The sequence below is a fragment of the Algoriphagus lacus genome (assembly GCF_003583985.1).
GTDB classification, from domain to species: Bacteria; Bacteroidota; Bacteroidia; order Cytophagales; family Cyclobacteriaceae; genus Algoriphagus; species Algoriphagus lacus.
Genome location: NZ_QXML01000005.1, coordinates 57,672 through 115,342 on the forward strand (window position 1 = coordinate 57,672; position 57,671 = coordinate 115,342).

Here is a 57,671-nt window from a genome sequence, read left to right on the forward strand (position 1 = left end):
AAGGCTTTTGCAGTTGAGGCCTGGCTGTACAAGAGCATGCTCAACAGAAAGAGGGCGATTGCGAAAGACCAGGGATAAGAGGCCACCAGATCACCCAATGTCTGCTGGATAACAGCGAAGTTGTTGTCCATAAATGTGCTGCTCATCCACACCACACCAAAGACTGCGATGGTAGCCTGTCCTGCTGAGGAAAACAGACTGGCTTTGGTCACTTTTCCGGCAGTCGTATCAGCAAACAAAATGATCAAACCGGTAGCCGCCAGCATGAGGATCATGATCATGGAAGGCATCAGTAAATGGCCGGCTTCATTCACCGCAAAGCCCGGATGAAAATCAGCTTTATTTCCGAATTCGGGCAACAGTTGAGGGAATGACCCGAAAATCACTACAGACATCACGGCCAAAGAGAAAATAATTACCGACTTGACCGCACCAGGAGGGATGGTGGCCACAGTGTTCAGATCTTTGCCCTCCAGATTTTTCACAAAAGCCGGATCCTTCATCCGCTCCAGGAATTCCGGATCTTCGCTCAATTCCTTGCCTCTTTTCCAGACAAACAAAATCCCCACGAACATCCCGATAAGCGTCGCAGGAATGGCAATCATCAGGATATCAAACAGCTTCACTCCGGAAGCCCCAAGTACCGTGAGCATGGCTGCAGCCGCTGCCGAGACCGGACTGGCGGTAATTGCCATGTAGGCCCCGATCACACTCATGCTCATGGCCCGCTCAGGCCGGATCCGGTTTTTGATCGCTACCTCCGCAATGATGGGCATGATCGAATAGGAAATGTGTGCCGTACCTGCAAACAGCACAAAGGCATACGTAATCAGTGGACCGAGAAAAGTAATCTGCTTTGGATTGCTTCGAAGAATTTTGCCTGCTACCTGCACCAGATAGTCCATGCCACCTGCAGCTTGAAGTGCCGCCGCAGCCGTCACCACACTCATGATGATGAGCATCACCTCCAACGGAGGGTCGGAAGGAATCAAGTCAAATACAAAAATCATGATCAGCAAGCCGATCATGCCCATTACCCCCAATCCAATACCCGACATCCGGGCACCGATGAAAATACAGATTAAGACAACTGCCAGCTGCGCAAAAATCATAGGCTATGGGAATAAAGGTTTTGGGGTATTGGGTTCAAAGTTTCCATCGACTCGCTATCAAAAAGAGGTTCAGCTTAAAATTCGGATTCGGAGACCTTTCATTTTACTTATCCCGATTTCACCCGAACACGTATCGAAAGTCCTGAAAACAATGGAGAAAAAGGATGACGAAAGTCAGTTCCAAACAAAAGCTTTATCAAGGCTTCAGTAGCATAAAACATTTAAAAATTGCCTTCAGGGTGCGTATTGGCTTATTTTGTAAGGATTCGATGTTCAATATGTCCAACTGGTCATTTATTCCATGGACGACACCGCCCACGCTAGAACTTTCCTTAAGCTTGGCAAAAAAAGACTCCATAGCCCTATTCTGAGCCAGTGACAGGCTATGACATGACGACAAAAAAACTCAATGAATTCGGGGAATTTACCTACAGCTTGAAAAGGAAATTTCATGTGAAAATATCTGTGGAAATCTGGGGCGTTTTCCGCCCAATTAGCCGGAAATAATTAGAAGCTTTTGGAAGAAAACATCTTATCCTTAAGTGTTGGCAAATCCTATTCCACCACTCATGACACTAAAATCACAATGGAATTGGGCTGGACTATACAGGTAGCACCCTTGAAATCTGGCCCCTCCATCCATTCATAAATATCATTGGGAGAGGATTGATTGGTATCCATCCAGATTTTCCAGGACTTGGTTTTTGGTTTTGGTAATTGAAATTCCAAGGAATTGGAAAAGGCATTGACCATCACATGCATGGTTGTGGTTCCGGCCATAGAAATGACGGTAAATGCCGTACTATGGGAGTTTTCCGACCAATCCGGCTCATTGAGCCGGACTCCATGCCAGGTAATTTCCCCTTTGTCCAAAAACTCCTTTAAGCTCATGGAATTTTCCGGGAGGTTTGCCTCCCTAAGAATCCGCCTGGCGATGAGCATTTTCACAAACCGAAACAGACCTTGATTTTCCTTCACAAGATTCCAGTCAAACCAACTCAGCTCATTGTCCTGACAATAGGCATTGTTGTTTCCCAGTTGGGTCCTTCTGATTTCATCACCCATGGTAATCATAGGCGCTCCCATCGCAAAAAGGGTAACCGCAAAGAAGTTTTTGATCTGTCTGATTCTCCAAGCTTCAATTCGGGGATCGTGAGTGGGGCCCTCCACTCCGCCGTTGTTGCTAAGATTTTCATTGGTACCGTCCAGATTCCCCTCTCCGTTGAGTTCGTTGTGTTTGTGATTGTAGGAGACCAGATCGTTCAAAGTGAACCCGTCGTGACAGGTTACAAAATTGATGCTTTGCTCAGGTTCGCGATCCTGATGTCCATAGAGGTCCGGACTTCCGATCAACCGACTGATAAAGTCTTTTACTTTTCCGTTGTCTCCCCTCAGGAATCCTCTGACATCGTCTCGGAATTTCCCGTTCCATTCTTTCCAACTGTCCCCGATAAACGTCCCCACCTGATAAAGTCCTCCCACATCCCAAGCTTCGGCGATCAGTTTGGTTCCCGCCAATACGGGATCGGATTCGATATCCCAGAGGATGGGTGCATTTTCAAGTGCGTGCCCCTTTTCATCCCGGGAAAGGATAGATGCCAAATCAAACCGAAACCCATCCACATGCATGTATTTGACCCAATAGTTGAGGCTGTCGATGATCATCCTGCGGACGATGGGGTGATTGGCATTGAGAATATTCCCACAGCCTGCATAATTCAGGTACTTCGACTGATCACTTCCCAGCGTATAATAGATTCGGTTGTCAATTCCCTTGAAGCAATAGGTCGGTCCTGCCTCTCCTCCCTCCCCGGTATGATTGAAGACCACATCCATAATCACCTCGATTCCGGCTTTATGCAGCGCCTTGACCATGTCTCTAAATTCATCCATGGCTTTAAGCGGATCCGGTTGGGAACTGTACCCTTGGTGTAGGGAAAAAAAGGAAATCGGACTGTAGCCCCAATAATTGATGTGGCCATTGTCAAGCCTATCCTCAAATTGGAAAACAGGTAACAACTCCACTGCTGTGATACCCAAATCCTTCAGATAGGGGATTTTTTCAATCAATCCGGCATAGGTTCCTCTTTTTTTGAGGGGAACACCAGAGTTTGGATTTTTGGTAAATCCTCCCACATGCATCTCATAGATAACGGTCTGCGAAAATGGCCTCTTGGGATGCTCATCACCTTCCCAATCGTAAGCTTTCAAGTCACAAACCACGCTTTTGGGGCAATCCGGGTTAAAAATGACCGACTTGGCATACGGATCGATCAGCGTTTTGGTCGAGTCAAACCGATGCCCGTCAGATGGGGAAAATGGCCCTTTCATACGATACCCGTAGAGTTGACCTACCTGAAGTCCTGGGACAAAAACATGCCAATAGTGATAGGTTTTGTTTTTATGGGGATCAAGTTTGACTACCAAACAGGGTTCCTTTTCCTTTGGGCCTGAAAAAAGCAGAAGCTCAACCGAAGTGGCATTTTTTGAAAAAACAGAAAAATTAACTCCGCCTTTTTCGAGAGAAGATCCAAGCGGAAAACTTTTTCCATGGAGGGGAAGTGCCATTACTTCTGGTCATTTTATGGGAAGGTCAAGCTACCAGATATCCCATCCCTCTTTCATGATTTCTGTCATTAAAAAACAAGAGAGTCCTCAGAAAATACCATCTGAAGCCCCTCTTGTTTTTGAAAAGTAAGAGACTACTTGGTTCTTTTTCCAGGGTGATAGCGCTCTTCAAGGCGCTTCTCCACATCTTCTTTGTAAAAGGCCACTTCCTTGAAATTGGCATCGGCATAACGCTGAGCCTGGTCGTAGAAATGAGGGGAGGCAGGATCGGAACTTTGCCCCCCGGCAAGGATTGATTTTGCTTTTACCTTATCGCCAAATTCCACCACAGCCACGAAGCTGTTGCCCCGATAGCCATAAAGCCGCTTGGTCCCTTCGAACGTCTTGGCACCATAAGCTGCCAATGCGCCCCAGTTGCCGGAACCCAACCCTACAGGAATGTAAGGCTTGCTGTCATCAAACCCCGCATCAATCGCTCCACTCAAGCGCTGAAGACGGTTGATTTCTCCCCAAGGCGTATTCCAGCTTCCAAAGTCGGCATTCATCTGGTCAATCGTTTGGGTAAAAACCTCCACGATTTCCGAGGAAGTAGGAACCTTGGCTTCAGGGTTGGGACTGATAAAGCGGTTCATGCTTCGGAAAGCCTTCTGGTAATTTTCACCATAAAAGTGCGCAATGGACATCGCCACAGACTCCTTGGAGGTACGGTAATCCCAGCCTTTCAGCACTTCGGTCATTTCCTTGAAATCAGATTTTCCGGATTTGTCCAGCGCGGAAAGCAACTCAGGAATCAGGTATTCAAATGCCGGCAAATACGGATCATAAGCCAACTGAAGAAAGCTATCCAAGTTGAGTTTTTTCACATCTTTCAGAACTTTCACGGCATGAACTCCCCGGTAATTTTCTGCATCAGGAGCCATGTATGTTGGGTAATTTTCTTTTTTGGGACTGAATTCCCCTGCTGCAGTAAAGGGTGTGGAGTTGCAGTTTTGAATCCAGCCGGTACCCGGATTGAGAATCAAAATACTCTCGTCCACGGTATGCAATCCCTGCCAATCCGTAGCCGGATTGCTACCGTCCACCGGCTTGGAGAAGTCAAACTCCGGATTTCGCTTCGGAATAAAATTGCCGTGGAAGTAGGCGATGTTACCCTCTGCATCAGCAAAAACGGTATTGTTTGATGAGTTGGTGCGGATGTTCATCATGTCCTTAAACTCCGCATAGTTCTTCAGTTTAGTTCGGGTATAGCTTTGGGAAAGGGCGTTGACCGGATCCCAGTTGATCTTGGTGGCAACCCACTTGTCTCCTTCCTGATGGGTAATTGGGCCGTGGTGGGTTCGGTACAGGGTAAAGGACTTTTCCTTGATTTCTTGCCCAGACTTGTATTTCAGCGTGATTTGCTGAGTTTCTACTGGTCGCTTTTCCTCCCCATATTTATAGGTAATCGCACAATTTTCCCCTGTTACTTCCTCGACAAACTCATCGATGAAATCCACGAAAGTGGAAGTATGAATCCATCCGGTCTTTTCATTAAAGCCCTGATAAATGAAAAACTGACCCCATGTCACGGCGCCATAGGCATTGAGTCCTTCCTCACTGACCACATGCACTTCCGGACGGAAATAGAAGGAAGTGTGCGGGTTGATCAGAAGCATGGCATTTCCGGATTCGGAAAGGCTCGGAGCGATTGCAATCCCATTGGATCCCTGCGGTTCTTCGGTCAATTTGGCCAAAATCGCCTCAGAGTCTACCATAGCGAGTGAGGAGTCTTTTTCATAGAAAGCTTTGATCCCGTCAGTAGATATTCGCTCGATGTCTCCCCCAATGGAACCTTCGCTGAAAAACATCGGCATCCAAGGTTCATAGCGGGTGATAACCTGCGGCTTGACCTCCGGATGGGTATGGAGGTAGTAATTGATTCCGTCTGCAAATGCAACGCAAAGCGCCTTCAGCCAATCGGGTGCTTTTTCATAAGCGGCTTTGGCCTCGGCTTCGGTCATGTAGAGATTGGCCCGCAAGTCAGAATAGATCGCCTCCTCCCCTTCGAGCTCAGCAAGTCGGCCTGTAGCCCAGATGTAGTTGCCCTCCACCCTTCGGAAATCATCCTCACACTGGGCATAAAGTAATCCAAAGACTGCGTCGGCATCAGTTTTCCCATAAATATGGGGTACTCCAAAATCATCCCGAATGATCTCTACCCGTTCCGCCTGGGCTTCCCAGCGGCTGAGTTCATCACTTGGACTTGGTGCTTGACAGGAAAAAAAGGCAATGAAAGTAAAAACGAGTAAAGAGCTCCTAAACATAGAATTTGGGTATGGGTGGATGCCGAAAGTAAGCGATTTCAAAGGCCTGCGCAAAGGCTTTCTTCACCGGTGTTCCTGGTATTGATTAGCGGGTAATTTCTGTTTCAATTGACGGATCAATTCATCCGGGATGTCCAGACTTTCTTCAAAACCTTTCCAAAGGTTGACCACCTGATCCACTGTACTTGCACCGATCACAAGGGAAGAAACGGCCTTTTCGATCAGTCCAAACCGGATCAACACCGCTTCAGGGCTGTAGCCCAAACTCAGGATCTCTGATTTGATCTCTGCTACTTTTTCTTTGGAAAAATCCAGAAACCCGGAAATGGGCTTATCAATAAGAATCCCTTTTGCAAAGGCGCCCCGTACCAAAACCCGGGAAGTTGTTTTTTCCAACATGGGGAAAACTTCCTCCTCAGGACGACGATCGAGCGGACTGTATTGCATCATGACTGTCGCAGGAGGATAGAGTTGCATCACTTTTCTGATCACATTGGGCCGAATGGATGAGATACCAAAAGCGCGGATTTTTCCCTGGGATTTTAGCAACTCAAAAGCCTCAAGCGTTTCTTCCCAAGGGTCATTGATTGTGCCTCCATGCAACTGATAGAGGTCAAGGTAATCGGTTCGGAGGCGCCGCAAACTTTCCTCTACTTCCTGCAGGATGTATTCCTTTTTGGGATTCCAAGCCCAGGAGATTCCATCCGGATTCCATTGGTTTCCGACTTTTGAAGCAAGAATTACTTGGTCTCTTTTTCCCTGAAGTGCCTTGCCAATATTGGATTCATTTTTGCCTTTTTGGTACATGTCTGCAGTATCAAAAAAGATGATCCCCAGATCCAATGCCATATGAATTATTTTTTCGGCTTCTCCATGGCTTTCCGGCAAAGACATACAACCCAAGGCTAGCGCTGGAAAATGAATCGGATTTTCTTTCGAAAGTTTTACCATGGTTGAATTGTTAAATCCTGAAAAAGAAAACCTCAAATTAAATAACGGTTACATCCCAACCCTTCTTTCTAATTTCGGTTTCTATTCTGAAGATACGATAAGGTATTCGTCCGAGAATAGCTATTTTTGCGGCGCTTAAAACCTATAACCATGAAGAAAATCGCAGTTTTTACCTCTGGAGGAGATTCCCCGGGTATGAACGCCTGCATCCGTGCCGCTGTCCGAACCGGAATCTACCGGGGACTGGAAGTGTATGGAATATACCGAGGCTATGAAGGAATGATCGAAGGCGACATCAAGCGGCTTCAGTCTCATTCGGTCAGTAATATTGTCCAGCGCGGGGGTACTATCCTGAAATCTGCCCGCTCCATGGAATTCAAAACTCCCGAAGGCCGAAAACAAGCCTTCGAAAACCTTAAAAAACTGGGAATTGAAGGGTTGGTAGCCATCGGAGGTGACGGTACATTTACCGGAGCAAAGATATTTTATGAGGAATTTGGAATCCCTACCGTAGGCTGTCCAGGTACGATTGACAACGACATTTACGGGACCGATTATACCATTGGCTTTGATACCGCAGTCAATACTGCCTTGGAAGCGATCGACAAAATCCGGGATACGGCTGCAGCTCACGACCGTATTTTCTTTGTGGAAGTGATGGGCCGTGATGCAGGATTTATTGCCGTAGAGTCAGGAATTGGCGGCGGAGCAGAATTCGTGATGGTTCCGGAAACCAAAACCGACCTGGACCAAGTAGTCAAATCCCTCAAAAACCTACGCAAATCCAAATCTTCCAGCATCATTGTTGTAGCTGAAGGAGATGACTTGGGAAGTGCCGATGAAATCATGCTTCAGGTGAAAGCAAAAATCAAAGATCCAAGCAAAGAGTTTAAAGTGACGACTCTGGGGCATATTCAGCGGGGTGGAAATCCTACTGCACGGGATCGGGTATTGGCAAGCCGTTGTGGTATGGCCGCTGTGGAAGGTTTGCTGGAAGGAAAAACCAACTGCATGGCTGGGGTCATGAATATGCAGGTAGTCTATACTCCTTTTGCGGATTGCATCGGAAAACCCAAGCCATTGATCGCGGACCATTTGAAATTAATTGACATTCTAAGTATTTGATATGGGATACATTCCTTTTTTCCTGACAGTGGGCGGCGCCTGTTTGCTTTTCTTCCTGACGGTAAAAACCACCATGCAACGCAAACTCAACTTACAGCGGGAGCTCCTTTCCCAACTGGGTTTGGCTCATCCGGAGTTGGGGTTGATTTTGGGTGAAATCACCGATCCCGAACTGGCAATGGAGGGTTTGAAAATGAAAAATTCTGACCAAAAAATCCCAAAATCCAGCTTGGAACTTATCCGTCAGCTGAAAGTCAACAAGTACCAATACAACGGATTAATCAAAAAAGCTCCCTACAATTGGGTGGCTAAAATTGCAGGATTTCAGGCGATTTGAGCCTCAATCCAAGCGACAATCTCCTTTTGTTGATCCGGATGAAACCATCGGATCTGCTCATCCCGACGAAACCAAGTCAGTTGACGTTTGGCATATCGTCGGGAATTTCTTTTTAGAAGCCTTACAGCCTCTTCCCGATCATATTGTCCCTCCAGGTATCCAAATATTTCGGAATAGCCGACTGTTTGCAGGGCATTGAGATGACGGTGGGGGAATAGTTGTTCAGCCTCCTCAAACAATCCTGCATCGATCATCTGGTCCATTCGCTGATCTATTCGCTGATAGAGTTCAGACCGATCACGATCCAATCCGATTTTCAGCGATTCAAAATTCCGGACTGCTTTATTTTTGATGCGAAAACTGCTGAATTTGAGTCCGGTTCCTCTAAAAACCTCCAAAGCTCTCATCAGTCGCTGAGGATTCTGACGATCTACCACCTCATAGTATTCCGGATCGGCTTTTTGTACTTCGGATTGAAGCCATTCCAGACCTTTTTCCTCAAAATCTGCAATGATTTGCTTCCTGATATCAGGATCCACATCTGGAATCTCATCCAGGCCATTTACCAGCGCATCGGCAAAAAGACCCGAACCACCAGTCATGATGGCGATATTTGTTTTCTGGAAAATCCCGTCAAGGATGCTCAAAGCGTCTTTTTCAAACTTTCTCACATCGTATTCTTCCCAAATCGACAGGGAATTGATCAGGTGGTGAGGAACTTCCTGCAGCTCAGCCACACTAGGCTTGGCAGTACCCAGGTTCATTTCCCGGTAAAATTGCCTGCTGTCACAGGAAACAATCTCGGTTTTGAATTTTTTGGCTAGATTTAGACACAGGTCAGTTTTCCCAACAGCAGTGGGGCCTACGACCAGGATAAGGAATTTTCGATCTGCCAAAGGTTCAAATTTAATGTCCGGCAAAAATCCAAAGGAATGTTATGAAATCGAGCATGATTCAGGAGTTACAGACTAGGATAATTACCTGCCAATCGAGATTACATGTGGCCGCTAAATAAAATTATATACACATGAAAAGCAAAAGGGTGTTGATTGTGGAGGACAATGATCTGAACCGCATGCTCTTTGAAAATCTCATCGGGCAGCTTTTCAGTTTCACATCAGCAAAAAACGGCCTAGAAGCAGTGGATTTGGCCGAAACCCAGGAATTTGACCTGATCCTGATGGACATCCAGATGCCAAAAATGGATGGAATCACGGCTATGAAAAAAATACGTCAGGGCCATAATCCTGCATGCCCGATTCTCGCAGTGACGGCCTATGCCGAAGAATCTGACAGACACAATTTCTTGGAGCAGGGCTTTGATGACTTTGTCACCAAGCCGATTCGGCCTAGGGAATTTCTTCAACTGGTACAATCCTATTTGAAAGGATCGGGCAAAAAAGCTCAACCCGCTCAAAAGGAAGAGGAAGGGAAAATAATTCTGGACAAGAATGTCGTTGAGCAATTGCTTAAATACAATTCGAAAGCGGCCATTCAAAAAGTCCTGGAGGATTTTTTGGAAGAATGCAAAGAAACCGAACAGCAGGTTTTAATGTATGAAACCAATCCTGAATCAAAGAATCTGATTGAAAAAATCCATAACTTAAAAGGAAACTCAGGCACTTTAGGCGCCCAACGGATTTACTTTTCAGCCCAAAAAGCAGAAGATTTATGGAGAAAAGAAAGATTCCAGGAGTTTTCGGAAGAATTGAAAAATCTAAAAAATGAAATCCGGCAATTCCGTGATTTTTTAAACCAAGAAACTATTTTTGACTCATGAGTGCACCAAAGAAAATCCTTGTTGGAGAAGACAGTTCCATCATCATCAACTTAACCAAAAACGTGCTCGCTTTTGAGAATTACCAGATGAAGTCAGCACGAAACGGAAAGCAAGTGTTAGAACTGCTTGAAAAAGAATCGTTTGACCTGATTCTGATGGATATCAGTATGCCTGTCATGGACGGAGTAGAGTGTACCCGACAGATTAGATCACTCACAGATCCTGTGAAAAGTAAACTTCCGATCATCGCCATCAGCGGGAACATAAACAACTACACTCCGGAGGAATTCAGAAAACTTGGATTTGATGACTTTATCCAAAAGCCACTCGACTACGACAAGATGCTGGCTACTGTCAAAAAATTCCTCAGCTAAATCATGACAATCAAGTACACCAAACATTTTCTGGACAAGCTAGAAAACCTATTTGCAGCCTCCGAATACATCCTGAGGTATGAAAAGGGGAATTTCAAATCCGGGTATTGTGTACTGAAAGACACCAAAATCGTGATCGTCAACAAGTACTTCCCGCTGGAAGGAAAAATCAATGCGCTGATCGATATCGTGAACGAATTGAATCTGAATCCAACGGATTTCAAGGAAAAGACCAATCAGGATTTTCTGAATGATCTCCGACAAACCTCCCTTAAATTTTGAAAGTTACTTTTCTAGGTACAGGTACCTCACAGGGTGTTCCTGTGATCGGTTGTGATTGCCAGGTATGCAAATCGCTCGATTTCAGAAATAAGCGATTCCGGACTTCCATTCATCTGGAAGTGGATGGGGTTTCCCTTGTAGTGGATACCGGACCGGATTTTCGGATGCAAATGCTCCGGGCAGGCATCAAAAAACTTGACGGAGTGCTTTTTACACACGAGCATAAAGACCATACCGCCGGTTTGGACGACATCAGACCCTTTAATTTTTCCCAGCAAAAAGACATGCCGATTTTTGGGAGAAGACAGGTTTTGGACCAGATTCGACAGGAGTACTCTTATATTTTCAGCGACAAAAAATACCCGGGAGTACCTCAGGTGGACTGCATAGAAATCGATGAAAATCCATTCCATATCAACGGAATCGCGATTATTCCAATTCCTGTGTTGCATTACAAACTTCCCGTTTTGGGATTCCGCATTGGAGATTTCAGCTATATCACTGACGCAAATTTCATTTCTGACGAATCAATGAAATTGCTGGAAGGCACCGAAATCCTTGTGCTGAATGCCCTTCAAAAGGAATCTCACATTTCCCATTTTACCCTGGAGGAAGCGGTCCAAGAGGCCCGAAAAATCGGTGCAAAAAAGACCTATTTCACGCATATTTCCCACCGATTGGGATTGCATGACCAAATCGATGCAGAATTGCCTGAGGGAATTGCCTTGGCCTACGACGGGCTGGAGTTAACTTTATCCTGATGCATCTCAATTACCATTTCCTGAAGTACCTCGCACCTGCATTGGATGTCACCTTTGCCGGAAACCGGATTACTGCCTGTTTTTCCCAAAGTAAGGATGAATTGATTTTTGAGACTGAAGGAGAAAATGGAATTCGGTTTATCAGAGCGCACCTCCTTCCTCCCCAAGTTTACTTGAGTTTTCCCCTTCAGTTTCAGCGGGCAAAGAGAAACAGCATTGATTTATTTCCTGAATTGATTGGTGACAGCATTCAAGGATGTGCGGTTTTCAGTTTTGAGAGGGCTTTTTACTTCCAGTTGGAATCAGGGAAAAAGCTGGTTTTCAAGCTTCACGGCAACCGGAGCAATGTACTTTTGTATCAAAATAATGCCGAGGCTCCTTCCCTACTTTTCAGAAATGAAATTAAGGAAGACAAAACTTTGGATTGGCAAAGCTTGAATCTAGCCTTGGATCTGGGACGGGACCGATTTGAAGATTTAAGCGGCAACGCCTCCCAATTCCTTCCTACCCTTGGTATGATACCCCGTGCATGGCTGAAAGAACGAGGCTACCCCGAAGCCGATTTGGAACAGAAATGGTCCTTAATGCAGGATTTGTTGGACATTCTGGATACACCTCTTTTTTCACTGGTGGAGAAAGAAGGGGATATTCACCTCAGCTTGCTTCCGGAATCGAATGCCTTGAAGACTTTCGATGACCCGATTCAAGCAGTAAACGAGTTGTTTTACCAGGCCTTGGTCAAAGGGAATTTTGAAAAAGAAAAGAACCAACTGCTCAAAAGCTATCAGGATCAGCTCAAAAAAACGGAGGCTTACATCCTAAAATCCTCCCAAAAACTGCAGGAATTGCGAAATGCAGCACCTCCCTCCCAACTTGCAGATGTGATCATGGCAAATTTGCACGAGTTCCAAGGTGGAATAAAAGAGGCTGAACTGATGGATTTTTATACCGGAAAGCCGATAAAAGTCACTTTAAAACCAAATCAAAAACCACAGGAACTGGCAGAGTCCCTTTATCGAAAATCCAAAAACCGACAGATCGAGCTGGACCAAATAGACAAAACCATTCAGTCAAAAGAAAAGCTTAGACTGGAACTTGAGGACAAACTGAAGCAATTGAGCGGGCTGTCTGATTTCAGGGGCTTGAAAAGCTATCAAAAAAACCACAAGGAGGACAAAGCACTCAATAAGGAGGTCACCGGATTGCCATTCAAGGTGTTTGAATTCGAAGGTTTTACTATTTGGGTGGGAAAATCAGCCAAGGACAACGATGAAATGCTCCGAGGTTTTGTGCATAAAGACGACATTTGGCTTCATGCCAGGCAAGTCCCCGGTTCCCACGTGGTAATCCGAATGAAAGGGATGACTACCCTACCCAATGCTGTCCTGGAACGTGCGGCAGGATTGGCGGCTTTTTATTCCAAGCTAAAGACCGAAAGCCTTGCTCCTGTAATCTATACCGCGGCAAAATTCGTCCGCAAAGTGAAAGGCTCTGCTCCAGGATCGGTCATGGTTGACCGGGAGAAAGTTGTAATGGTCCCTCCGGTAGGCCCGGATGAAGAAACTGCATCAAAGAAGTAAATCTGTTTTATTGGTTTATCCAGGATTTAAACTCATTCACCCGCTCTCTGGCAACCACAATAATCTCCTCAGTTTTTGCATTCAGAGATAATATCAATCGACCATTATGATACGGTTTCATTTCGATTAGATTATCCAGATTAATAATCATGGATCGGTTGATTCGATAAAACTTATCGGGATCAAGGAGTTCAGATTGAAGCTCATTAAGGGAATGATATACGATAAACTTTTGAGACGAGCCTGACTCAACCAGGAACGTAATCCCTTCCTCAGCAATAAAATAGGCTACATTTTCTACAGGAACGAAAGAAAGACGACTTCCCGATTTGGTTAAAAATCGCTTTTTATACCCTTTGAATGGCCTGTTTTCGAAGGATTTCCCCGAGGAATCTACTCTGGACCTTTTGGAATTAGCAGAGGAACTGAAGGATTCATATTTCTCAAAGGCCCTTACCAATCGTTCGTCAGAGAATGGTTTGAGTAGGTAGTCGACACAGGGAAAATCAAAAGCCCTAAACGCATGCTCGTCGCTATCCGCAATAAAAATGATTGGGATTTTGATTTGAAGATCTTCAAACGCACCGAAACAAAGCCTATCTGAAAAGCGAATGCTACACACGATCAAGTCAAAAATTGAAGGATTAAGCAGGGAATTCTGAAGTTCCTCAGCAGAAGTCACTGGGCCGTTAACTTCCCAATCCGGACAATATTTATTGATCACCTCCCTGATTCTTGCCTGGGAAAGCGGTTCATGTTCTACTAAAAGTAAGTTTTTTGCCATTTTTAAAAAGGTGATTACGCCGAATGATCCTTGATTGGATATTTCAAATCAGCAAGAAAAAGAACTCGGATTTTCTGGATATGTTTAAAAATCAACTTCCGAAATAGGGACGTCGAAGTCTACTCGGTTTTCGAAATGATCTAGAAATCAGCCAAAACACGCAGAAGAAGAATTTAGCCTTACTAAGCCAAACCACGGGTTATTCAAAAAAAATAGGGACAGGAAAACCTGCCCCTAAGGTAAAATTCAATTTTCGATAGACTTAAAGCGTAGGCAATACCACTCCGTCGATCACATGTACCACACCGTTTTCGATGGCAACGTCAGCGACAACTACGTTGTATGTCTTACCCGCTTTATCTGTCACGGTCACGTTGTTTCCGTTTCTGGTTACAGTAAGCATTTCACCAGCTAAAGTTGGCACTTGCTGAGAACCCGCTGCCAAGTTGAAAGAGAATGCTGTGGCAGGTACCACATGGAATCCTAACACTTTCGTAACTGCAGGAAGTCCCAGAGCATTGATCATTGCCTGAAGTGAGCCAAAATTCAAAGTTTGAAGAAGGTTAGTAAATGCCTGATTGGTAGGGGCAAATACTGTCATTGCCTGCTGGTTCAAAAGCGTGTTACCCAAACCTGCGGCAGTTACAGCCTGCAATAAAACTGTAAGGTTTGCAGCTTGGGCAGCTTCAACAACATTAGGAAGATCAATTCTAGGCAAAAGAACTTTGTCGATCACATGAACGACACCATTTGAAATGGCTACGTCAGCCGTTACCACATTGGCAGTATTTCCAAGAGCATCTCTCACCGTCACACCGGAAGCAGTTTTAGTAACTGTCAGTTGCTGACCCGCCAAGGTTGTAAAGGTGTTTGTAGCTCCAAGCTCAAAAGAGAAGGCAGCAGCAGGTACAACATGGAAACCAAGAACAGTCTGAAGATTGCTGATTCCACCGATCTTTGCCACCAACTGGTTAAGGTTTGCAGCACCATAAGCCTGCAAAGCAGCAGCAAACGCGGCGTTAGTCGGAGCAAACACTGTCATTTGTGGGGTATTCAACAAGGCATTACCCAATCCAGCAGCAGTAACTGCATCAATCAAGGTAGTCAAACCTGCGGATTGAGCAGCTTGAACCACATTTGGCAATCCCAAGTTAGGAAGCATCATTCCATTGATAACGTGGACTACACCATTGGAAATCTCAATGTCAGCCGCAACTACCTGAGCTACTCTACCCAACTGATCCTTAACTGAAACAGTTGATCCGGATTTTTCTACGGTAATGGTTTGTCCGGAAAGGGTCTGGAAAGAATTTGTTGCTGCCAAAGAAGAAGAAAGAGCTTTTGCAGGTACAACGTGGAAGCCTAATACTTTTTGCAAATTGGCAGCACCACCGATTTTGATCACCAATTCATTCAAATCTTTAGCCTTGAAAACTGCCAAAGCAGCAGCAAAAGCTTCATTGGTAGGAGCAAAAACTGTGATTGCTGGAGCAGAAAGCAAAGCGTTAGGCAAACCAGGAACTGCAGTCACTGCAGACAACAAAGTAGTAAGTCCAGCATTTGTGGCAGCCTCCACCAAGGTTGGCTTAGGTAATTGAATCGAAGGAACAAGCACTCTATCGATTACATGAACCACCCCATTTTCGATCTGAACATCAGCTTGAACTACGCGAGCCACATTACCCGCAGCGTCAGTTACAGTCACTAAACCTGGAGTTGAATTCACTCTCAATTGCTGGCCAGCAAGTGTTGTGAAAATGTTGGTTTCATTAAGGTTTCTTGAAAAAGCAACAGCTGGAACCACATGGAATCCCAAAACTGTCTGAAGGTTCTGAGCACCTCCAAGTTTGGCAACCAAATCATTGAGATCTTTTGCTTTAAAAGCGGTCAATGCGTTGGCAAAGGCATCGTTGGTTGGTGCAAAAACTGTTATTGCATCTTGATCCTGAAGGGAAGCTTCCAATCCTGGAATCGCACGCACAGCGGTTACCAAGGTAGTAAGTCCTGCTTCATCAGCAGCTTGCATCAATGTAGGATACGGGATTGGTCCTTGGTAATCCTCACTACAGGAAAGGATCGTGAAAAAGAGTGATCCGGCCAGTAAATACTTGAAGAGTTTTGTCATAGTTAATTTTGGTTTGTGACAGAATAACTAAACAAACTCCTTGTGGTCAGTGAGGAAACTCTGAATTGAATAAAAAAAAGGATGAATCGTTTGATTCATCCTTTGAACTGTAAGTGTAATCCGAATTAAAAAGTATCCGGAAAAACTGAATTTTATTCCACCACGTGGATTTTCAACATATTTGTTCTGCCTTTTTCTTTGAGCGGCATACTAGCCGTATTGATGATGACATCTCCGGAAACCACATGACCGTCTTTTTTGAGAGTATTTTCAATATCCTCAAAAGTCGCATCAGTGGAGATCTGGCTTACGTAATGATAAGCCCTCACCCCCCATACCAAAGACATTTGGGTTAGCAGTTTTTCATTTCTGGTAAATACAAAAATGTTGGCCAAAGGACGGTGAGACGCGAGTTTGAAACCTGTAAATCCTGAGGAAGTAATTCCGACAATTGCCTTCGCCTTCACATTTCTTGAAAGTCTAGCAGCCATTAGGATGAGGTTGTCACTCAGGAATGTAGCTTCTTCCTCCGGTATTTTATACAGGTTGTGATAGATCTCTGCGTTTTCCTCCAAATAAGTAATAATGCTCGTCATCGCCTTTACTGCATGAACAGGATATTTTCCCGAAGCAGTCTCTGCAGAAAGCATTACCGCATCTGCTCCATCCAATACTGCATTGGCTACATCATTGGTTTCAGCACGGGTTGGACGAGGATTCTGGATCATACTTTCCATCATCTGAGTGGCAATGATGACTGGCTTGCAGGCCAGTTTACATTTTTCCACCATTTTTTTCTGCCAGAGAGGAACGATTTCCATAGGCACTTCCACACCCAAATCACCTCTGGCAACCATGATTGCATCTGTCTCAGCGATGATTGAATCGATATTTTCAAGCGCTTCCGGCTTTTCAATTTTTGCCACAATTTTACAATGCTTGCCAGCCGCCTTGATTCGGTTTCGTAAATCAATGATGTCGTCAGCTGATCGCACAAAAGATAATGCGATCCAGTCAACGTCTTGCTCCAATCCAAAATGAAGATCTTCAATATCTTTCTCGGTAAGAGAAGGAGCAGAGACTTTGGTATTGGGAAGGTTGATTCCTTTTCTGGATTTTAAAATACCGCCGTGTATAACCGTGCAGTTTACATTTTTCCCATCGGTGCTGTTGACTACTACCTCAAGGTTTCCATCGTCGATCAGAATTCTGTCGCCCGAAACAACGTCCTGGGGAAGATTTTGATATACAGTACTTACCAATGATGCCGTACCAACTACAGGGTCATTGGTAATGGTAATTTTTTCTCCCGGTTTGATTTCAACGCCGTTGTTTTCAACCTCCCCTACCCGGATTTTGGGTCCCTGAAGATCCTGAAGGATACCAAGGTGGCAATTCAGTTCCTTGTTGACACTTCGGATGATATTGATTACTTCTTTGTGTACTTCGTGACTTCCATGGGAAAAATTCAGTCGGAAGACATTGGCCCCAGCAGCTGCCAGGCTTTTGATCATTTCGTAATTGTTTGAGGCAGGGCCTATTGTGGCCAGAATTTTTGTTTTCTTAAATGGAAGACGGCTCATTGGGTCTTAATAAGTTAATAGGTTTTCTTTCGATTTTATTTTTGAAACATCCAGTCTAACCACACTTTGGATAAAAGGATTTTTTGTGAGTTGATCCACAAATGTAGCAATACTGGTTTGCTGAGTTTGGTCTTGTACTAGGAGGAAATAATCCAAATTTCTCAATTCAGGAATCAAATATGCCAATTGCTGGGAAGTATTTAGCGCTTTATTTTTTAAAAGTTGGATAAATCCGTGCGGTAAAGAAAGGAAATATTGGGAAATTTCCAGCCTTGGGGAGGAAAGAAACTCTATTTGCACATCTTCAGACCGGACCAAATCCAAGTTCAAATCCCGGTTGATCAGCCAGGCCATTTTATAGTCTTTTACTGGGGAAACAAGCCCCAAAAGCTCAAAATCAAAAGTGGGTTCTACAAATAATTTGGTCTTCTTCATGTAGGAAGAATGGTGATCGAAACAAAGTTAGAAATTAAAATTGAGCAGGACGAAGGGGCAAATTGGATAAAAATTTACTTCAGTCTTTTCTTTGCCAATTAGCCATTAAATATATTTCTTTGCGGAGTGTTATTAACTAAACTGATCACAAAATGTCTGAAATTGCACAAAAAGTAAAGGCCATCATTGTTGACAAACTGGGCGTAGAAGAGTCTGAAGTGACTATGGAAGCAAGCTTCACCAATGATCTTGGTGCTGACTCTCTGGACACTGTGGAATTGATTATGGAATTTGAAAAAGAATTCAACATCTCTATTCCTGATGACCAAGCTGAGCAAATCGGCACTGTAGGCCAGGCTATCACCTACCTTGAGGCTAACGTAAAATAAGAACTACCTAAATTCATTTTATGAATTTAAAAAGAGTTGTTGTAACGGGTTTAGGTGCCCTCACACCCATAGGAAACACCACGGAGGAATTCTGGAAGGGGTTGATTAATGGTGTGAGTGGCGCTGCGCCTATTACCCGGTTCGACGCTTCACTTTTCAAGACTCAATTTGCCTGCGAAGTCAAAAATCTCGACCTCGACCAATTTATTGACAGAAAAGAGGCAAGAAAAATGGATGCCTTCACCCAATATGCAATGATTACTGCCGATGAGGCTATTGCAGACTCTGGGATAGACTTGGAATCCATTGACAAATCCCGCGCTGGTGTAATCTGGGGATCCGGAATCGGAGGTCTCAGAACATTTCAGGAAGAAGTTACCGACTTTGCAAGAGGTGACGGTACACCCCGATTCAATCCTTTCTTTATTCCGAAAATGATTGCGGATATTTCCGCTGGATTCATTTCCATCAAATACGGTTTTAGAGGACCAAATTTCGTGACCGTTTCTGCCTGTGCATCTGCGACCAACGCCTTGATTGATGCTTTCAATTACATCCGATTGGGAAAAGCTGATTTGTTTATCAGTGGAGGATCAGAAGCCGCTGTCTCTGAGGCAGGAATTGGTGGATTTAACGCGATGAAAGCACTTTCACAGCGAAATGATTCTCCCACTACTGCATCCAGACCTTTCGACAAAGACAGAGATGGTTTTGTTCTTGGCGAAGGTGCAGGAGCTCTGATTCTCGAAGAATTAGAGCATGCCAAAGCCAGAGGAGCAAAAATTTATGCTGAGTTGGTAGGTGGAGGCATGACAGCTGATGCATATCATATTACTGCTCCGCATCCTGAAGGCTTAGGAGCAAGTAGTGTGATGAAAATCGCCTTGGATGACGCAGGTTTGAAGCCAGAAGACATAGATTACATCAATGTGCACGGCACTTCTACTCCACTTGGAGATGTTGGTGAAACTAAGGCTATCCAAAAAATATTTGGAGACCATGCTTACAAGCTCAATATAAGCAGTACCAAGTCAATGACGGGGCATTTGTTGGGAGCGGCAGGAGCTGTAGAAGCAATAGCTTCTATTCTTGCCATCAACAACAGCATTGTCCCTCCTACTATCAATCACTTCACAGATGATGAGGCGTTTGATCCGGGACTTAATTTGACATTTAACCATGCGCAGAAAAGAGAAATCAATTATGCGCTGAGCAATACCTTTGGATTTGGCGGGCACAATTGTTCTGTCATTTTCAAAAAATACAACTAAAGAGTGAAACTGTTCCAACGACTAGGAATCCACACTCTTTTCTTTAGCTCAAAAGACAAAAGGCTTGCCTCCTCGATCAAGATGATCATTGGACGCAAGCCTTTAAATTTATCACTCTATCGGTTGGCATTGACTCCTGCGGGGCTTGGTGAAGAAACGACCAAAGGGTTTCGAATTTCAAACGAACGGCTTGAATTTCTCGGAGATGCCGTTTTGGGCGCTGTGATTGCCGAACATTTATTTAAAAAATTCCCCTATCGGGACGAAGGCTTCCTGACCGAAACCCGGTCCAAATTGGTTAACCGGGAAACATTGAACGATATCGGGATCAAGATTGGGCTAAAAACCGCTTTAGAACAGGTAATAAGCAGCCGACAGTTTACCGGCAACAAGTCGCTTTACGGTGATATTTTAGAAGCATTCCTCGGCGCAATTTATCTGGATCGTGGCTATGAGTTTACCCAAAAACTAATTCTTCAGCGAATCCTGCTTCACATGGATCTTGAGGGCATGATCAGCACGGTGACCAATTACAAAAGTAAAATCATCGAATGGTCTCAAAAAGAAGCCAAAGCAGTCGAGTACAAGGTTTTGCAGGTTAACGGCAACCAACGCTTTAAGGAATTTGTTGTAGAACTTAATATTAACGGAGAGTCAATTGCTCAGGGAAAAGGCGGGACCAAAAAGAAAGCAGAACAAGAAGCTTCTAAAAATGCCTGTGAAATCCTGAACATTGCCGTTTAGAAGTTACTTTTGACCCTTTCAATTACCTCATGGCTGTCCTCAAACTTGCAGGTGCTACTGTCAACCAAACCCCACTCGACTGGAATGGTAATTTCGATCGAATCCTAAAGGCCATTTCAAAAGCCAAATCCGAGGAAGTTGAAATTCTTTGTTTCCCTGAATTGGCGATAACAGGCTATGGAGCTGAAGATTTGTTCTTGAGCTACTGGTTTCCTCAAAGAGCACTTGCCCAACTTGGCAAACTAATTCCCCATTGCACAGAAATAACAGTTGCCATCGGCTTACCTGTCAGAATACAGGAAAAGGTGTACAACACGGTAGCCCTCATTGAAAATGCCAAACTCAAAGGCTTCGTTGCCAAGCAATTCATGGCAATCGATGGAGTACATTACGAATTCCGCTGGTTCACTCCTTGGGAAGCCAATCAGGTAATTGACTTTGAGTTTGAAGGGGAAAAGATTCCATTTGGAGATCTGACTTTCCACCATAAGGGAATTCATTATGGATTCGAAATATGCGAGGATGCATGGAGAGGAAAAATAAGACCCGGCTACAGACTTTCTGATCGAAAAGTGGATTTGATTTTTAATCCTAGTGCTTCTCATTTTGCCATGAAGAAGACGATGGAGCGCAAAGAGTTGATGGAAAAGAGTTCGGACCTCTTCAACTGCTACTATTGCTATGTCAATTTGCTGGGAAACGAAGCCGGAAAAATGATTTTTGACGGAGAAATTCTCCTAGCTAAATCAGGCCAGTTGCTTGCCAGAAATCAGTTGCTTTCTTTTCAGGACTTTCAGGTTTTTCCCTTTACCCTGGAGGACAAAAAGCAAGAAATTGCTCCAATACACCCAAAAGAATGGGAATTTGTCCAAGCCTCGTCTTTGGGACTTTTTGATTACCTGAGAAAAAGCAAAAGCAAAGGCTTCGTCCTTTCACTATCGGGAGGGGCAGATTCCTCTACCATTGCGGTATTGGTAGCAGAAATGGTGAGACGCGGAATCAAGGAATTAGGATTGAAAGTGTTTGTTGAAAAACTTGGTATTTCATTTTCCCCAAAAACTGAAAATCCAGAGAAAGAACTCGTAGGAGCACTCTTAACCACAGCGTATCAAGGAACAAAGAACTCCTCTGAAGACACTTACAATTCTGCAAAATTCCTTGCGGAAAGTTTGGGAGCTAATTTTTATTCCTGGACTATTGACGAAGAGGTAGAATCTTACACCCGCAAAATCGAAACAGCCATTGGACGAAAACTGACTTGGGACCAAGACGACATTGCGCTCCAAAACATCCAGGCCCGTTCCCGTTCTCCGATTATTTGGCTACTTGCCAATTTGAACCATGCACTACTTCTTTCCACCTCCAACCGGAGCGAAGGAGACGTGGGCTATGCCACAATGGACGGAGACACGAGCGGCAGCATCTCTCCTATTGCTGGTGTGGACAAGCATTTTATCCGACATTGGCTCCTATGGGCTGAGACAAACTTGGATCGCCCGGGTCTTGCTGCTGTTAATTCGCTGACGCCAACGGCAGAATTGCGACCACTCGAACGAACTCAAACCGACGAAAAGGATCTGATGCCTTATTCCGTCATAGTGGAAATCGAGCGCTTGGCAATCCGCGACAAAAGATCACCTATTGATATTTTTCTCCTATTGAAGGACGAACTCGAACTGGAAGATGCCGTATTGAAAGAGTATATCAAAAAATTCTTCCGACTTTGGTCCAGAAACCAATGGAAACGCGAGCGATTTGCCCCGGCATTTCACTTGGACGAATTCAATATTGATCCAAAAACCTGGTATCGCTTCCCGATTTTATCAGGAGGTTTTGCCGAAGAACTTGAACAATTAGACCAAATCTAATCCGACATCATGCTTGATTTTATACTGAACTATGTGGTATGGGACCCGAGTCCCGCAGTTTTTTCCGGTTTTGAGCGCCTCAGATGGTACAGTTTACTGTTTGCCCTCGGCTTTATCATTTCCCAACAGTTCATGGTCTACTTTTTCCGAAAAGAAGGTCAGGATGAAAATCTAGTGGATAAACTGACCATTTACATGGTTTTGGCGACCATCATCGGGGCAAGATTGGGACATGTGCTTTTTTATGAACCCGAAAAATACCTCAGCAATCCCATTGATATTCTGAAAGTTTGGGAAGGTGGTCTGGCCTCGCACGGTGCTGCCATTGCTATACTTTTCGCACTTTGGCTCTATTCCAAACGGACTCCAGGGCAAAGTTACCTTTGGGTGGTGGATCGAATTGTAATTGTAACAGCCATGACCGGAGCAATGATCCGGGTGGGAAATTTGATGAATTCTGAAATCGGAGGAAAAGATACCGGCACTGACAGCGGGTTTGTCTTTGCTTACGACACCGAGGATATTTTGAACACCTTGAAAGTCCCTATCGAATCGATTGAGGCCTACAAGCCTGAAGACCGGTCCGGTGAATTACAGGGAAATGGAGTAGTTCCGGTGAATTTTGACTTAAAAATCAACAAAGGAAACTTCTCCAAAGAAGACCTCAGTTCCATTCTGGAACGTGACATCAAATACGCCTTGACTCAATTTAGTTCGTCAAAAGAATACTTGGCAGAACCAGTCGAAAGTCCTCTGAATTTTGAAATCTCAGAGCAACCGGATGGATATTTGGTCACGGTAAAAACATTCGGTAGGGCAAAATACCCGACACAAATCTATGAAGCTGCATCCTATTTTGTAATCTTCCTGGTCTTGCTCGGGCTTTGGGCAAAATACAAAGCCAGGTTGCCCGAAGGATTACTTCTTGGACTGTTCCTGATTTCGGTTTTTGGAATGCGCTTCGTTTGGGAGTTTCTGAAGGAAGTTCAGGTGGATTTTGAGCAATCCATGCAGTTTAATATGGGCCAACTCCTGAGTATTCCGCTGGTGATCATCGGAGTGATTCTGGTGGCTAGAGCTTTGAAAAACGGGATCAAGCCGGAGAAATCTTAGGGAACTGGATCATGGCCATGCCCACCCCAAGGATGACATCGGCCAATTCTTTTGAACCCCAACAGACCGCCTTTGAGTATTCCGTGTTTCAGCACAGCCTCTTTCATGTATTGACTACAGGTGGGAGTAAAACGGCAGCTTGCGGGAAACAACGGAGATATGACATATTGATAGACCAAGACTGGAAATATGGCTATCTTTCTCAGGTAGGTTTTAAACATTTGTTATACCTTTTAGTCAGGTATTCATCGGTGAAACCAAAATTACTCAATTAGAATTCCATTGATTTCGATTTTAAAAAATATCCTCCTTTTTACATTTTTCGCCCTCTTTTTGGGAATTGGGGAGATCAAAGCACAGGATACCACATTGGAACCTGTGAATCCACCTATTCCTGAACGGGTAAAGGTGAACAACATTTTCATTGTGGGTAATGAAAAAACCCAAAAAAGTATCATCCTTCGCGAAATCGACTTTGTCACGGATTTCTATTACGAGTGGAATACTTTCCTTGGAATTATCAAGGCTGACCAACAAAAAATCTACAATCTGAGACTTTTCACCGAAGTGGAAATCACACCGCTTTTCACTTCAGCAGATGAAGTGGAAATCCTGATTTCAGTCAAAGAGCGCTGGTATGTGCTTCCTTCGGTCATCTTTCAGCTGGCAGATCGAAACTTTTCGGAATGGTGGACCAATCAGGGCAGAGATTGGTCACGCGTGAATTACGGGGTAAAAATCAACCACAGCAATGTGGGGGGGAGAAATGAAAAACTCCGGTTTTCAGGTCAACTTGGTTTTACAAAAGGATTGGATATCCTTTATTCCAAGCCATACATTGACAAAAAGCAAAAGCACGGACTCGCTGTTCAGGTAACTTATGCCGATCAGAAGACTATTCCCATTAAATCTGCTGACAATAGGCAGGTCTTTTACACCAATGAGACTGAAGATGTCCTTCGGAAAAATTTCAATGCAGCCTTGAGATATACCCACAGGAGGACTTTTTACAATTTTCACTTTCTGACTTTGGGATACAACAGAACCTGGATCAGTCCTGATGTACTGCTGGAAAACCCGGCCTATTTTCAGCATGACAGTAATGATCTGAGGTACTTATACTTGCAGTATTCCTTCCGGCATGACAAACGGGATAATATTGCCTATGCCACTCAGGGGGAACTCCTTCAGCTCACTGCCACCAAGTATGGTATTTTCTATACTGAAGAAATTGATGAGGTAGAGGTAAATATTGTAGCCAACAAGTACTTCCCGATCAATGATAAATTTCATTTCGCAACCGGCTTGACAGGGGTTTGGTTCTTGAGCCCAGCTCAACCCTACCCTTTGGTCAGAGGCATAGGGTATTCACCCAATTTTATCCGAGGTTATGAATTGAACGTCATCGAGGGACAGCAACTCTACGTTCATAAAAACAGTCTGAGGTATAAACTCCTGGATTTGTCATTTGACATTTCACGGTTTATGCCCGTGGATCAATTCAATACGGTGCCTTTCCGAATGTACATCAGCGGAAACTTTGACCACGGTACTGTTACTGACCGTAACTTTCTTCCTGAAAATGCGCGCCTGACCAACAAATATCTGTTTGGCTATGGAGCTGGGCTCGATATTGTGGGGATTTATGACGTGGTTCTTCGCTTCGAATATTCGCTCAACAATCAGAATGAAGGAAATTTCTTTTTCAACTTCCGGGCTCCTTTCTGATTTTCAATCGATTAATTTTCAAAAACTCAGGAATTAACTAAATTAGGTTCAGTCTTTTTTATTGAACCTGATGAAGCAACTCTTTTTTTTCTGCTTCTGGTTTTGGGCAATTCAATTAGTCACAGCCCAAACCGATCCCCTCACTCAAGCCCATGGAGCGAGAAGTCAAGGAATTGGGAATATCCGGATTCATCTTCCTGATTCTTGGGCCTACTTTAATAATATCGGAGCCTTGGACCGCATGGAGGAAACCGAAATCGGGGTAGGATTTGACCATCGATTTGGGCTTCAGGAATTGAGTACGGTCGATCTGGCTTTGGGATGGAAGAATGACTTTGGTACGGTTGGTCTTGGAATTTCCCGGTTTGGAGGAAAACTTTTCAACCAACAACTGCTTGGCATCGGGTTTTCCAATACGCTTGGGATTGTGAGTTTGGGAGCTAAAATCGATTGGTTTCAAACCCAAATCGAAGGATTTGGAACTGGAAACGCCTTCATTTTTTCATTGGGAGGTGTCGCTGAACTTGGGCCGAAGTTTTTCCTTGGCGCAAATTTTTCAAATCTCAACCGGGCCAAAGTCAGTCAAAACAGTGAGCAAAGACTCGCTACTAGTGTTCAATTGGGAATCTCATACTTACCCAGTGAATCGCTCAGAATTCTGGCTGAGGTGGAAAAAGACATTGACCTAAATCCCGTGTTCAAAGCCGGAATCGAATATCAGCTTATTGAGTGGATTATTCTGAGAACCGGTATCAGCAGCAATCCCGCCAGGCTGAGTTTCGGACTTGGTCTGAGAAAAGACCGGTTTGGCTTTGACTATGCCTACGGTCAAAACACCTCTTTGGGTAGGACACATCACTTAAGTTTGGTCTTGAAACTTGGAAAGCCATGAGGGTAATAGTAGGCCTTTCCCTCTGTTTTTTCCTTTCAATTGGAGCTTTTGCACAAAGTCCTCCTAAGCCTCCCATCGATTTGGAGACATTCATTGAGCGGCTTTTTCCAGTTCAGGAGGAAGACATCGATTATGAATCAATTTATGAGGTCCTGTTCCAGTTATACCAAAACCCCATTGACATCAACAGAGCAGATTCCGAAATCCTCCAAGCCACCTATCTACTCAATCCTTCGCAAATCAGTAGCCTGATTACTTATCGAAACAGGTTTGGTCCCTTACTTTCCCTCTATGAACTTCAGGCAGTTCCGGAATTTGACCTTCAGACGATCGAAAATCTTATTCCATTTATTACGATCGGCAATTCGGGAATAAGAAGTAAAAAATTCTGGGAAAGGGTCAAGGAAGAAGAACAAGCCTATGTGCTACTAAGGCATCAGCGAACCTGGGAAACGCGGAGAGGATTTACGGCGGCCGACACCAATGCCAACGGGACGATTTCCAGTAGGTATTTAGGCGACCCCAACAACATCTACCTGAGATTCCGGATCCAACACGCCAGGGATTTCAGTTTGGGAATCACCTTGGACAAGGATGCCGGCGAGCAATTTACCTGGGATGGAAAAACGGCCCGATATGGATTCAACTTTTTTTCCTTTCACTTTACCCGATACTTTGTAGGAAAATGGAAAACCATTGCGTTAGGGGATTTTCAGGCTTCTTTTGGACAGGGACTGGTATTTGGAGCAGGGTATACCTTGGGAAAAGGGGCCGAAACGGTCCCGACTGTCCGTAGAAGTAGCATCGGAATATTGCCTTACACTGCAGCGCTGGAGTTTGGATTTTTCCGAGGAATTGGTGCCACTCGACAATTCAAAAACTGGCAAGTTTCACTTATTGCCTCCCACAATGCCCGGGATGGACGGATCTCCATTTCGGTTGATAGCTTGGAATCCCAAAATGAAATCATCAGCTCATTCAATCAATCCGGACTTCATCGCACGTCCAGCGAACTTTCTACCAAAAATCAATTTAGAGAAACCAACTTAGGCGGAAATGTCCAGTATTCTCATCATTCCGGGAGATTTCAACTCGGAGCAAATTCCCTCTATACCCAATTTGATAGGCCTTGGATTCGAACTCCCCAACTATACAATCAATTTGAATTTGGGGGGCAAAGCAATTCGGTTTCAAGTGTGTATGCTAACTACAACTGGAAAAACTTCTTACTTTTTGGGGAGTCTGCAATTTCCCAAAGCGGCGGCACCGGTTCGGTTTTGGGATTTGTTAGCAGCCTGAGCAAACAGGTGGACTTCTCCTTCCTGTGGAGAAAATACGACCGGGATTTTCACAGCTTTTATGCATCCGGATTTGCGGAGAATACCCGACCCATCAACGAGCAAGGCCTGTATATCGGAATCCAAATCAAACCTGAAAAACGTTGGAAAATCAATGCTTACTACGATTTATTTAAGTTTCCATGGCTACGGTATCGAGTCTATGCCCCATCAGAAGGATACGAATGGCTAACCCGCATTACTTATCAGCCCAGCAGGAATTTGATTGCATTCATCCAAATCAGGGAAGAGCAAAAGGATAGAAATCTAAGCGACAGCGGTGAGCCTTCTCTGCCCTATTTGGTTAAGCCTGTAAAAAAACAAAATGGCCTGATCAGTTTGGAAACCCAACCCAATAAAAACCTTTTCCTTAGATCCCGAATCTTGATCAGTCAGGTAAAAATCGAGGATAAAATCACCCACGGCTTTATGATTCTTCAGGATGTGCAATACGGAAAAGAACGATGGAGACTGACTGGAAGACTCGCGCTTTTTGACGCAGAAACTTACGACAATAGATTGTATGCCTTCGAAAACAATGTGCTTTGGACCTTTTCGATCCCTGCATTTTCCGGGCAAGGCATGCGCTACTACCTCCTGGGCCAATACCAGATTACCCCAAAACTAACCGCGTACCTAAGATGGTCACGGACAGTTTACACCGATCGGGAAGTGATTAGCAGTGGACTACAGACCATTGAAGCACCCCATCAGACAGACACGGCGCTGATGCTCCGATATTTTCTTCGGTGATTTTCCATAATTGGTGGTGAAGTCCCTCTGCTTTTTGATAATTTAGGACAAAGCAAAATCCCCTATGAACAAAACACGTTACCTTCTCAGTTTTTTAATGCTTTTGGCAATTTCAGGTTATTCCCAAAACCTGGATTTAAGCAAAATGAGCAAAAAAGACGGATTTGTGCCCTTTTACCTGGATGAGGAAAAAGGCAAAATCTACCTGGAAATATCCTCCCTGGACAAGGAATTCCTCTATGTCAATTCCCTGACCGCCGGAGTTGGCTCAAACGACATCGGATTGGATCGCGGACAGCTGGGAGAAGATCGGCTGGTGGAATTTCGCCGGACGGGAAACAAGATCTTTTTGGTTCATAAAAATGTGGGATACCGGGCGTACACCTCCAACCCATATGAAGCCAAATCCATCCAGGATGCCTTTGCGGAGTCTATTCTTTGGGGCTTTGAAATCGTGCAGAAAGACGGTGACAAGTTTATCGTTGAGGCTACCAACTTTTACCTCCAAGATGCACATGGGGTAAGTGAAACCCTTTCCCGATCCCGACAAGGCACTTATCGGGTGGATGCCAGTCGGTCTGGACTGTATTTTCCCATGACCAAAAATTTCCCAAAAAACACGGAAGTAGAGGCGACTATTACCTTAACCGGTACCGGGGCGGGAGCCTACCTACGATCTGTGACTCCAACGCCTGAAGCGGTAAGCGTACGGATGAGACATTCATTTATAGAGCTTCCTGACCTGTATGCCATGCGGAAGTTTGATCCACGGGCAGGGTATTTTTTCATTAGCTATCAGGATTATACCACTCCCATTGCAGAGCCTATCGTGAAGCGCTTCATCTCCCGCCACCGCTTGGAGAAAAAAGACCCAAATGCAGCTGTTTCTGAAGTAGTCGAGCCGATCGTATACTACCTCGACAGAGGAACTCCGGAGCCAGTTGCTTCGGCTTTGATCGAAGGAGGAAACTGGTGGGCACAGGCATTTGAGGCTGCCGGCTTTAAAAATGCCTTTCGGGTCGAATTGGCTCCAGAAGGAATGGACCTCATGGATGTGCGTTACAATGTCATTCAGTGGATTCATCGGTCCACCCGTGGTTGGTCCTATGGATCAAGTGTGCGGGATCCAAGGACAGGAGAAATTCTTAAAGGACAGGTTTCCTTGGGTTCACTGCGCGTAAGACAGGATTACCTGATCGCTCAAGGTTTGTTGCAGCCCTTCGAGGAAGGTAAACCTGCTGATCCAAAAATGATGGAAATGGCTCTAAACCGACTGAAGCAACTTTCTGCTCATGAGATCGGCCATACCATCGGGGTGGCACACAGCTATGCAACCTCTGCTAATGGTCGGGCTTCTGTAATGGATTATCCTCACCCGGTAGTTACGGAAACCGCTAGTGGAGAACTTGACTTTTCCCAGGCGTATGACCTGAAAATCGGGGAATGGGACAAATGGGCGATCAAATACGGTTACGGAACCCCGGCTCAGGGACAAACAGAAGAGGATTTTTTGGAAAAAACACTTCAGGACACTTACGCTGCAGGATTTGAATTTATCACGGATTCAGATTCCCGGGATCCAAGTGGGGTACATCCCCGCTCCCACCTTTGGGATAATGGCGCTTCTGCCCCGGCAGAAATGATGCGCCTGCTTAAGCTCAGAGAAAGCCGCATGAAATCTTTTGGCTTGAATGCTATTCGAACCGGAGAACCAACTGCGATTTTGGAAGAAGTGTTTGTTCCTCTGTATCTGATGCACCGCTACCAGTTGGAGGCCACCAGCAAGCTAATCGGCGGTGTGGATTACACCTACAAAGTCAAAGGCGATAATCAACCGAACCAAAAATGGATTCCTTCAAAGGATCAAAATGAAGCCTTAAGTGCTCTTTTGACGACCATTTCACCTGCTCAACTGGAAGTCCCTGCTGCTGTTTTGGCATTGATTCCACCAAGGCCTTATGGCTACGGTAGAAACCGAGAAACCTTCCCTTCACGTACCGGACCAACATTTGACCCGATTGCTCCGGCAGAAAATATAGTCGATGCAACGTTCAGCTTCCTCTTTGAGAGTGGCCGGATCAACCGAGTTTACCTCCAAAATCTTCAGGACAAATCCTTGCCAGGATTCGAGACTGTTTTGAACCAAATCACTGCACAGGTTTTTTCCAATACAATGCCGGGAGGATTGAAAGAGGAAATCAAACTGATGACCGAAGCCAAATACGTGGATCATTTGATTGCGCTTTCCAAAGACGCCAATGCTTCCCAGACGGTGAGAGCTATCACTCGGATGCATCTGGAGAAAATCAGCGACATGACTTCCGGCAGCGGGATACTCCTGGCCCATCGGACGTATCTAAACGATAAAATCGATACTTACCTGGAACTTCCGGAAGAATTGACCGCTCAGCAAGTGCTCAAAATTCCTGACGGTGCACCTATTGGGTTGGAAGAAATGAGTTGTGATTTCGATTATTGAATGGAAAGCCGGGTGATGAGCCCGGTTTTTTTATTTCAAATGCAACTTCTAAAAATTTCTATGCGCCATATTGATTACTATTACTTTAACTTTAAAATAACAGCAACCCTCCTCAACCTCCATTTTTGATTTTTTAAAAGTATGAGCGCTACAAAAAAAAGATGCTTCGTAGTCATGGGTTTTGGGATCAAAACCGACTACATCAACGGGCGAAAACTCGACCTCAACAAATCCTATCGCCTCCTGATCAAACCGGTAGTAGAAGCCAAAGGAATCGAATGTGTCCGAGCTGATGAAATCACTCACTCGGGGTCAATCGATGTACAGATGTACCAGGAATTACTCCAGGCTGATTTGGTTATCGCCGATTTGTCCACCCTCAATGCCAATGCGCTCTATGAATTGGGCGTAAGACATGCTCTACGTCCATACACCACGATTGTGATTTCGGAAAACAAACTCATGTATCCTTTTGATCTGAACCACGTGGTCATCCACAGCTATCAGCACCTTGGGGATGCAATTGATTATGAAGAGGTGGAGCGATTCCGAGCTGCTTTGGGAAATGTAATTCAAACTGTGGTGGACAAAAATGAAGCAGACAGTCCGGTCTATACCTACCTCAACTCCCTCATTCCTCCAAAATTGCAGGCTGAAATCGAAAAGGCTGTAAGTGAATCTGAGAAAAAAGAAGCCGAACCCGAGGTTGGGAAAGCACTTTCACTCATAATTCAGGAAGCAGAGGATGCCATCGAATCAAAGAATTTTGCCAAAGCCAGAGATCTTTTTCAGACGGCTGTTTTTCTTTCCGGTAGCCATACCGGCCAAAAAGACACTTACCTCATCCATCGCTTGGCTTTTACGACTTACAAGGCAGCCCAGCCGGATTTGGTGACTTCTCTCTACAAATCTCTTGAACTTCTTAAATCCATTGATTTGGATCACACCAATGACCCGGAGACGGTGTCCTCTGCTGGAGCGGTGGAAAAGAAGCTTTACGAAAGCGGAGAAGGCGATGAACACCTGGAAAATTCCATCCTGTATTACCAGCGGAGCTATTACTTGCTCAACAACCGGTATAACGGAATAAACTTGGCCATGACGTTGATTTACCATGCCACTTCCAATCTGGTCAAATCCGATCAGGATCGAATTGCCGATTTGATTTTTGCGCAACGGACTTGGAAGCGAGTTCTTTATCTGTGCGAGCGAGATTGGGCGATGATCGAGCAAAAAGAAAAAAATGACCTACCGCTGATCAATGCAGGAGGCAAAGATGGACAGGAACTTCAGGAATATTACAACACCCAGAAATACTGGATTTTAGTCAATCGGGCAGAGGCTTCTTTCGGCTTGGGGGATTTTGGCATGTTCGAAAAATTTAAAGAGGAGTCCAAAAATATCCCTCAACACACTTGGCAACTCGAAAGCTTTACTGAACAAATGGGTAAATTGTCAGCAGAATTGAAAAAAGTAGGTCATCTCCTCGAACCAAAATGGGTTGCACCGAATTAATTTCCAAACAGATTACCTAGTATCATGACTAACCCGCTTTTGGCAGAATTTGCCACCCCATTTGAATCGGCTCCATTTCATCTGATAAAAACCGAACATTTCCTTCCTGCAGTGAAAGAAGCCATCCTGCTGGCCAAGGAGGACATCAGAAATATCAAGTCCCATCCACTCCCTACTTTTGAAAACACGATCGAAGCACTGGATCGATCCGGTAAAAAACTGGGGGTGATATCGGCAATTTTTTTCAACCTCAATTCTGCGGAAACCAATGACGAAATTCAGAAACTGGCGAGAGAAATTTCGCCATTGTTAACGGAGCATTCCAATGATATTTTGTTGGATCAGGAGCTTTTCCAGCGGATTGCTCAGGTTTTTGAGCAAAAGGACAACCTCAACCTCAATCCCGAACAAAATACTTTACTGGAAAAAAACTATAAATCCTTTGTCCGAAACGGGGCGAAACTAGGACCGGAGGATGCAGATAAACTCCGGAAAATCGACCAAGAATTGGCTCAATTGAGTCTGAAATTTGGCGAAAACGTCCTCGCGGAAACCAATAAATACGTGCACTTTATCGATCAGGAATCTGAATTGGAAGGTTTACCTGAAGGTATCAAAGAAGCAGCGGCACAAATTGCTGAAGAGAAAGGAAAACCGGGGAATTGGGCTTTTACGCTGGATTACCCGAGCTATATCCCGGCAATGACCTATGCTAAAAATCGGGAATTGCGAAAGACCTTATTTCTCGCCTACAATACCAAATCCTCAAAAGGAGACGAACTTGACAATCAGGAAATCATCAAAACCCTGCTTCAACTCCGCCACGACCGGGCCAATTTACTTGGCTATCCCTCACACGCGGATTTTGTTTTAGAAGAAAGAATGGCCAAAAGCCCTCAGACAGTTCTGGAGTTTTTGGAATCATTCCTACAAAAAGCCAAACCGAAAGGCGAGGCAGATGTCCGGGAAGTGGCTGAGTTTGCCAAAAAACTGGATGGATTGGAAAACTTGGAACGATGGGATTTTGCCTATTATTCCGAATTGTTGAAGAAAGAAAAATACGCCTTGGATGATGAATTGCTCCGTCCTTATTTCCAGTTGGAGCATGTGATTGAGGGTGTGTTTCAGACAGCCGGGAAACTATACGGCTTAACCTTCAGCCCCAATTCTGAAATCCCGGTCTATCATCCTGAAGTCACAGCTTATGAAGTAAAAGACCGAAACGGAAAGCATTTGGCTGTATTCTATGCGGACTTTTTCCCAAGATCAGGAAAGCGAAACGGGGCTTGGATGACTTCTTACCGAGGTCAAAACATGGAAGCCGGCACTGATCATCGCCCGCACATTTCCATAGTCTGCAATTTTACCAAGCCGACTAAAAGCAAGCCCAGCTTACTCACTTTCAATGAGGTAACGACGCTTTTCCACGAGTTTGGACATGCGCTACACGGGATTTTAGCCAGAGGAACCTACGAATCCCTTTCCGGAACGAGTGTCTTTTGGGATTTTGTGGAGCTTCCCTCCCAGATTTTTGAAAACTGGTGCTATGAAAAAGAATGCTTGGATCTTTTTGCAAAGCATTACCAAACCGAGGAGAAAATCCCGGCTGAACTGATTGAGAAAATCAAAAATGCAGCGAATTTCCAGCAGGGATACATGACGGTGAGGCAGATCAGCTTTGGGCTTTTGGATATGGCCTATCACAGCAAAGGCCCATCTTCAATTACAGATATCCGATCCTTTGAAGAAGAGGTGATGAAAAAAACGGATCTTCTGCCAAAAGTTCCCGGAACAATGGTGAGCACCAGTTTCTCCCATATATTCCAGGGAGGATATTCTTCAGGCTACTACAGCTACAAGTGGGCGGAAGTGTTGGATGCGGACGCTTTTGAACTGTTTTTGGAAAAAGGAGTATTTGATCAAGGAACCGCACAATCCTTTGAGAAAAACATCCTTTCTGCCGGAGGCAGTGAACATCCATCGATTTTATTCAAGCGATTCAGAGGAAGAGATCCAAAACCGGAAGCTTTACTTAAAAGATCAGGCTTAATTTCAGCCTAATTGGAAAATATCTTTAATAGTCCTACCTTTTTTCGGGTCAAACTTCCGTAAAAATGCTATCAAAACATCTGAATTTACCCTCCTATTTAAAAGCGCTTTCTGTGATGGTATTTATCATCGTATTGGTGTTTTTTCTAATCGTTGGAAAGAGTCTTTTGGTTCCGCTTTTTATGGGGGGATTCTTTGCGATTCTCTTTACTCCATTAGGCATGTTAATGGAAAAGTACCGAGTCCCAAGAACACTGAGTTCGTTTATTTCTCTTCTCCTCATGGTCGCTCTTGTGGTAGGGTTGGTCAGTTTCATTGTCGGAAACGTGGTGAGCTTTACCAAGGACTTCACCAATGTTAGTGAACGTCTAGTCAGTGTGGGTCAGCAAGTGGATACTTGGACTGAAGAAAATTTTGGAATCAACGAAAAATTGGCTGAGAAAGCAGAATCTCAATATCTGATCAATTATCTGGATGAGCACAGCAACAGTATTTCAAACTTTGCTTTGAACACGATTGGCTCACTTTCAGGATTGGTCCTGATTCCTGTTTTCATGTTTTTCTTTTTGCTATATCGGGATCATTTGACCAGAATGATCGTGATGATCTACCGGGACAAAGATCCCACCCTGGTAAAAATGAGAATAACCAACCTCCGAAAAGTAATTCTAAACTACATTGTAGGGGTCGGAAAAGTAATGGTGATTTTAGCCATTCTTAATATCACGGCCTACTCACTGCTTGGGGTTAAGCACGCAATCTTCTTTGGAATTATTGGGGCCATTTTAAATATCATCCCTTATGTGGGACCTTTCTTTGGAGTGCTTTTACCTATTACTTATTCCTTTTTGACAATGGATAGCCTATTCTATCCGGTTGCGATTTTGGTGATTTACCAAATAATCCAAACGGTGGAAGGCAACTTCTTAACTCCAAAAATTGTAGGAGGAAATGTGAATCTCAATGCCTTCATTACCTTTTTGGGTTTATTGGTTGGGGGTGCGATTTGGGGAGTAGCAGGAATGATCCTTGTGATCCCAACCATGGCGATTTTAAGGGAGATTTTTGAATTAAATGAAGATACACGACCATTTGCAATGCTTTTGGGAGAGGAAAAAAATGACAAGCAGTATTTACCTGAGGATGAAACTACCGAATAAAATCTTAACAGGAATTTTCCTGACCTTATTGATCAGCTGTGATAGCCTTGAGGATAAAAAAGGTAGGTTTCTCTTAAAGGGTAACGAAAAACTGGAAGAAAACGACCCTAAGTCTGCCATCGAGTTTTACAATGAGGCCATTGCATTGGACTCTACCTATGCGGATGCGTATTACAACAAAGCCATGGCCCATCTTCGGCTTAACCAACTGGAAGAGACCATAGCCGATTTGAGCAAAGCCATTCAATTCCGTCCGGATTATTTTGATGCGATATTCCAACGCGGTCTAAGCTATCTGGATAACGGAGAATTCTACAAGGCCAGAGAAGATGCCGAGCGACTACTCAAGCTTGATTCCAATAACTGGAAATCCTATTTCTTAACAGGCCTTAGTCAGGAAAAGCTAAAAAATCTACCGGAAGCACTGAAGGCTTTTGAAAAAGCTTCGAGTATGGAGCCAGCAAATTCAGATCTTTTGGTCAATCAGGCTACAATTCACTATTATCAAAAAGAGTACAACCTAGCCAAAGAAATTCTATCCAAAGCGGAAACCATCAACCCTTCCGAACCCAACCTTCACAATCTCCGATCCATGATTCTTTTTGATGAAAAGGATTATTCGGGAGCATTGAGCTCTGTTGAAAAAGCAATTACCCTAGACAATCGACAGGCCTATTTCTACAATAACAAAGGACTATATCTGCTCTTTTTGCAAAAACCGGAAGAAGCTATAACGCTAATCAATCAAAGTATCCAAATGGACTCCAAAAATCCATTCGCTATGCGAAACAAAGGGATTTACTACGTAATGCAGGGGGATAAAATCTCAGCACTGCAATATTTGGAAGACTTGATAAAAAATTATCCGGACATGGATTTACTACAGGAATACTACCAAAAGGCTCAGGCCTTGTAGTTTTTCTCAGCGATCACTTCTTTGATCTTTTTCAAAAGCTCAGCGGCGTCGATCGGTTTGGCTACAAAACCTTCAAAACCGCATTCGTCGATGCGTTCCATTATTTCAAGCTTTGCGGCAGCGGTCAATGCTATGATTGGGGTTTGGGAAAACTTCTTAATCTCAATGGTGGCTTCAAACCCATCCATTTCAGGCATTTGAATATCCATCAAAATGCAGTCAAACTTTTCTTTTCGCGCAGCTTCTACCGCTTCAATACCATTGTGGGCACGCTCAAAAGTATATCCCCATTTTTTGATGATCTTTCCAAGCACAAGGGAATTCACTTCGTTGTCCTCAGCCATAAGCAAATGAAGACCATCGAAGGTTGGGGCATGGTTATCGACTTTTGAGGTAATGATTTGCTCTTCTTCAGCCTTGTCAAACTCAAGTTCAAAATAGAATCTGCTACCTTTTCCGACAGCAGAATCGATTGAAATTTTTCCTCCCATCAAATTCAGAAGCTTTCTGGTAATCGAAAGTCCAAGTCCCGTTCCTCCATACTTAGTGCTAAATGTGGGTTTCACTTGGTCAAAATCATCAAAGATTTTCTCCTGGTGCTCAGGTGCAATTCCTATTCCGGTGTCCTTCACCTCAAAATACACCCTGACTTTATTCCTCACATTCCCAACCAGATCTACTTTCACATCGACATTGCCTTCGTTTGTGAATTTCAGAGCATTGGTAATCAGGTTATTGAGCACTTGAGAAAGACGGGTTTTATCTCCTTTGACACTTATATTGAGTCCATCTGAAAGGTGAAGTTCAAGTTTGTTCTTACTGTCTTTGGCATGAAACGACAACCCTTTTATAATCTGATCCATCAGGTTCTTAAGATTGAAAGGATTGTGCTCAATGGTCAACTTACCGGCTTCAATTTTTTGGAAGTCGAGCAAATCATTGATCATGATAATCAAATTATCGACTGCAAAATTGATCGTATTCAATGCTGTCTTTTGGGCCTCAGTTGGGTCTTCATGGAACAAAGAATAAACCGATCCGGAAATCGCATTCAATGGGGTTCTCAGTTCATGACTGATCATGGAGAGGAAGTCGGACTTAATCTGGTTTGCTTTCTCTGCAGCCAACCTCGCTTCATCCAGTTTTGCCTCAAATTCCTTCTGCTTGGAAATATCAGTCAGGTAACCATACCAAACCATATCTCCACTTTCTAATGATTGGGGTCTGGCGGCTCCCAAAACCCAGCGATAATCTTGGCCCTTTTCGCCTGATTTCACGCGAAACTGGCACTGCCATGGTTCCATTTTCTTTGCAGAAGCAACAGAAGACATTATTACCAAAGGCAAATCCTGAGGATGAACTTTGGAGATCGCCGCTGAAATATCTGTGAATTGGTGTATCTCTTCCTGGGACAAACCAAGCACTGAATTGATCCCTTTGGAAAGGAAGGAGAAATTCATCTGACCTTCGGAATTCAGAACCAGTTGGTACAAACCACCTGGAACCTGCTCGGTCAGATTCATGAGGAAGTCGCTACTGGCTTCAACTTTCTTCTCCAGCGTGATTTTTTCCGAAATATTTCGGAAAGAAAGTATGATGTAATCCTCTTGACTGATGGATGTTTTTTTGGCTGCTACTTCAAGAGTAAGCTGCTTTCCTTTTTCATTGATCAAAAGCGTGGAAAATCTGGAAACAGAAGTATCACTTGCCGGGGAACTGATCCACTCCGACCATTGATTGGCTTCTTCAAAAAACACACTCAAGTCCTCTAAATGTGAAAGGTGGAATGACTTTTCGAAACCAAAAAGCTCCAGAACTTCCTTATTTGCCAGGAAAATTTTCCCTGTTGGCTCAACGATCATCATCGCTTCAGGACTTTCCATCCAAAGCATTCGATGCATTTCCAAATTCTGATGCAACGATTGACTTTTGGAATCATCCCAAATTATACCCCAAACAGATTCCTGTTGGTTTTCCGGGAAGAAAGCGGAGAAGCCGATTTTTTTACCTGTAGGCAACTCTAAAGTGCCTTCAAATTCCTTTTGACCGGGTTTCTTAACCGAGGCCGCCGAATTGATTTGTTTGTAAAAAGATGATTGTAATTCTTCCTTACCGTAATTCTGCCCTAAAAGAGAGCCAATAATGTCTTCAGAGGCCGGTTCAAGGGTAAGTTCTTTGTTTTTGAGATCTAGCTTCCAGTTTCCGAATTTGGTCAAATCAGGAGCTTTGCTTCGAAGTAATTCTAATTTTTTCTCATTATTTCTTTTGACAACTCTCTGGGAAATATCCCTGGCGATCACAAAAAAAGTCTCCGGATTAAACTGAACTGAACATTCGAGATGGCGATACTTCCCATCTTTTCCAAGAAACCTGAATTCACAAAATGCCACCTCAGGACTATTCTGATTTGCTTTCCAAAGGTTTTGAACCTCCTTTAGATCTTCTTCATGAATAAAGGGACAAAGGTTAGTGTTCAACAATTCCGCCACTTCATACCCAAGAACAGGTAATACACTGGCATTTAAATAAGTCAAATGATCATATTTCCCAATAGCAATAAGGTCAAGCTTCGAAGTGAAAAACTGATAGGCCTCCTTTTTACTCGGTAAGCCATGAGTCTTGATTTCCTTTCCCTTGTAAAACAGGAAATAATTAGAACCGCTATCCTGAGGCAATTCAAGCTTGAAGGAATAGTCCTTGTTCTGGTGAGTGAGTACTAATTCCTCTTTAAAAATATAGGCGGTGATATCGAGTCCAAGACCAACCAACGTTCGATCAGTAAGTGAATTCCCGATTAATTCTTCAAAGGCCTCGTTAGCATAAAAAATGGAGTACGGATAGGTATCATCAGCAAGAAAGACCATTTCCGAAGATTCGTAAATGATCTTTTTAAACGTGCTGTTTATCCCTTTATCCTGCATTGAAATAAAATTGCTGTGCTTTCTCCAATTGCCCAAGGCATTAACCTCGTTCAATTTCCGTAAACATACAGCAATTTGTATTTTGTAGCAAGTAATTTACTTTTTGAAGCTATTTTTTTACACTAAAAGTTGTAAAAATAACTAACCTTCGCCCAAAGGCGAGTCCTAAACCCTTCCTGAATGTAGCCATCGGTACGATAATCTAAACCCCACTCCAGTTTTTCTGTTTTGCTGAAAAATTTTCCCAGAGAGGCCACCAGTCTATTTTCGATCTCAAAATCACCTCCTTGATGACTAAAAATTGATTCTGCAGAGCTTAGAAAATATAATTCACCGGGATCAACTTCCGCGCCCTGAAGTGGCACTTCCACCGAAAGCCGATACCGAAACCTGACTTCAAGTGGTTTATTTCGGGTAAAAGTCTGATCGGTTCTAAATCGATGATTGATTCTTACTACCCGGGATTTCTGAAGTAAAGCAAGCTGTTGAATAATTCTATTGCCGTCTTCATTTTCTTGAAATCGATGGAACAACCCCAAAGCAACACTCATTCCGGGCCTAAGACTCCTGTCAAAAAAGCCCATGATATCAGTCCGGTAATGGGAAAATTGAGGATTCTCTGAGTCAGAATCCTGATTATCATAGAGTATCTCCTGATTTTCAATTTTAAAATTGAGTCGGTGTACTTCGTTTAACTTTCGAGTAAGTGAGACCTCGGGAAATACACCTGTAAAAAATCTATGATTTGATTGAGCTTGAACTTTCAAACTCACGAAAACCAAGAAAACAGCAAGCAAAATTAGCTTTCTCATTAAAAAACCAAATTATCCAAGGGGCGCAGTTGAACCTTAATGATCGAGATCAGAGAACCTTTCTCATCGAAAAGACCTTCCCAGACTTGCCAAGCTTCATTTTTTCCTTGAAAAACAATTTCATATTGGACAGTAATTCTCCCAGATTCGTCTTCATCAAAAAAATCCTCTAAGTCAGACTCTGACCCAATTAGTTGGCGTTGAATTTTTTGAACTGAAATTTCCTTAAACTCCTCGGAAAAATAATTCCTGATGTTAGTCCACGTCTCTGGAGGAATTTCGGAGGAAGGGATTTCAATTTCCACATCTTCGAGGTTACCCAGTGAATCAAACTCTACGCTATAGAGATAGCCATTCTTGGAAAACTTAGCTTCAAATGCTTTACCCTTTTGAGAATATTCCAGATACCATTTTGGCTTACGCAGGTCTTCGAATGCATCAGTAAGCCATTCTTTAGCAGAAATTGGCACTTGTGAAGGCTTAACTTTTACTTCCCTTTCTGTTTTTTCCTGAGAGAAGGCAAAAAAAGAAATCCAAAAAAAAATGATTGCAAGAATTGGGCGAACAAGCTTCATAGTTAAAAAGAAAAAACCGCGGCTTATGAAAGCCGCGGTTATTATGTTTCAATTTAATTGGCTGCAGCCTTAATCAAATTCAAAGCTGCACCGGCCTTAAACCATTCAATTTGACCTTCATTGTAGGTATGGTTTGCAGTAATTGTATGTGTACTACCATCCTTGTGATTCAGGACAATCTGCAGAGGTTTACCAGGAGCAAATGAAGTTAATCCAAGGATATCAATTACATCATCTTCATGAATGAGGTCATAATCCGCAGGATTGGCAAACGTCAAAGCCAGCATACCTTGTTTCTTAAGGTTGGTTTCGTGAATACGTGCAAATGATTTTACCAAAATCGCACGGACACCAAGGAATCGTGGTTCCATAGCCGCGTGTTCTCTTGAAGAACCTTCACCATAATTTTCGTCCCCAACTACAATGGATCCAATTCCATGCTGCTTGTAATGACGCTGAGTGGCAGGCACTTCACCGTATTCACCGGTCAGCTGATTTTTAACTTTATTGGTAGCATCGTTGAAAGCATTCACTGCCCCGATGAGCATATTATTGGAGATATTGTCCAAATGCCCTCTGTATTTCAGCCAAGGACCAGCCATAGAAATATGGTCAGTGGTACACTTCCCTTTTGCCTTGATCAAAAGTTTCAATCCCTTCAGGTCAGTGCCTTCCCAAGCAGGGAAAGAATCTAACAATTGTAAACGGTCTGACTTTGGATCTACCAGCACATTAACTTTAGATCCATCCTCAGCTGGAGCCTGATAACCAGCATCTTCCACCGCAAATCCTTTTGTTGGAAGCTCAAGTCCTTTTGGTTCTTCCAATTTCACCTGTTGACCTTCAGCATTCGTCAGGGTATCGGTAATTGGGTTGAAAGTCAAATCCCCCGCGATTGCAAGAGCAGTTACAATTTCCGGAGACGCAACAAACGCATGCGTGTTTGGATTACCGTCTGCACGCTTTGCAAAGTTTCTGTTGAAGGAAGTAATAATGGAGTTTTTCTCCTGCTTTTCAGCACCATGTCGAGCCCACTGACCGATGCAAGGACCGCATGCATTTGCCAGGACTACTCCTCCCATTTTACCGAAAGTATCCAAGAATCCATCTCTCTCTACAGTGAATCGTACTTGCTCAGAACCAGGAGTGATGGTGTATTCTGATTTGGCGATCAATTTTTTGTCAACGGCCTGCTGAGCCAAAGAAGCTGCTCTTGAGATATCTTCGTAAGACGAGTTGGTACATGAACCGATCAAACCAACATCAAGCTTTGCCGGCCAACCGTTTTCCTTTACCGCAGCAGCAAATTTTGAAATAGGCCATGCCAAATCTGGAGTGAAAGGACCGTTAACATGCGGCTCAAGCTCCGAAAGATTAATTTCAATCAACTGATCGAAATAAGCTTCAGGATTTGCATAAACTTCAGAATCTCCTGTCAAGTGCTCAGCGATAGCATTTGCCATGGCAGCAATATCCGAACGGCCAGTGCCACTAAGGTAAGCTGCAGATTTTTCATCATATCCAAAAATGGAAGTCGTTGCCCCGATTTCGGCACCCATGTTACAAATCGTCCCTTTTCCTGTTGCAGAAAGTGAACGTGCACCATCCCCAAAATATTCAACAATTGCACCGGTACCTCCTTTAACAGTGAGAATTCCGGCCACTTTAAGGATTACATCTTTTGCAGAAGTCCAACCAGACATTTTGCCGGTCAATTTTACACCGATCAACTTTGGAAACTTCAATTCCCATGGTAAACCAGCCATGACATCACAGGCATCAGCTCCACCAACGCCAATAGCAATCATTCCAAGACCACCGGCATTTGGTGTGTGGGAGTCTGTACCGATCATCATTCCTCCAGGAAAAGCATAGTTTTCCAAAACTACTTGGTGGATAATACCTGCACCTGGCTTCCAGAATCCGATACCGTATTTATTGGACACAGAAGCCAAAAAGTCATAAACCTCTCTGTTCTTGTCTTTAGCTTTATTTAAATCTTTTTCTGCACCTACTTCAGCCTGAATTAAGTGATCGCAATGGACAGTTGAAGGGACAGCTACTTTGTCTCGACCAGCTTGCATAAACTGCAACAATGCCATCTGAGCAGTTGCATCCTGCATTGCCACTCTGTCTGGCTGAAAATCTACGTAGGAAGCACCTCTTTTAAAGGCCTGAGAAGCAGGACCTTCTGTCAAGTGAGCATAGAGAATTTTCTCAGTCAAAGTGAGTGGTCGTCCAACAGCCTTACGTGCAGCTGCGATACGCTCCGGAAACCGGGCATAGACCTCTTTGATCATCTCGATATCAAAAGCCATTATTCTGAATATTTAGGTGGATAAAAGGTTCAAATTTTCGAACGCGAATATAGACAAAAGACCTAAGAAAAGGTAACCCACTTTTGATTGAATTGGAGTGTTTTCAAGATTCAATTTGCTCGAATAAAAAAAATTATAGCCCATCATTTAAAACATTAATAGAAAACCCTGTAATGATGTCATTTATTCAAATTCGAAAAACAATTGAGCTTCTTTAGACATAAAGGGTCTAATAAACATTTAATTATTGCTTTTCTGGTGAATCAAATATTCGGCACCATTTTGGGTTCTTTTCTACAAAAACAAGGAGCGGATGAGAATTTATAGACGGCATATTCCAAAAGCTTTATTAGTTAAAAAATATCTAGTAATATTATACCACAACTAGAGCAAAACACTTTTCTTGCCAGAGGTCAATTGGAGTTTTCATGGAGTTTATTCTTAATCCGTACGCGCTTACCCTAATTATTTCAAGTTTATTAGTCGGCGGATTATCGCTTTTTATCGGACTGAAGGTAGAAGAATCTGTTAGGTGGATAGTCTTCGCCATGTTGTCTTTCACCGTTTGGGGATTCTTTTACGGTTTAGAACTTACCGCTCAGACTGTTCCTGAAATGCTCTTTTGGAGCAAGCTTCAATACATTGGATTGCTCGCGGCACCTGCGAGCTGGCTGGTCTTTGCATTGAAATATACAGGGGTGGATACCTCCAACAAAAAGTGGGTCTTCCCTTCCATTTTTGCTCTTCCCATTCTTACCTATATAATAGTCCTAACCAATACCTGGCACCACCTACATTATAAAAGCAACTGGTTGATCACCACAGGCCCCTTTCCCCTACTGGGAATTGAAAAGGGGATTTGGTATTCAGTTCAAATCGCCTTTTCCTATGTTTTCTACTTCCTTGGGACTTATATTATTTGGAAAAGGTTCAGGTATGCTAATATCCATTTCAAACTTCAAACCCGATTATTGATAATTGCCGGTTTTTTCCCACTGATAATCAACATGCTTTATCAATTCTCATGGCTTAAGCCATTTGAAGGATTGGATATGACACCCTATGCTTTTTTATTCACCTACCTTTTTATTGCAGTGGCTATTTTGAGATTCAACCTATTTAATCTCAAACCAGTTGCACGGGATAAAATCCTTGAGGTAATGACTAGGGGGGTGATCATCTTTGACCATAGAAATAAAATCATCGATTTTAATTCCGCTTGCAAAAACTATTTTCCCAATCCCATTCAAGTCAAATTGGGAAATTTAGCAGAAAAAATATTTTTTGATAGACCTGAAATCATAGACCTTCTGAACAATCAGGAGCGTCAGATAATAGAAAGCAAAGTAAAATTTTCGGGAGAAGAATCAGTTCTCAAAATAGAAGCAGTTCCAATTTCCGACAGCAAGGCGCTAGTTTCCGGAATGATGTTACTCTTCGATGACATTACTGCCGAAATAAAAATAAATGAACGGCTTAAAAAACAGGCGACTGAGCTTCAGCAGCTCAATGATCTAAAAGACAAGTTTTTCAGCATTATTTCCCATGATTTAAAAGGCCCCGTTTTTGGAGTGAAAGAACTTATTCATCTCACTCAAAACGGTTTGATTTCCGAAGAAGAATTCATGAGTATGCTGCCTGAAGTATCCAAAAACATGGAGCATGTAGCTATACTTTTGGAAAATCTCTTGGCATGGACCAGCTCCCAGCTTCGTGGGGAATATGTTCAGCCACAAATCTTAGACTTAAATCGATTGGTCACCAGCCAAAAAACACTCCTAGACAGAATTGCTGTTGAAAAATCAATTCAGATTGAGCTTTTAGGTTTTGAAAACTCATGGGTCAAAGCGGATAAAAATATGCTGGAATTGATTCTTCGTAATCTGATTTCCAATGCCATAAAATTCTCAAATCCCGGGAGCAAGGTGGTGGTGTCAAATGAGGATTTGGGAGATATGCAAAAACTTTGTGTCAAAGACTATGGAGTAGGCATCTCCGAGGAAAACCTAGAAAAACTTAATCAGGGAATTTCTTTTACCACCAGGGGACAGAGCAATGAAACCGGTACTGGATTAGGACTATTACTGGTGCGTGAATACATCATTAAAAATGGAGGCTCCTTATCCATCAGTTCCACTCTGGGTGAAGGGACCAAATTTTGCATTTCCATTCCAAAAGCCATCCAGCCGGTCAGCCTCGTTTAACTAAGCTCCAAAAGAAATTTCAGGGTATCCATTTTATCTGCATATTCTCCGGGTCCTGGATATTGAGCTGATCCGAATGGAACTGCCCCATGAACCTGATCAGAACTCGCAACTATACATTGTATTTTAGCTTCGATCTCCTTTAAATCCTTGAGAAGCTTTTCCTCATTCTCATACAATTCGTAAAACAGTACGCCAATTGGTGAAACCAGATCTTTGCTTTGCTTTAGCAGCAAAAATCCATTGTCAAGGTGAGGTTCATTGTTCACCAAGTAAATCGACTTGTTGTACTCATAATTATTCAGGTATTTATGGTTTGATGCCACCCAATCGAACCTCTCCAAAATCCCCAAAAGACGCTGAAGTTGTTCTTCATTTTTTATAAAAATCTTGGAAACGTTTCTGCATCCCAATCCAAAATAGAGGAAGATATCCCATCCCAGCTTTTCCAGTTCCTCATCCGATTCTTGTCCAGTCAAAACCGCAACTGATGTCCGGTTTGAGCGGATAATACTTGGATATTTACCGAAATAATAGTTGAAGTATCGGGCAGAATTGTCGCTTCCGGTAGCGATATAGGCATCCTTACCTTTTAGCATTTCCTCGATTTGAATATGATTTTGAAATCTTGGCTCAAGTCGGATTAATTGGTCAATAATCCATTTTGAAAAAACCGAATCGGCAGAACTCAACTTGATCGAGGCGATGTGTCCGGTAATTAGAACGCACAATAAGTCGTGAAAGCCTACTCCGGGAATATTACCTGCCATCAAAATTCCTACAGTCTTTGGAATTACCCAGTCGGGAAAGGCATAAGCTGAAAGCCATTCATCAAGATTTTTTCTATCCAGAATTATTGAAATACCTTTTAGAGCTGATTGAATTGAGATCTCCGTAAACCAGCTATTCTGATTTTGAACTCTTCGGACAAGGTTTTCCTGATCAACCTGATCCAACTGACTAATAAATTCTCCCAAACGGGAAAATGCCTCTATCCTATCCTTAAATGGTATTTCTGCAATCATGGCTCAAAGTTACCAAAAGGCTCTGAGCATGGAATAAATTTAAATTAATTAGTGTGACAACTTTTTTATTGCCTTGGAGTTCCTGAGATTGTACTTTTGAGCATCTAATTGATTGAACTATGGCTATAATGATCACAGACGAATGCATCAACTGCGGTGCATGCGAACCTGAATGTCCCAATACAGCGATTTACGAAGGCGGAGTTGAATGGACTTGGGGAGGCGGAACTAAGCTGAAGCAGGTTACTTTGGAAGACGGAACAGTGGTAGATGCTTCAGAAAAGCAGCAGCCTGTTTCGGATGAATTTTACTACATCGTGACAGCTAAGTGCACCGAATGTAATGGATTCCATGAGGAACCACAGTGTGCCGCCGTTTGCCCTGTAGACTGTTGCGTGGATGATCCAGATCACCGTGAAACAGAAGAAGAATTACTTGCTAAAAAGGCTTTTATGCATGGAGAATAAAGTGGCTAAGGCCACTTTTTTTGTTTAATGAGGTCAAAATTTATTGTTGATTTTAAACCCCTTATACTCGAAAATAAACTACTCCTCAAAAAAAAGTATAACTCGCTTTTGAATTCTAGTTAGCTTTTCCTTTATCTTAGAACCTATAATTAAGCACAAATCAACCCAAAATCAGGAGCACTGTGGAAGATCAACGAGGATACGACAGAGATGAAATTTTCTCTAAAAAAGTGAAGGCTGGCAAAAGAACTTATTTTTTTGATATTAAATCCACCCGAGCCAACGATTACTACATTACAATTACAGAAAGTAAGCGAAGAATGAATGGTGACAGCTTCAGCTATGAGAAGCATAAAATTTTTCTTTACAAAGAAGATTTTTTCAAGTTTGTAAATGCACTCAATGAAGCGGTGGATCATGTTAAAAATGATCTTTTACCGGATTTTGATTTTGAGCAGTTTGAAAACGAAGACACTGAAAACGAAATCAATGATGAATTGAAATGGGAATAATGCCGTACAGGTTTGGCGATTGCTAATCCATCACGGATTAAGGTATATTTGAGGAGGCTTTTGCCTCCTTTTATATTTATAAAGATGCAGCGGTTTTTTGTATATCTGATCTTATTTCTGGCAGCCTTTTTTTTATTTGGCTGGTACTTTTCCAATATTACGCTTTACCTAATTATCTCATTAATCATTGCGGCATTACTTCGCCCATTGACTAATCGCCTCAATGATTTCCACCTTCTTGGGCAGCACATTCCTAGATGGCTTGCAATCTTGATTTCGTATGCAGCCATTGTTTTATTGGTTGTTATGCTGGGACTGTTGTATTTCCCGTTGATCAATGACCAAATTATTATTCTATCCGAATTGGATTTGGAAGGAATTTATCTTCAAATCAAAGAACCCGTCAGTCGTGTAGAACGATTTCTGCTTCGATACGAATTACTTGAAAACAAGCCTGGATCACTTTTCGAAGAATTAAAAAAGTCTATCATTGAATTTGTTAAAAGCTTTGATTTCGGTGGCTTTATCAGTGGTTTGATTGACCTGACGACCAGTTTCTTAATAGGCACGATGGCCATTGCCTTTATTACCTTCTTCCTTCTTTTGGAGAATGGGCTTTTGAGAAGGAATCTGCTTAATCTCATTCCTAATCCCTATTTCGAACTTTCCGTCGCCACATTTACAAAGGTGGAAAAACTACTTTCCAATTACCTGTTTGGGCTTATGCTTCAGATGCTTGCTATTTTTTCATTGGCTAGCCTAGGTCTATCAATTGCCGGGATAGAATATGCCCTTACCATTGCACTATTTGCAGCTATTGCAAACCTCATACCCTACGCAGGACCCATACTTGGGGCAGTATTCGGCCTGATTGTCGGAGTGTCCACCGGTACATTTACCACTGATTCAGAATATACCTATCTACTTTTCAAGATATTGTCTGTTTTTGCTTTTGTACAACTCACTGATAATGTGGTGCTCCAACCAATGATTTTCTCCAAATCAGTCAAAGCACATCCCCTTGAGATATTTGTTATTATCTTTGCCGGGGCAAAAATTGCCGGTATTCCGGGGATGATCTTTGCAATTCCGGTTTATACCATATTCAGAGTATCTGTGATGGAGTTCTACAAAGGGTATAAATCCTATCGAATCTTTAAAATTAAAGCAACGAATTAATGGCATTACAATGTGGCATAGTAGGTCTTCCAAATGTTGGAAAATCCACCTTGTTTAATGCGCTATCAAGCGCCAAAGCAGAAGCGGCAAACTTCCCTTTTTGTACCATCGAACCTAATGTGGGCGTCGTTTCCGTTCCTGACAGGCGACTTCAGGTTTTGGAGGGACTAGTCAATCCACAGCGGGTGGTACCTACTATCATTGAGTTTGTAGATATCGCAGGCTTGGTAAAAGGCGCATCCAAAGGTGAAGGCCTTGGAAATAAATTTCTTGCCAATATCCGTGAGGTGGATGCGATCATTCACGTAATTCGCTGCTTTGAAGATGAGAACATTGTTCACGTCGCGGGTGGTGTTGACCCGATTTTTGACAAAGAAGTGATCGACACCGAGCTTCAGTTGAAGGATTTGGAATCTGTCGAAAAGAAAATTCAGCGAATCGAAAAAATAGCCAAATCCGGTGACGCCAAGGCAAAAGTGGAGCTTGAAGTCCTGAACCGATTCAAGAACGGATTAACCTCAGGCCTCAATGCACGTGCAGTGGAAATAGACAAGGAAGAATTTGAAGCCGTAAGAGATTTGCACCTTTTAACCATCAAGCCCGTACTCTACGTGGCCAATGTTGACGAGGGAAGCATCCTGACAGGAAACAAGTTTGTCGACAAACTGAAAGAAAAAGTCAAAGAAGAAAATGCTGAAGTAATAATCCTTTGCGCAGCAATTGAATCACAGATTGCAGAGTTTGAGGATGCAGATGAAAAGTCACTTTTTCTTTCTGAATATGGATTGGAGGAAAGCGGATTGAACAGATTGATTTCTGCAGCCTACTCTTTACTGGACCTTATTACCTATTTTACAGCAGGTGTTCAGGAAGTTAGAGCTTGGACAATCAAAAAAGGCTGGAAAGCACCACAAGCCGCTGGAGTCATTCACACTGATTTTGAACGTGGGTTTATAAAAGCTGAAGTCATAAAACTTGCCGATTATCAGCAATTCAAAAATGAAGCTGGGTGCCGAGAAAATGGGAAAATTGCCATTGAAGGAAAAGAATACGTGGTTCAGGACGGCGATATCATGCATTTTAGGTTCAACGTTTGACTTTTTTTGAATTTTATTTGTACTTTTACCCACTGCTTATCCACCCCCAATTACCAAGCATTTTATTTCACAATTTGTCTCATTTTATTTTTAATTCACCGTGAGAGTTAGACTGATATTTTCACTTAAAAACAAAGGCTCTTATTTGCCTTTTCATCACCAGTACATCCTTGCACAATTCCTTAAGGGTTTAATTGTAAAAGGAGGTAGAGAAGAATTCTTCAATTATAATTACTTCAACTTTTCCGGCCTTAAAGGTCAGACTAAAGTAAGTAGAAGTGGGTTGCATTATTATTCCAGCCTGGTGACTCTTGTTCTTTCTTCCCAAAGTGAGGACTTCATGGATTATTTGCTCGAGCAGGTTTTTGCAACGCCAAAAATCGAACTCGGAAATTTGATCCTATCTCCGGAATACACTGAATTGGAATCCGAACCAACGCTCGAAACCTCCAATAAATTCGTGTGCATTTCTCCTCTCGTTTTGATCACTCCTGCTTTCAATGAAGAAGCAGGAAAGCGGTTTATTAACCCAGACAGCGATGAGTTTTCCGATTTGTTGTACGAATCAACTTTGACTCGTATGGAAAAGTCGGGCTGGTACACTCCTGAGCAAATGGAATCTTTCTACAAGTTCCAAGTAGTACCTGACATGGTTTATGTCAACAAGCTGAAAGAACAACAAAAGAAGTTTGCAAGAATCTATGCTGTTTATGACATGGATGTGAAATATGAGGTAAGAGGTTACACTCTTCCTTTCACGCTTTATGCAGCCCCTGAAGTTCAGGATTTCGTGTTCAAATGCGGCTTGGGTGCATTTACCCATAAAGGGTTTGGAATGCTGGATTTGGCAAATCATCCTTCGGGGACCCGTACCACTACATACAAGTTTAAAAGAGAAGGTTTCGTCCCTTACAAACCGACTGAGCGGGTCAGACAAAATGTCGCCCCGACATCGGAAGAAGGAGAAAGCGAAATGCCTGAAGAGTTTTAACAAACACATCCCCTCCCAGACGGAGGGGATTCTTTTTTATAGCCTCCTTCGATTGGGATGCAAGTAAACATATCCAACGAGCTGATCATACCTTGAACCAAGAGCCCGGTAATAGACTAAAACCTCGTATTCATTTTCGGTCTCAAAGTGACTACCCTCGATCGGATCTGAATCAAATCCTTCTGGAGACATAAATCCATATTGATAATCATACCATCCCTGTTTCATTAAAATGGAAGTACTATAGGTGCCACTTTTAGGGTCGTAAACCATTCTGGATTCAGGACTATTGCCCCAGGCTGTCAGTGAGCCTATCATGTGAATTTCTCTTCCTGGGTCTGCCTGAAAATGAAAAGTAGTGTAAATGTATTCACTCTCTACCTCAGGATTTCCACCTGGCCTGTCGTTGGTATAAACGAGATATTGCCCGTTTAAATCCAAGTATTGGGAATAGACTCCGCCCGGCCGGGGAGTATCTGTAAGGGCATTTGCAAAAATCGCAGTTTCCTCCACTTTGACTTCCGCAATATTTACACCTGTAGCACGGATAAATCTCAAATCAACAAATCTGAATTCATTTCCTGCCCTAAAAGTACTCGAACCATCAAATGGTTCGTAGCGGATACTTTTCGCGTTTTGATTTAGAAAAGTAGGCTTGGTCAGAAACTTGGCATTATCCCACCGTTGGTTTTGGCGGATGATCACTTTGACCTGGGTGGTGGGATCCACCAGATCTACCCGCGAGTAATTCACGGCCACATTAATCTGCTGAAGAGCTCTTCGCTCCTCAGTCTGAGTTGGAGGCACCACACTCGCCCCTACAGCAAACAGTTCTTCATGAACCATAAACCTTCGGGTCAAAATCACTTCATTTTCATTTCTGTTCCGATAAACCTTCAGGATATAATTTCCTGATTTCGTGACTCTTGGAACCTGAAAACGGTAATGAATATATGGAATTCTTGTATTGACCGAATAGTTATAATCCTGAATATTGAACTCATTGAATGCAACAGAAAAGTCATTGTCACGAAGCGCAGACTTCTGCCAGTTGGCATCGCAATGAATGAGCTTAGCCGTGTAAAGTTCCGGATCATAGGCTATGTCATCAAAAAGCAAAACCAAGGGCCGGGAATCCGTAATCGAAACCACCGGAGCATCCAAAGGACTGTCCTGCTGCAATCCCAAAGGAAAAAGCCTCACCGAATGAATATGTTCAGAATAAACTTTATCCTCCAAAACTTGGGAAAAGCCCGAGATGGAAGAAAGGCAAAACAATACCGAAATGAGGAACTGAAGCTTTTGAGACATGGAATTAAAGTACTGAATTTAGTCCAAAACCGTGCCTCATTAGCCTGCTATTTCCTGCAAAGTTGAAATCTGATCCACCAAAACCTCCCACTTGGCATTGGCTTCGTAGAGACTATCCTGAATACTTTTGTAGCTTTCCTGCACTTTTTGGGCTTGCGATTCATCTGCATAAACATCAGGATCGGCCATTTTCACCTCTGTCTCAGCTTTCAAAAGCTCCAGCGATTCAATCTCCTTTTCAATTTTCTGAAGCTGTTCTTCCAACTTCTTCAAATCCCTTTTTGCCTGCTGAACTTCTGGGGTATTTCGTGGGGTGACAGGCTGTGGTTTCTTCTCAACTTTCTCGACAACCGGCGAAGGTTTTACTTCCAGCTGCTGACTTCTCCAAAATTCATATTCTTCGTAAGTCCCCGGATATTCCTTGATTTGATGATCTTCGATGTACCAGATCTTATTAGCAACACCCTTGATAAAATGACGGTCGTGAGAAACGGTAATGAAGGTCCCTTCATACTGCTGAAGCGCCTGAATCAAAATATTAACCGACTGAAAATCGAGGTGGTTGGTAGGTTCATCCAACAGCAAAAAGTTGGCCTCCGAAATCAGGGTCTTGGCCAGAGCAACGCGAGACTTCTCCCCTCCTGACAGAACTTTGATTTTTTTGAATACTTCCTCATTGGAAAAAAGAAAGCATCCCAAGACTCCCCGAAGTTCCATCTCTGACTTTCCACTTCCGGCTTGAGCCATTTCCTGGATGATCTCGTTGTCCAAGGTCAAGGCTTCGAGTTGGTGCTGCGCAAAAAAGGACTTGATCACATTGTGGCCTTCGGTTCTTGTTCCGTCAATCTGTTCCGTACCGGCAATGATCCGAAGTAACGTCGATTTACCTTTCCCGTTTGCCCCGATCAGGGCGATCTTGTCTCCCCGTTCGATTCGGGCTGTGGTATTTTTTAGAATCACTAGATCACCATAGGATTTGGACACATGGTCCAAAACGACGACATCCCTTCCGGATTTCTGTGAAAACTTGAACTTGAAATTTACAAAAGCCTCGTCGTTCACGACTTCGTGTACCCGATCCATCCGGTCCAAAGCCTTGATTCTGGACTGTACCTGATTAGATTTGGTCGCCTTTGCCCGGAAGCGTTCGATAAATCGCTCGGTCTGCTTGATCATTTGCTGCTGGTTCTCATAAGCATTTTGCTGGAGTTCCATGCGGATCTTTTTTTCTTCCTTATAAAAAGAATAATTACCGGGATAGGAAGTCAAGGTCTGATTGGCAACCTCTACGGTAGTACTGATGCAATTATCTAGAAAAGTCTGATCGTGGGAAACGACAATGACCGCTCCCTCATAGTTTTTCAGGTAATTTTCCACCCACTGAATGGAAGGCAAATCCAAGTGGTTGGTAGGTTCATCAAGCATCAGGAGAGAAGGTTTTTCCAAAAGCAGCTTGGCCAGCATGACCCGCATCCTCCAGCCTCCGGAAAACTGACGCAAAGGCTTGTTCAAATCTGCGGTTTGAAAACCGATACCTTCCAATACTTCTTCCGCTTTGGCTTTTATCGTGTAACCTTCATTGCTTTCAAATCTTTCCTGGAGATAGGCTAAACGATTGATCACTTCTTCTGAATAATCGGTCTCCATTTGCTTCAGGACCTTGTCAATCTCGTCCTGAAGTGCCAAAGTCTCTTTGAAAGCGGCCAAAGCCACATTCAAAATGCTTTCATCCGACTGGTAGGAAAGCAAATCCTGATTCAAAAATCCGATCGTGCAGTCTTTCGCTTTTTGTACCTCTCCGGTAGTCGGCTGATAGTCTCCATTGATGATTTTTAGCAAGGTGGATTTTCCGGTTCCGTTTTGGCCTACCAACCCAATTTTATCTTTTGGCTTAATATGAAGGTTGGCATTTTCGTAAAGCGGGCGACCGCCAATGAAGTAAGAAAGGTTGCTAATCGATAACATGGCGCAAAAATAACCAAAGCCCCGTTTATACAGCTTTACTGGGAAAACATTCTCAATTGTATTAGCTTATTTCTTCAAAAACAGAAAATTCCATGAACCTCAAACCGATTGTTTTTTGTCTTTCCCTCGGACTGGTCAGCCTTAGCGCAAGTTGTCAGGGAAAACTCAGCCCTCTGCCCACTTCCAATAGCAGCAACAAACGAGACATCCGCGCTGCTAAGGCAGATGTAAAGCTGGATCAAATCAAGCTTCAGCCAGGTTTCAAAATCAGTGTTTGGGCTGCAGATGTGCCCAACGCCCGTTCGATGGCCATATCAGACAATGGAATTGTCTTCGTGGGAAACCGTCAGGAAAAAAATGTGTATGCTTTAGTCGATGAAAATGCGGATGGCAAAGCCGACTCCAAATTTATTTTGGCCGAAGGTCTCCGGATGCCCAATGGGGTTGCATATAAAGACGGAGACTTGTACGTAGCGGAAGTCAACCGCATCATCCGCTTTAAAAACATAAAAAACACCCTGAATAAGCCAACCTATGAAGTGGTCTATGACCAATATCCGACAGAGGGACATCATGGCTGGAAATTCATTGCTTTTGGTCCGGACGGAATGCTCTATGTGCCGGTAGGTGCACCCTGCAACATCTGTGATCCTGAAGAAGAGATCTATGCAAGCATTACCAGACTGGATGTGAAAAAGCCAGGTTCCAAGCCGGAAGTTTATGCTCATGGAGTTAGAAATTCAGTTGGATTTGACTGGCATCCGGTTTCCAAAGAATTATGGTTTACAGACAATGGTCGTGACATGATGGGAGATGATGTACCGGACTGTGAATTGAATCGAGCTACTGCAAAAGGCCAGCATTTTGGCTATCCTTACTGGCATGCTGGAACAATCAAAGACCCTGAGTTTGGAACAAAAGGAAAGGAAGCTTCGGCCTATGTGGCTCCGGCTGCAAAAATGGGAGCACATCAGGCTCCATTAGGAATGCGGTTTTACAAGGGAGGCATGTTTCCGACCAACTATAAAAACCAAGCTATCATCGCAAAACATGGCAGCTGGAACAGGAGCAAAAAAGCAGGTTATGAAGTGGTAATTGCCCAAATTGACGCTTCAGGAAAAGTAACCGGTCAGCAGATTTTCGCCAGTGGATGGCTAAACCCAACCACTCAGGATGTGTGGGGCAGACCGGTGGATGTCCAAGAGTTACCCGATGGAAGTTTGCTCATTTCCGATGATATGGCCAATTGCATTTATAGGGTGACGTATTCAAAATAAATCAAAAAAGGGAGGCTTTGGCCTCCCTTTTTTTGTTATTTCAACCACTCCGGCTTGGTCGTATCCACCTCAGCCTGTAACTGATTGAGCAGATTGTATAAGCCAAAGTAAGTTCTGTTGATGTACAAGCCATGTCTAGACCCCCGAGCCTGACGGGATTTTTTAAACATCCTGTCATTGGATATCCTATCTCCCAACTGGAAGATTTGCTCGAAGTACCTATCATCAGCAAAGTCAAATCGATCCACGTGAAAAGGTTTTCCAAGCAAGGAAATCATCTCCTTGAACACTCCTTTGAAATAGATTTTTTCTTCTTCGGTGTCTTTGTCAGAAATGAAGTCCAGTCCATAGAAAATCTGATTGAGCTCTACTTCATTGACTACCAGTTCTTTTTTTATCAAGGCAAAATACCCCTGATAAAAATCCTCCGGGATGACTTTCACACAGCCGAAATCAATAATTCCCAATGTCCCATCCTCCTGAACAATAAAATTACCGGGATGCGGATCGGCATGGACCTGCTTTAAGTTATGCACCTGATGGTGGTAAAAATCCCAAAGTGCTTGCCCAACTTGATTCTTGAGTTTTTGACTGGGGTTGGTTTCCATCCACTCCTTGATATGTTTCCCAGCTATCCAATCCATGGTGATGATCCGCTCCGAGCTGAATTCATCGTAGTAAGAAGGGAACTTCAGGTTAGGTATGTGTGCACAAGCCTGAGAAATCTCCCGTGATCGCTCCACTTCCAGATGGTAGTCCGTCTCTTCGATCAGTCGCTCCTCCACCTCTTCCATGTAGTGATCCAGCTCCCGCTCGTTCATATTCAGCAATCGGAGTGCGAAAGGTCTGACCAACTTCAAGTCCGAACTGACCGAATCAGCCACACCAGGATACTGGATTTTAACTGCAAAGGTCTTCCCGTTTTTAGTAGCCTGATGCACTTGCCCAATCGAAGCAGCGTTAACTGCAGATCGGGTAAACGTGTCAAAAAGAGATTCGGGAGTTTTTCCGAAATACTTCTGAAATGTCTTCACCACCAAAGGAAAGGACAAGGGCGGAGCAGAATACTGCGCCATAGTAAACTTGTCCTGATACGCTCTCGGTAGGAGATTTTTGTCCATGGACATCATCTGAGCCACTTTGAGGGCAGAGCCTTTCAGTTCGCTTAAGGAATTGTAAATGTCCGTGGCATTATTTTGATGCAACTCTTCCTTGTTCATGGAAGGATTCACCATCTTTTTGGCGTAGTGCTTCACATAGTTGCCTCCCACTTTTGCACCTGTGGAAATAAACTTGGCAGCCCGCTGCACTTTGGAAACCGGTATAGCTTCCTGCTCTTTTACTTTGCCCGACATGGATTACTTGTTTTGGTAGAGAAACTTCGCGAAATCAAGAAAGGAATCCAGTGCACTTTTTCCCATTAGGTCAAAGGCAAGATTGACGGATTTCTCGATCGCAGCGTCTGTTTTTTCAAATCTTGGACTTCTGTCATCCAACCAATAGCGGAAGACAAATGCCACCTGAAGCCAAAGCGCTTCATCGTATCGATCAGATATCAGTGGTCGACTAGCAATCTCCTGAGTTTCTTTCCCTTCCAAAATAATCTCGCTGGCAAAATCCTTGAATTTCTCCTTAAACTCTTTGGTGTCGCTTGGCAGAGATTTGAATGACTTGCTTTTGTCCTGATAAAGACTCAGTAAGTAGGATCGGTTTTTCTTCAATTCTTCAATCCAGGTAAAGAGAAAGCTAAGAAACTTCTCGCGGACGCTGTATTCTTTGAAGACTTCCTGAGTCTCGATTTGCTCCAGTGTGGTGTCGAAAATCGAAACCCAAATCGCGGATTTAATGGATTCAAAGGATGTGAAGTGAGAATAAAACTCTTCCTCCTTCATTTTCAAATCTTTGGCAAACTTAAAAACAGACGTTGGTTCGGCACCATGCTCTAGGACATGGGATACATATCCTTCCAAAATCAGTTTTCGATAATCTTTTTTAGTTGTCTTTTTGACCGGTGTAGTTTCCATTGGAATACTTGAGATACACTTAGATAACTCCCAATTGAAGCTGTGGGTTTACCAAAAACGAAAAAAAGCCGGAGTCTTTTTCCGGCTTTTCATAAATCAGATTGATTCTTTCAATTTTTCACTTTTTCAATCACCAGATTGTGATTGGTATAGATGCAAACATCGGCAGCGATGTGAAGGCTTTCCCGTACCATTTCTTCCGCTGTCAGTTGTGGGGCAAACTTCTTCATTGCCCGTGCGGCAGACTGGGCAAACATACTTCCTGATCCGATGGTGGCAATTTCCATATCGGGCTCAATCACATCACCGGTACCGGAAATGATTAAAATATCATCCTTGTCTGCTACGATCATCATCGCTTCCAATCTGCTAAGCATGCGGTCCATTCTCCATTCTTTGGCAAGTTCAACAGCTGCTCTCTTCATGTTATTTCCGAAGGCATTTAATTTCTCTTCGAATTTCTCCAAAAGGGTAAATGCATCAGCGGTCGACCCGGCAAAACCCGTCACGATCTTACCACCTTGCAAAACCCGAAGTTTTTTGACGGTACTCTTGGCTATCGTATTTCCCAAAGTTGCCTGTCCATCTGCTCCGATTACTACTTCTCCATTGTGACGGATTGCGACTACGGTTGTTGATTTGATTTTTTCCATGGATAAAAGTTATGTGATTGGTTTTA

47 protein-coding genes (1 of these 47 only partly in view) are annotated in these 57,671 nt (G+C 43.4%); 27 read left to right on the forward strand and 20 right to left on the reverse strand.

Going from position 1 to position 57,671, the window contains the following annotated elements; all coding sequences use genetic code 11:
- The 4 genes from D0X99_RS11150 to D0X99_RS11165 all read right to left on the reverse strand — a co-directional run.
- Nucleotides 1-1,112: the 5' portion of an anaerobic C4-dicarboxylate transporter family protein gene (locus D0X99_RS11150; RefSeq protein WP_119477909.1), read on the reverse strand. Its footprint begins 241 nt before the window's first position; only the first 1,112 of its 1,353 coding nucleotides appear in the window; the start codon lies at nt 1,110-1,112; its stop codon lies beyond the left edge, outside the window.
- Between the two features lie 567 nt (nt 1,113-1,679).
- On the reverse strand, nt 1,680-3,680 hold the full coding sequence (locus D0X99_RS11155; protein WP_119477910.1) for a glycogen debranching protein: 2,001 nt from the start codon (nt 3,678-3,680) through the stop codon (nt 1,680-1,682).
- Nucleotides 3,681-3,814: 134 nt separating this feature from the next.
- The gene (locus D0X99_RS11160; protein WP_119477911.1) at nt 3,815-5,983 is read right to left on the reverse strand and encodes an acylase; all 2,169 of its coding nucleotides are present in this window, start codon (nt 5,981-5,983) and stop codon (nt 3,815-3,817) included.
- A 63-nt stretch (nt 5,984-6,046) separates the two neighbouring features.
- Complete coding sequence (locus tag D0X99_RS11165) at nt 6,047-6,934, reverse strand: aldo/keto reductase (RefSeq protein ID WP_119477912.1); 888 nt, start codon at nt 6,932-6,934, stop codon at nt 6,047-6,049.
- Nucleotides 6,935-7,084: 150 nt separating this feature from the next.
- On the opposite strand from D0X99_RS11165, the gene pfkA reads away from it, so the two are divergent.
- The gene (gene pfkA, locus D0X99_RS11170; protein WP_119477913.1) at nt 7,085-8,059 is read left to right on the forward strand and encodes a 6-phosphofructokinase; all 975 of its coding nucleotides are present in this window, start codon (nt 7,085-7,087) and stop codon (nt 8,057-8,059) included.
- 1 nt (nt 8,060) lies between these two features.
- Nucleotides 8,061-8,396, forward strand: coding sequence for a hypothetical protein (locus D0X99_RS11175; RefSeq protein ID WP_119477914.1), 336 nt, complete (start codon nt 8,061-8,063; stop codon nt 8,394-8,396).
- Here the strand turns inward: D0X99_RS11175 and miaA are convergent.
- Nucleotides 8,384-9,292 carry a tRNA (adenosine(37)-N6)-dimethylallyltransferase MiaA gene (gene miaA / locus D0X99_RS11180; RefSeq protein WP_119478154.1) on the reverse strand — a complete coding sequence of 303 codons (909 nt, stop codon included), beginning with the start codon at nt 9,290-9,292 and terminating at the stop codon, nt 8,384-8,386. The genes D0X99_RS11175 and miaA overlap by 13 nt on opposite strands.
- 131 nt (nt 9,293-9,423) lie before the next feature.
- Here miaA and D0X99_RS11185 point away from each other — a divergent pair, with 131 nt between their 5' ends.
- Genes D0X99_RS11185 through D0X99_RS11205 form a run of 5 tightly spaced genes read left to right on the forward strand, consistent with a single transcriptional unit; the run spans nt 9,424 to nt 13,173 of the window.
- A complete protein-coding gene (locus D0X99_RS11185) occupies nt 9,424-10,176 on the forward strand; it encodes a response regulator (protein WP_119477915.1) in 753 nt (250 codons plus the stop codon).
- Nucleotides 10,173-10,550: a response regulator gene (locus tag D0X99_RS11190; protein WP_119477916.1), complete on the forward strand. Its 378-nt coding sequence runs from the start codon at nt 10,173-10,175 to the stop codon at nt 10,548-10,550. Before D0X99_RS11185 ends, D0X99_RS11190 begins: the two co-directional genes overlap by 4 nt.
- 3 nt (nt 10,551-10,553) lie before the next feature.
- A complete protein-coding gene (locus D0X99_RS11195) occupies nt 10,554-10,832 on the forward strand; it encodes a hypothetical protein (protein ID WP_119477917.1) in 279 nt (92 codons plus the stop codon).
- Complete coding sequence (locus D0X99_RS11200) at nt 10,829-11,593, forward strand: MBL fold metallo-hydrolase (RefSeq protein ID WP_119477918.1); 765 nt, start codon at nt 10,829-10,831, stop codon at nt 11,591-11,593. Before D0X99_RS11195 ends, D0X99_RS11200 begins: the two co-directional genes overlap by 4 nt.
- Nucleotides 11,593-13,173, forward strand: a complete 1,581-nt coding sequence (locus D0X99_RS11205; RefSeq protein ID WP_119477919.1) for an NFACT RNA binding domain-containing protein — start codon at nt 11,593-11,595, stop codon at nt 13,171-13,173. The genes D0X99_RS11200 and D0X99_RS11205 overlap by 1 nt, the downstream gene beginning before the upstream one ends.
- A gap of 7 nt (nt 13,174-13,180) precedes the next feature.
- On the opposite strand, the gene D0X99_RS11210 is transcribed toward D0X99_RS11205, so the two are convergent.
- The 4 genes from D0X99_RS11210 to D0X99_RS11225 all read right to left on the reverse strand — a co-directional run bounded on the left by D0X99_RS11210 (nt 13,181) and on the right by D0X99_RS11225 (nt 18,100).
- Nucleotides 13,181-13,957 carry a LytR/AlgR family response regulator transcription factor gene (locus D0X99_RS11210; protein ID WP_119477920.1) on the reverse strand — a complete coding sequence of 259 codons (777 nt, stop codon included), beginning with the start codon at nt 13,955-13,957 and terminating at the stop codon, nt 13,181-13,183.
- A gap of 262 nt (nt 13,958-14,219) precedes the next feature.
- On the reverse strand, nt 14,220-16,082 hold the full coding sequence (locus tag D0X99_RS11215) for a fasciclin domain-containing protein (protein ID WP_119477921.1): 1,863 nt from the start codon (nt 16,080-16,082) through the stop codon (nt 14,220-14,222).
- A gap of 152 nt (nt 16,083-16,234) precedes the next feature.
- Nucleotides 16,235-17,665, reverse strand: a complete 1,431-nt coding sequence (pyk, locus tag D0X99_RS11220) for a pyruvate kinase (protein WP_119477922.1) — start codon at nt 17,663-17,665, stop codon at nt 16,235-16,237.
- Nucleotides 17,666-17,671: 6 nt separating this feature from the next.
- Nucleotides 17,672-18,100 (reverse strand): IPExxxVDY family protein, encoded by a 429-nt coding sequence (locus tag D0X99_RS11225; RefSeq protein ID WP_119477923.1) that lies wholly within the window; start codon nt 18,098-18,100, stop codon nt 17,672-17,674.
- Nucleotides 18,101-18,252: 152 nt separating this feature from the next.
- On the opposite strand from D0X99_RS11225, the gene D0X99_RS11230 reads away from it, so the two are divergent.
- The 5 genes from D0X99_RS11230 to D0X99_RS11250 are packed head-to-tail and all read left to right on the forward strand — an operon-like array spanning nt 18,253 to nt 23,485.
- A complete protein-coding gene (locus D0X99_RS11230) occupies nt 18,253-18,489 on the forward strand; it encodes an acyl carrier protein (RefSeq protein ID WP_026950184.1) in 237 nt (78 codons plus the stop codon).
- A 20-nt stretch (nt 18,490-18,509) separates the two neighbouring features.
- Nucleotides 18,510-19,760 carry a beta-ketoacyl-ACP synthase II gene (fabF, locus tag D0X99_RS11235; RefSeq protein ID WP_119477924.1) on the forward strand — a complete coding sequence of 417 codons (1,251 nt, stop codon included), beginning with the start codon at nt 18,510-18,512 and terminating at the stop codon, nt 19,758-19,760.
- A 3-nt stretch (nt 19,761-19,763) separates the two neighbouring features.
- Nucleotides 19,764-20,504 (forward strand): ribonuclease III, encoded by a 741-nt coding sequence (gene rnc / locus D0X99_RS11240; RefSeq protein ID WP_233553700.1) that lies wholly within the window; start codon nt 19,764-19,766, stop codon nt 20,502-20,504.
- A gap of 29 nt (nt 20,505-20,533) precedes the next feature.
- Nucleotides 20,534-22,372, forward strand: coding sequence for an NAD(+) synthase (gene nadE / locus D0X99_RS11245; RefSeq protein ID WP_119477925.1), 1,839 nt, complete (start codon nt 20,534-20,536; stop codon nt 22,370-22,372).
- Between the two features lie 9 nt (nt 22,373-22,381).
- Nucleotides 22,382-23,485, forward strand: coding sequence for a prolipoprotein diacylglyceryl transferase (locus D0X99_RS11250; RefSeq protein ID WP_119477926.1), 1,104 nt, complete (start codon nt 22,382-22,384; stop codon nt 23,483-23,485).
- Here D0X99_RS11250 and yidD read toward each other — a convergent pair.
- Complete coding sequence (gene yidD, locus D0X99_RS11255; RefSeq protein WP_119477927.1) at nt 23,482-23,706, reverse strand: membrane protein insertion efficiency factor YidD; 225 nt, start codon at nt 23,704-23,706, stop codon at nt 23,482-23,484. The genes D0X99_RS11250 and yidD overlap by 4 nt on opposite strands.
- A gap of 61 nt (nt 23,707-23,767) precedes the next feature.
- Here yidD and D0X99_RS11260 point away from each other — a divergent pair, with 61 nt between their 5' ends.
- From D0X99_RS11260 to D0X99_RS11295, 8 genes are all read left to right on the forward strand, one after another.
- The gene (locus D0X99_RS11260) at nt 23,768-25,213 is read left to right on the forward strand and encodes a BamA/TamA family outer membrane protein (protein ID WP_119477928.1); all 1,446 of its coding nucleotides are present in this window, start codon (nt 23,768-23,770) and stop codon (nt 25,211-25,213) included.
- 70 nt (nt 25,214-25,283) lie between these two features.
- Nucleotides 25,284-26,105: a PorV/PorQ family protein gene (locus D0X99_RS11265; protein WP_119477929.1), complete on the forward strand. Its 822-nt coding sequence runs from the start codon at nt 25,284-25,286 to the stop codon at nt 26,103-26,105.
- Entirely contained in the window at nt 26,102-28,195 is a 2,094-nt protein-coding gene (locus D0X99_RS11270) for a ComEA family DNA-binding protein (RefSeq protein ID WP_119477930.1), read from the forward strand. Before D0X99_RS11265 ends, D0X99_RS11270 begins: the two co-directional genes overlap by 4 nt.
- A gap of 64 nt (nt 28,196-28,259) precedes the next feature.
- Nucleotides 28,260-30,674 (forward strand): zinc-dependent metalloprotease, encoded by a 2,415-nt coding sequence (locus tag D0X99_RS11275; RefSeq protein WP_119477931.1) that lies wholly within the window; start codon nt 28,260-28,262, stop codon nt 30,672-30,674.
- A gap of 141 nt (nt 30,675-30,815) precedes the next feature.
- The gene (locus D0X99_RS11280; RefSeq protein ID WP_119477932.1) at nt 30,816-32,189 is read left to right on the forward strand and encodes a tetratricopeptide repeat-containing protein; all 1,374 of its coding nucleotides are present in this window, start codon (nt 30,816-30,818) and stop codon (nt 32,187-32,189) included.
- A gap of 24 nt (nt 32,190-32,213) precedes the next feature.
- A complete protein-coding gene (locus tag D0X99_RS11285; protein WP_119477933.1) occupies nt 32,214-34,250 on the forward strand; it encodes a M3 family metallopeptidase in 2,037 nt (678 codons plus the stop codon).
- A gap of 53 nt (nt 34,251-34,303) precedes the next feature.
- Nucleotides 34,304-35,398 carry an AI-2E family transporter gene (locus tag D0X99_RS11290; RefSeq protein ID WP_119477934.1) on the forward strand — a complete coding sequence of 365 codons (1,095 nt, stop codon included), beginning with the start codon at nt 34,304-34,306 and terminating at the stop codon, nt 35,396-35,398.
- Nucleotides 35,382-36,314 (forward strand): tetratricopeptide repeat protein, encoded by a 933-nt coding sequence (locus tag D0X99_RS11295; RefSeq protein ID WP_119477935.1) that lies wholly within the window; start codon nt 35,382-35,384, stop codon nt 36,312-36,314. Before D0X99_RS11290 ends, D0X99_RS11295 begins: the two co-directional genes overlap by 17 nt.
- Here D0X99_RS11295 and D0X99_RS11300 read toward each other — a convergent pair.
- The 4 genes from D0X99_RS11300 to D0X99_RS11315 form a co-directional block, all read right to left on the reverse strand.
- Entirely contained in the window at nt 36,302-39,235 is a 2,934-nt protein-coding gene (locus D0X99_RS11300) for an ATP-binding protein (protein WP_119477936.1), read from the reverse strand. The genes D0X99_RS11295 and D0X99_RS11300 overlap by 13 nt on opposite strands.
- A gap of 122 nt (nt 39,236-39,357) precedes the next feature.
- Nucleotides 39,358-40,047 (reverse strand): DUF2490 domain-containing protein, encoded by a 690-nt coding sequence (locus D0X99_RS11305; protein WP_119477937.1) that lies wholly within the window; start codon nt 40,045-40,047, stop codon nt 39,358-39,360.
- Nucleotides 40,047-40,622 carry a hypothetical protein gene (locus D0X99_RS11310; RefSeq protein WP_119477938.1) on the reverse strand — a complete coding sequence of 192 codons (576 nt, stop codon included), beginning with the start codon at nt 40,620-40,622 and terminating at the stop codon, nt 40,047-40,049. Before D0X99_RS11310 ends, D0X99_RS11305 begins: the two co-directional genes overlap by 1 nt.
- A gap of 53 nt (nt 40,623-40,675) precedes the next feature.
- Nucleotides 40,676-42,940, reverse strand: coding sequence for an aconitate hydratase (locus D0X99_RS11315; protein WP_119477939.1), 2,265 nt, complete (start codon nt 42,938-42,940; stop codon nt 40,676-40,678).
- A 428-nt stretch (nt 42,941-43,368) separates the two neighbouring features.
- Here D0X99_RS11315 and D0X99_RS11320 point away from each other — a divergent pair, with 428 nt between their 5' ends.
- Complete coding sequence (locus tag D0X99_RS11320; protein WP_119477940.1) at nt 43,369-45,144, forward strand: sensor histidine kinase; 1,776 nt, start codon at nt 43,369-43,371, stop codon at nt 45,142-45,144.
- Here D0X99_RS11320 and D0X99_RS11325 read toward each other — a convergent pair.
- Nucleotides 45,141-46,169 carry an acyl-CoA reductase gene (locus D0X99_RS11325; protein WP_233553701.1) on the reverse strand — a complete coding sequence of 343 codons (1,029 nt, stop codon included), beginning with the start codon at nt 46,167-46,169 and terminating at the stop codon, nt 45,141-45,143. The two genes, D0X99_RS11320 and D0X99_RS11325, sit on opposite strands and share 4 nt — an antisense overlap.
- A 119-nt stretch (nt 46,170-46,288) precedes the next feature.
- Here D0X99_RS11325 and D0X99_RS11330 point away from each other — a divergent pair, with 119 nt between their 5' ends.
- The 5 genes from D0X99_RS11330 (at nt 46,289) to cas6 (ending at nt 50,415) form a co-directional block, all read left to right on the forward strand.
- A complete protein-coding gene (locus D0X99_RS11330) occupies nt 46,289-46,636 on the forward strand; it encodes a 4Fe-4S binding protein (protein WP_119477941.1) in 348 nt (115 codons plus the stop codon).
- Between the two features lie 182 nt (nt 46,637-46,818).
- Complete coding sequence (locus D0X99_RS11335; protein ID WP_119477942.1) at nt 46,819-47,148, forward strand: DUF3276 family protein; 330 nt, start codon at nt 46,819-46,821, stop codon at nt 47,146-47,148.
- A gap of 84 nt (nt 47,149-47,232) precedes the next feature.
- Nucleotides 47,233-48,327: an AI-2E family transporter gene (locus tag D0X99_RS11340; RefSeq protein WP_119477943.1), complete on the forward strand. Its 1,095-nt coding sequence runs from the start codon at nt 47,233-47,235 to the stop codon at nt 48,325-48,327.
- The gene (ychF, locus tag D0X99_RS11345; protein WP_119477944.1) at nt 48,327-49,424 is read left to right on the forward strand and encodes a redox-regulated ATPase YchF; all 1,098 of its coding nucleotides are present in this window, start codon (nt 48,327-48,329) and stop codon (nt 49,422-49,424) included. Before D0X99_RS11340 ends, ychF begins: the two co-directional genes overlap by 1 nt.
- Before the next feature lie 100 nt (nt 49,425-49,524).
- The gene (gene cas6, locus D0X99_RS11350; protein WP_119477945.1) at nt 49,525-50,415 is read left to right on the forward strand and encodes a CRISPR-associated endoribonuclease Cas6; all 891 of its coding nucleotides are present in this window, start codon (nt 49,525-49,527) and stop codon (nt 50,413-50,415) included.
- Nucleotides 50,416-50,451: 36 nt separating this feature from the next.
- Here cas6 and D0X99_RS11355 read toward each other — a convergent pair whose 3' ends face one another.
- Both D0X99_RS11355 and D0X99_RS11360 read right to left on the reverse strand, forming a co-directional pair.
- The gene (locus tag D0X99_RS11355) at nt 50,452-51,726 is read right to left on the reverse strand and encodes a type IX secretion system plug protein (protein WP_119477946.1); all 1,275 of its coding nucleotides are present in this window, start codon (nt 51,724-51,726) and stop codon (nt 50,452-50,454) included.
- Between the two features lie 39 nt (nt 51,727-51,765).
- Complete coding sequence (locus D0X99_RS11360; RefSeq protein ID WP_119477947.1) at nt 51,766-53,691, reverse strand: ABC-F family ATP-binding cassette domain-containing protein; 1,926 nt, start codon at nt 53,689-53,691, stop codon at nt 51,766-51,768.
- A gap of 92 nt (nt 53,692-53,783) precedes the next feature.
- Here D0X99_RS11360 and D0X99_RS11365 point away from each other — a divergent pair, with 92 nt between their 5' ends.
- A complete protein-coding gene (locus tag D0X99_RS11365) occupies nt 53,784-54,968 on the forward strand; it encodes a PQQ-dependent sugar dehydrogenase (RefSeq protein WP_119477948.1) in 1,185 nt (394 codons plus the stop codon).
- Nucleotides 54,969-55,003: 35 nt separating this feature from the next.
- On the opposite strand, the gene D0X99_RS11370 is transcribed toward D0X99_RS11365, so the two are convergent.
- The 3 genes from D0X99_RS11370 to hslV form a co-directional block, all read right to left on the reverse strand.
- Complete coding sequence (locus D0X99_RS11370) at nt 55,004-56,323, reverse strand: ABC1 kinase family protein (RefSeq protein WP_119477949.1); 1,320 nt, start codon at nt 56,321-56,323, stop codon at nt 55,004-55,006.
- Nucleotides 56,324-56,326: 3 nt separating this feature from the next.
- A complete protein-coding gene (locus D0X99_RS11375; RefSeq protein WP_119477950.1) occupies nt 56,327-56,992 on the reverse strand; it encodes a TetR/AcrR family transcriptional regulator in 666 nt (221 codons plus the stop codon).
- Nucleotides 56,993-57,102: 110 nt separating this feature from the next.
- On the reverse strand, nt 57,103-57,645 hold the full coding sequence (hslV, locus tag D0X99_RS11380; RefSeq protein ID WP_119477951.1) for an ATP-dependent protease subunit HslV: 543 nt from the start codon (nt 57,643-57,645) through the stop codon (nt 57,103-57,105).
- Nucleotides 57,646-57,671: the final 26 nt, after the last annotated feature.

Coding starts and splice junctions, on each gene's coding strand:
- D0X99_RS11365 (WP_119477948.1), top strand. CDS start 53,784: ATGAACCTCAAACCGATTGTTTTTTGTCTTTCCCTCGGACTGGTCAGC.
- D0X99_RS11190 (WP_119477916.1), top strand. CDS start 10,173: ATGAGTGCACCAAAGAAAATCCTTGTTGGAGAAGACAGTTCCATCATC.
- D0X99_RS11265 (WP_119477929.1), top strand. CDS start 25,284: ATGAAGCAACTCTTTTTTTTCTGCTTCTGGTTTTGGGCAATTCAATTA.
- D0X99_RS11375 (WP_119477950.1), bottom strand. CDS start 56,992: ATGGAAACTACACCGGTCAAAAAGACAACTAAAAAAGATTATCGAAAA.
- D0X99_RS11310 (WP_119477938.1), bottom strand. CDS start 40,622: ATGAAGCTTGTTCGCCCAATTCTTGCAATCATTTTTTTTTGGATTTCT.
- D0X99_RS11285 (WP_119477933.1), top strand. CDS start 32,214: ATGACTAACCCGCTTTTGGCAGAATTTGCCACCCCATTTGAATCGGCT.
- D0X99_RS11155 (WP_119477910.1), bottom strand. CDS start 3,680: ATGGCACTTCCCCTCCATGGAAAAAGTTTTCCGCTTGGATCTTCTCTC.
- D0X99_RS11160 (WP_119477911.1), bottom strand. CDS start 5,983: ATGTTTAGGAGCTCTTTACTCGTTTTTACTTTCATTGCCTTTTTTTCC.
- D0X99_RS11325 (WP_233553701.1), bottom strand. CDS start 46,169: ATGATTGCAGAAATACCATTTAAGGATAGGATAGAGGCATTTTCCCGT.
- D0X99_RS11295 (WP_119477935.1), top strand. CDS start 35,382: ATGAAACTACCGAATAAAATCTTAACAGGAATTTTCCTGACCTTATTG.
- D0X99_RS11230 (WP_026950184.1), top strand. CDS start 18,253: ATGTCTGAAATTGCACAAAAAGTAAAGGCCATCATTGTTGACAAACTG.
- D0X99_RS11215 (WP_119477921.1), bottom strand. CDS start 16,082: ATGACAAAACTCTTCAAGTATTTACTGGCCGGATCACTCTTTTTCACG.
- D0X99_RS11225 (WP_119477923.1), bottom strand. CDS start 18,100: ATGAAGAAGACCAAATTATTTGTAGAACCCACTTTTGATTTTGAGCTT.
- D0X99_RS11175 (WP_119477914.1), top strand. CDS start 8,061: ATGGGATACATTCCTTTTTTCCTGACAGTGGGCGGCGCCTGTTTGCTT.
- pfkA (WP_119477913.1), top strand. CDS start 7,085: ATGAAGAAAATCGCAGTTTTTACCTCTGGAGGAGATTCCCCGGGTATG.
- D0X99_RS11165 (WP_119477912.1), bottom strand. CDS start 6,934: ATGGTAAAACTTTCGAAAGAAAATCCGATTCATTTTCCAGCGCTAGCC.
- D0X99_RS11250 (WP_119477926.1), top strand. CDS start 22,382: ATGCTTGATTTTATACTGAACTATGTGGTATGGGACCCGAGTCCCGCA.
- pyk (WP_119477922.1), bottom strand. CDS start 17,665: ATGAGCCGTCTTCCATTTAAGAAAACAAAAATTCTGGCCACAATAGGC.
- fabF (WP_119477924.1), top strand. CDS start 18,510: ATGAATTTAAAAAGAGTTGTTGTAACGGGTTTAGGTGCCCTCACACCC.
- D0X99_RS11290 (WP_119477934.1), top strand. CDS start 34,304: ATGCTATCAAAACATCTGAATTTACCCTCCTATTTAAAAGCGCTTTCT.
- D0X99_RS11305 (WP_119477937.1), bottom strand. CDS start 40,047: ATGAGAAAGCTAATTTTGCTTGCTGTTTTCTTGGTTTTCGTGAGTTTG.
- D0X99_RS11330 (WP_119477941.1), top strand. CDS start 46,289: ATGGCTATAATGATCACAGACGAATGCATCAACTGCGGTGCATGCGAA.
- D0X99_RS11275 (WP_119477931.1), top strand. CDS start 28,260: ATGAACAAAACACGTTACCTTCTCAGTTTTTTAATGCTTTTGGCAATT.
- D0X99_RS11360 (WP_119477947.1), bottom strand. CDS start 53,691: ATGTTATCGATTAGCAACCTTTCTTACTTCATTGGCGGTCGCCCGCTT.
- D0X99_RS11300 (WP_119477936.1), bottom strand. CDS start 39,235: ATGCAGGATAAAGGGATAAACAGCACGTTTAAAAAGATCATTTACGAA.
- hslV (WP_119477951.1), bottom strand. CDS start 57,645: ATGGAAAAAATCAAATCAACAACCGTAGTCGCAATCCGTCACAATGGA.
- D0X99_RS11320 (WP_119477940.1), top strand. CDS start 43,369: ATGGAGTTTATTCTTAATCCGTACGCGCTTACCCTAATTATTTCAAGT.
- D0X99_RS11210 (WP_119477920.1), bottom strand. CDS start 13,957: ATGGCAAAAAACTTACTTTTAGTAGAACATGAACCGCTTTCCCAGGCA.
- D0X99_RS11370 (WP_119477949.1), bottom strand. CDS start 56,323: ATGTCGGGCAAAGTAAAAGAGCAGGAAGCTATACCGGTTTCCAAAGTG.
- D0X99_RS11355 (WP_119477946.1), bottom strand. CDS start 51,726: ATGTCTCAAAAGCTTCAGTTCCTCATTTCGGTATTGTTTTGCCTTTCT.
- yidD (WP_119477927.1), bottom strand. CDS start 23,706: ATGTTTAAAACCTACCTGAGAAAGATAGCCATATTTCCAGTCTTGGTC.
- D0X99_RS11270 (WP_119477930.1), top strand. CDS start 26,102: ATGAGGGTAATAGTAGGCCTTTCCCTCTGTTTTTTCCTTTCAATTGGA.
- nadE (WP_119477925.1), top strand. CDS start 20,534: ATGGCTGTCCTCAAACTTGCAGGTGCTACTGTCAACCAAACCCCACTC.
- D0X99_RS11205 (WP_119477919.1), top strand. CDS start 11,593: ATGCATCTCAATTACCATTTCCTGAAGTACCTCGCACCTGCATTGGAT.
- D0X99_RS11185 (WP_119477915.1), top strand. CDS start 9,424: ATGAAAAGCAAAAGGGTGTTGATTGTGGAGGACAATGATCTGAACCGC.
- D0X99_RS11340 (WP_119477943.1), top strand. CDS start 47,233: ATGCAGCGGTTTTTTGTATATCTGATCTTATTTCTGGCAGCCTTTTTT.
- D0X99_RS11315 (WP_119477939.1), bottom strand. CDS start 42,940: ATGGCTTTTGATATCGAGATGATCAAAGAGGTCTATGCCCGGTTTCCG.
- D0X99_RS11195 (WP_119477917.1), top strand. CDS start 10,554: ATGACAATCAAGTACACCAAACATTTTCTGGACAAGCTAGAAAACCTA.
- D0X99_RS11280 (WP_119477932.1), top strand. CDS start 30,816: ATGAGCGCTACAAAAAAAAGATGCTTCGTAGTCATGGGTTTTGGGATC.
- ychF (WP_119477944.1), top strand. CDS start 48,327: ATGGCATTACAATGTGGCATAGTAGGTCTTCCAAATGTTGGAAAATCC.